This is a genomic window from Billgrantia zhangzhouensis (assembly GCF_021404465.1).
Taxonomy (GTDB): Bacteria; Pseudomonadota; Gammaproteobacteria; order Pseudomonadales; family Halomonadaceae; genus Halomonas; species Halomonas zhangzhouensis.
Window position 1 is genome coordinate 109,494 of sequence record NZ_JABFTT010000009.1, and the last position, 55,072, is coordinate 164,565.

Annotated in this window: 57 protein-coding genes (2 of these 57 only partly in view); 31 read left to right on the forward strand and 26 right to left on the reverse strand. The window is 63.1% G+C overall.

Features of this window, described 5'->3' with window-relative positions:
• Positions 1-367, forward strand: partial view of a cell division protein ZapE gene (gene zapE / locus HOP51_RS12940; RefSeq protein ID WP_234274313.1) — the 3' end only. The gene continues 770 nt to the left of window position 1, outside the view; 367 of the gene's 1,137 nt are visible here — the last part of the coding sequence; the start codon falls outside the window, past its left edge; the stop codon is at positions 365-367.
• Here zapE and HOP51_RS12945 read toward each other — a convergent pair.
• Together HOP51_RS12945 and HOP51_RS12950 are read right to left on the reverse strand one after the other, a co-directional pair.
• On the reverse strand, positions 364-1,410 hold the full coding sequence (locus HOP51_RS12945) for an SPFH domain-containing protein (RefSeq protein ID WP_234274314.1): 1,047 nt from the start codon (positions 1,408-1,410) through the stop codon (positions 364-366). The two genes, zapE and HOP51_RS12945, sit on opposite strands and share 4 nt — an antisense overlap.
• A 77-nt stretch (positions 1,411-1,487) precedes the next feature.
• The gene (locus HOP51_RS12950; RefSeq protein ID WP_234274315.1) at positions 1,488-1,952 is read right to left on the reverse strand and encodes an NfeD family protein; all 465 of its coding nucleotides are present in this window, start codon (positions 1,950-1,952) and stop codon (positions 1,488-1,490) included.
• 103 nt (positions 1,953-2,055) lie between these two features.
• Here HOP51_RS12950 and copM point away from each other — a divergent pair, with 103 nt between their 5' ends.
• Together copM and HOP51_RS12960 are read left to right on the forward strand one after the other, a co-directional pair.
• Positions 2,056-2,619 carry a CopM family metallochaperone gene (copM, locus tag HOP51_RS12955; RefSeq protein ID WP_234274316.1) on the forward strand — a complete coding sequence of 188 codons (564 nt, stop codon included), beginning with the start codon at positions 2,056-2,058 and terminating at the stop codon, positions 2,617-2,619.
• 73 nt (positions 2,620-2,692) lie between these two features.
• On the forward strand, positions 2,693-3,736 hold the full coding sequence (locus tag HOP51_RS12960; protein ID WP_234274317.1) for a DUF21 domain-containing protein: 1,044 nt from the start codon (positions 2,693-2,695) through the stop codon (positions 3,734-3,736).
• 65 nt (positions 3,737-3,801) lie between these two features.
• On the opposite strand, the gene kbl is transcribed toward HOP51_RS12960, so the two are convergent.
• Both kbl and tdh read right to left on the reverse strand, forming a co-directional pair.
• The gene (kbl, locus tag HOP51_RS12965; protein ID WP_234274318.1) at positions 3,802-4,992 is read right to left on the reverse strand and encodes a glycine C-acetyltransferase; all 1,191 of its coding nucleotides are present in this window, start codon (positions 4,990-4,992) and stop codon (positions 3,802-3,804) included.
• Between the two features lies 1 nt (position 4,993).
• Entirely contained in the window at positions 4,994-6,022 is a 1,029-nt protein-coding gene (gene tdh / locus HOP51_RS12970; RefSeq protein WP_234274319.1) for an L-threonine 3-dehydrogenase, read from the reverse strand.
• A gap of 258 nt (positions 6,023-6,280) precedes the next feature.
• Here tdh and HOP51_RS12975 point away from each other — a divergent pair, with 258 nt between their 5' ends.
• Positions 6,281-6,850 carry a helix-turn-helix domain-containing protein gene (locus HOP51_RS12975; protein WP_234274320.1) on the forward strand — a complete coding sequence of 190 codons (570 nt, stop codon included), beginning with the start codon at positions 6,281-6,283 and terminating at the stop codon, positions 6,848-6,850.
• Between the two features lie 52 nt (positions 6,851-6,902).
• Entirely contained in the window at positions 6,903-7,685 is a 783-nt protein-coding gene (locus HOP51_RS12980) for a trimeric intracellular cation channel family protein (protein ID WP_234274321.1), read from the forward strand.
• A gap of 213 nt (positions 7,686-7,898) precedes the next feature.
• On the opposite strand, the gene HOP51_RS12985 is transcribed toward HOP51_RS12980, so the two are convergent.
• The 4 genes from HOP51_RS12985 to HOP51_RS13000 form a co-directional block, all read right to left on the reverse strand.
• Positions 7,899-8,696 carry a PEP-CTERM/exosortase system-associated acyltransferase gene (locus tag HOP51_RS12985; RefSeq protein WP_234274322.1) on the reverse strand — a complete coding sequence of 266 codons (798 nt, stop codon included), beginning with the start codon at positions 8,694-8,696 and terminating at the stop codon, positions 7,899-7,901.
• A complete protein-coding gene (locus HOP51_RS12990; protein ID WP_234274323.1) occupies positions 8,677-11,511 on the reverse strand; it encodes a bifunctional diguanylate cyclase/phosphodiesterase in 2,835 nt (944 codons plus the stop codon). The genes HOP51_RS12985 and HOP51_RS12990 overlap by 20 nt, the downstream gene beginning before the upstream one ends.
• Positions 11,512-11,556: 45 nt before the next feature.
• Entirely contained in the window at positions 11,557-12,654 is a 1,098-nt protein-coding gene (locus HOP51_RS12995) for an OprO/OprP family phosphate-selective porin (protein ID WP_234274324.1), read from the reverse strand.
• A gap of 70 nt (positions 12,655-12,724) precedes the next feature.
• Positions 12,725-13,159: a substrate-binding domain-containing protein gene (locus tag HOP51_RS13000; RefSeq protein WP_234274325.1), complete on the reverse strand. Its 435-nt coding sequence runs from the start codon at positions 13,157-13,159 to the stop codon at positions 12,725-12,727.
• Between the two features lie 466 nt (positions 13,160-13,625).
• On the opposite strand from HOP51_RS13000, the gene HOP51_RS13005 reads away from it, so the two are divergent.
• Positions 13,626-14,339 (forward strand): DUF3581 domain-containing protein, encoded by a 714-nt coding sequence (locus tag HOP51_RS13005; RefSeq protein WP_234274326.1) that lies wholly within the window; start codon positions 13,626-13,628, stop codon positions 14,337-14,339.
• Between the two features lie 21 nt (positions 14,340-14,360).
• Here the strand turns inward: HOP51_RS13005 and HOP51_RS13010 are convergent, their stop codons facing one another.
• Positions 14,361-15,251 (reverse strand): universal stress protein, encoded by an 891-nt coding sequence (locus HOP51_RS13010; RefSeq protein WP_234274327.1) that lies wholly within the window; start codon positions 15,249-15,251, stop codon positions 14,361-14,363.
• Between the two features lie 67 nt (positions 15,252-15,318).
• Positions 15,319-16,380, reverse strand: coding sequence for an acyltransferase family protein (locus tag HOP51_RS13015; protein WP_234274328.1), 1,062 nt, complete (start codon positions 16,378-16,380; stop codon positions 15,319-15,321).
• Positions 16,381-16,663: 283 nt separating this feature from the next.
• On the opposite strand from HOP51_RS13015, the gene HOP51_RS13020 reads away from it, so the two are divergent.
• On the forward strand, positions 16,664-17,599 hold the full coding sequence (locus tag HOP51_RS13020) for an alpha/beta hydrolase (RefSeq protein ID WP_234274329.1): 936 nt from the start codon (positions 16,664-16,666) through the stop codon (positions 17,597-17,599).
• Positions 17,600-17,619: 20 nt separating this feature from the next.
• Here the strand turns inward: HOP51_RS13020 and HOP51_RS13025 are convergent, their stop codons facing one another.
• A complete protein-coding gene (locus HOP51_RS13025; RefSeq protein WP_234274330.1) occupies positions 17,620-18,774 on the reverse strand; it encodes an MFS transporter in 1,155 nt (384 codons plus the stop codon).
• Positions 18,775-18,886: 112 nt separating this feature from the next.
• On the opposite strand from HOP51_RS13025, the gene HOP51_RS13030 reads away from it, so the two are divergent.
• Entirely contained in the window at positions 18,887-19,222 is a 336-nt protein-coding gene (locus HOP51_RS13030) for an antibiotic biosynthesis monooxygenase family protein (RefSeq protein WP_234274331.1), read from the forward strand.
• 24 nt (positions 19,223-19,246) lie between these two features.
• Here the strand turns inward: HOP51_RS13030 and HOP51_RS13035 are convergent, their stop codons facing one another.
• The gene (locus HOP51_RS13035) at positions 19,247-22,810 is read right to left on the reverse strand and encodes a S41 family peptidase (protein ID WP_234274332.1); all 3,564 of its coding nucleotides are present in this window, start codon (positions 22,808-22,810) and stop codon (positions 19,247-19,249) included.
• A gap of 211 nt (positions 22,811-23,021) precedes the next feature.
• On the opposite strand from HOP51_RS13035, the gene HOP51_RS13040 reads away from it, so the two are divergent.
• Positions 23,022-24,305, forward strand: a complete 1,284-nt coding sequence (locus HOP51_RS13040) for an acyltransferase family protein (RefSeq protein WP_234274333.1) — start codon at positions 23,022-23,024, stop codon at positions 24,303-24,305.
• Between the two features lie 44 nt (positions 24,306-24,349).
• Here HOP51_RS13040 and HOP51_RS13045 read toward each other — a convergent pair whose 3' ends face one another.
• Positions 24,350-25,900 carry an alpha/beta fold hydrolase gene (locus HOP51_RS13045; protein ID WP_234274334.1) on the reverse strand — a complete coding sequence of 517 codons (1,551 nt, stop codon included), beginning with the start codon at positions 25,898-25,900 and terminating at the stop codon, positions 24,350-24,352.
• A 234-nt stretch (positions 25,901-26,134) separates the two neighbouring features.
• On the opposite strand from HOP51_RS13045, the gene HOP51_RS13050 reads away from it, so the two are divergent.
• Together HOP51_RS13050 and HOP51_RS13055 are read left to right on the forward strand one after the other, a co-directional pair.
• Positions 26,135-26,557 (forward strand): CBS domain-containing protein, encoded by a 423-nt coding sequence (locus tag HOP51_RS13050; RefSeq protein WP_234274335.1) that lies wholly within the window; start codon positions 26,135-26,137, stop codon positions 26,555-26,557.
• Positions 26,558-26,722: 165 nt separating this feature from the next.
• Positions 26,723-27,214 carry a metallophosphoesterase family protein gene (locus HOP51_RS13055; RefSeq protein ID WP_234274336.1) on the forward strand — a complete coding sequence of 164 codons (492 nt, stop codon included), beginning with the start codon at positions 26,723-26,725 and terminating at the stop codon, positions 27,212-27,214.
• 13 nt (positions 27,215-27,227) lie between these two features.
• On the opposite strand, the gene HOP51_RS13060 is transcribed toward HOP51_RS13055, so the two are convergent.
• Positions 27,228-28,139 (reverse strand): diacylglycerol/lipid kinase family protein, encoded by a 912-nt coding sequence (locus tag HOP51_RS13060; protein WP_234274337.1) that lies wholly within the window; start codon positions 28,137-28,139, stop codon positions 27,228-27,230.
• A 423-nt stretch (positions 28,140-28,562) separates the two neighbouring features.
• Between HOP51_RS13060 and HOP51_RS13065 the strand changes: the two genes are divergently transcribed.
• The gene (locus HOP51_RS13065) at positions 28,563-29,699 is read left to right on the forward strand and encodes a zinc-binding dehydrogenase (protein WP_234274418.1); all 1,137 of its coding nucleotides are present in this window, start codon (positions 28,563-28,565) and stop codon (positions 29,697-29,699) included.
• On the forward strand, positions 29,696-30,772 hold the full coding sequence (locus tag HOP51_RS13070) for a proline racemase family protein (RefSeq protein WP_234274338.1): 1,077 nt from the start codon (positions 29,696-29,698) through the stop codon (positions 30,770-30,772). Before HOP51_RS13065 ends, HOP51_RS13070 begins: the two co-directional genes overlap by 4 nt.
• On the opposite strand, the gene HOP51_RS13075 is transcribed toward HOP51_RS13070, so the two are convergent.
• On the reverse strand, positions 30,744-31,748 hold the full coding sequence (locus tag HOP51_RS13075) for an ion transporter (RefSeq protein ID WP_234274339.1): 1,005 nt from the start codon (positions 31,746-31,748) through the stop codon (positions 30,744-30,746). The genes HOP51_RS13070 and HOP51_RS13075 overlap by 29 nt on opposite strands.
• A 58-nt stretch (positions 31,749-31,806) precedes the next feature.
• A complete protein-coding gene (arfB, locus tag HOP51_RS13080) occupies positions 31,807-32,220 on the reverse strand; it encodes an alternative ribosome rescue aminoacyl-tRNA hydrolase ArfB (protein ID WP_234274340.1) in 414 nt (137 codons plus the stop codon).
• Between the two features lie 139 nt (positions 32,221-32,359).
• Between arfB and HOP51_RS13085 the strand changes: the two genes are divergently transcribed.
• Positions 32,360-32,992, forward strand: a complete 633-nt coding sequence (locus tag HOP51_RS13085; protein WP_234274341.1) for an SDR family oxidoreductase — start codon at positions 32,360-32,362, stop codon at positions 32,990-32,992.
• 13 nt (positions 32,993-33,005) lie between these two features.
• Here HOP51_RS13085 and HOP51_RS13090 read toward each other — a convergent pair whose 3' ends face one another.
• The gene (locus HOP51_RS13090; RefSeq protein WP_234274342.1) at positions 33,006-33,899 is read right to left on the reverse strand and encodes a LysR family transcriptional regulator; all 894 of its coding nucleotides are present in this window, start codon (positions 33,897-33,899) and stop codon (positions 33,006-33,008) included.
• A 129-nt stretch (positions 33,900-34,028) separates the two neighbouring features.
• On the opposite strand from HOP51_RS13090, the gene blaOXA reads away from it, so the two are divergent.
• Positions 34,029-34,850: a class D beta-lactamase gene (gene blaOXA, locus HOP51_RS13095; RefSeq protein WP_267957733.1), complete on the forward strand. Its 822-nt coding sequence runs from the start codon at positions 34,029-34,031 to the stop codon at positions 34,848-34,850.
• Positions 34,851-34,900: 50 nt separating this feature from the next.
• On the opposite strand, the gene HOP51_RS13100 is transcribed toward blaOXA, so the two are convergent.
• Positions 34,901-35,668: a DUF1499 domain-containing protein gene (locus HOP51_RS13100; protein WP_234274343.1), complete on the reverse strand. Its 768-nt coding sequence runs from the start codon at positions 35,666-35,668 to the stop codon at positions 34,901-34,903.
• A gap of 225 nt (positions 35,669-35,893) precedes the next feature.
• Between HOP51_RS13100 and HOP51_RS13105 the strand changes: the two genes are divergently transcribed.
• From HOP51_RS13105 to HOP51_RS13125, 5 genes are all read left to right on the forward strand, one after another.
• Entirely contained in the window at positions 35,894-36,370 is a 477-nt protein-coding gene (locus tag HOP51_RS13105) for a DUF3618 domain-containing protein (protein ID WP_234274344.1), read from the forward strand.
• A 125-nt stretch (positions 36,371-36,495) separates the two neighbouring features.
• Positions 36,496-37,389, forward strand: a complete 894-nt coding sequence (locus tag HOP51_RS13110; RefSeq protein ID WP_234274345.1) for a PRC-barrel domain-containing protein — start codon at positions 36,496-36,498, stop codon at positions 37,387-37,389.
• A 134-nt stretch (positions 37,390-37,523) separates the two neighbouring features.
• Positions 37,524-38,117, forward strand: a complete 594-nt coding sequence (locus tag HOP51_RS13115) for a PRC-barrel domain-containing protein (protein ID WP_234274346.1) — start codon at positions 37,524-37,526, stop codon at positions 38,115-38,117.
• 156 nt (positions 38,118-38,273) lie between these two features.
• The gene (locus tag HOP51_RS13120; RefSeq protein ID WP_234274347.1) at positions 38,274-39,566 is read left to right on the forward strand and encodes a M20/M25/M40 family metallo-hydrolase; all 1,293 of its coding nucleotides are present in this window, start codon (positions 38,274-38,276) and stop codon (positions 39,564-39,566) included.
• 56 nt (positions 39,567-39,622) lie between these two features.
• On the forward strand, positions 39,623-39,967 hold the full coding sequence (locus HOP51_RS13125) for a hypothetical protein (protein WP_234274348.1): 345 nt from the start codon (positions 39,623-39,625) through the stop codon (positions 39,965-39,967).
• On the opposite strand, the gene HOP51_RS13130 is transcribed toward HOP51_RS13125, so the two are convergent.
• Positions 39,962-40,174 (reverse strand): DUF3820 family protein, encoded by a 213-nt coding sequence (locus HOP51_RS13130; protein WP_234274349.1) that lies wholly within the window; start codon positions 40,172-40,174, stop codon positions 39,962-39,964. The two genes, HOP51_RS13125 and HOP51_RS13130, sit on opposite strands and share 6 nt — an antisense overlap.
• A gap of 278 nt (positions 40,175-40,452) precedes the next feature.
• Between HOP51_RS13130 and HOP51_RS13135 the strand changes: the two genes are divergently transcribed.
• The 3 genes from HOP51_RS13135 to HOP51_RS13145 are packed head-to-tail and all read left to right on the forward strand — an operon-like array spanning position 40,453 to position 43,443.
• Positions 40,453-41,241 carry an endonuclease/exonuclease/phosphatase family protein gene (locus tag HOP51_RS13135; protein ID WP_234274350.1) on the forward strand — a complete coding sequence of 263 codons (789 nt, stop codon included), beginning with the start codon at positions 40,453-40,455 and terminating at the stop codon, positions 41,239-41,241.
• Complete coding sequence (gene clsB / locus HOP51_RS13140; protein ID WP_234274351.1) at positions 41,238-42,449, forward strand: cardiolipin synthase ClsB; 1,212 nt, start codon at positions 41,238-41,240, stop codon at positions 42,447-42,449. Before HOP51_RS13135 ends, clsB begins: the two co-directional genes overlap by 4 nt.
• 13 nt (positions 42,450-42,462) lie before the next feature.
• On the forward strand, positions 42,463-43,443 hold the full coding sequence (locus HOP51_RS13145) for a lysylphosphatidylglycerol synthase domain-containing protein (RefSeq protein WP_234274352.1): 981 nt from the start codon (positions 42,463-42,465) through the stop codon (positions 43,441-43,443).
• Positions 43,444-43,462: 19 nt separating this feature from the next.
• On the opposite strand, the gene HOP51_RS13150 is transcribed toward HOP51_RS13145, so the two are convergent.
• Positions 43,463-43,795, reverse strand: a complete 333-nt coding sequence (locus HOP51_RS13150) for an antibiotic biosynthesis monooxygenase family protein (protein ID WP_234274353.1) — start codon at positions 43,793-43,795, stop codon at positions 43,463-43,465.
• A gap of 206 nt (positions 43,796-44,001) precedes the next feature.
• Between HOP51_RS13150 and HOP51_RS13155 the strand changes: the two genes are divergently transcribed.
• The 4 genes from HOP51_RS13155 to HOP51_RS13170 all read left to right on the forward strand — a co-directional run bounded on the left by HOP51_RS13155 (position 44,002) and on the right by HOP51_RS13170 (position 47,863).
• A complete protein-coding gene (locus HOP51_RS13155; protein WP_234274354.1) occupies positions 44,002-44,289 on the forward strand; it encodes a helix-turn-helix domain-containing protein in 288 nt (95 codons plus the stop codon).
• 14 nt (positions 44,290-44,303) lie between these two features.
• A complete protein-coding gene (locus tag HOP51_RS13160) occupies positions 44,304-45,890 on the forward strand; it encodes a type II toxin-antitoxin system HipA family toxin (protein ID WP_234274355.1) in 1,587 nt (528 codons plus the stop codon).
• A 125-nt stretch (positions 45,891-46,015) separates the two neighbouring features.
• Positions 46,016-46,885, forward strand: coding sequence for a DUF1835 domain-containing protein (locus HOP51_RS13165; RefSeq protein WP_234274419.1), 870 nt, complete (start codon positions 46,016-46,018; stop codon positions 46,883-46,885).
• Between the two features lie 132 nt (positions 46,886-47,017).
• Complete coding sequence (locus tag HOP51_RS13170) at positions 47,018-47,863, forward strand: EamA family transporter (RefSeq protein WP_234274356.1); 846 nt, start codon at positions 47,018-47,020, stop codon at positions 47,861-47,863.
• 43 nt (positions 47,864-47,906) lie between these two features.
• Here HOP51_RS13170 and HOP51_RS13175 read toward each other — a convergent pair whose 3' ends face one another.
• The 4 genes from HOP51_RS13175 to HOP51_RS13190 form a co-directional block, all read right to left on the reverse strand.
• Complete coding sequence (locus tag HOP51_RS13175) at positions 47,907-48,320, reverse strand: VOC family protein (RefSeq protein ID WP_234274357.1); 414 nt, start codon at positions 48,318-48,320, stop codon at positions 47,907-47,909.
• 92 nt (positions 48,321-48,412) lie between these two features.
• Entirely contained in the window at positions 48,413-48,937 is a 525-nt protein-coding gene (locus tag HOP51_RS13180; RefSeq protein ID WP_234274358.1) for a YgjV family protein, read from the reverse strand.
• A 69-nt stretch (positions 48,938-49,006) separates the two neighbouring features.
• Positions 49,007-49,474 carry a bacterioferritin gene (gene bfr / locus HOP51_RS13185; RefSeq protein ID WP_159554424.1) on the reverse strand — a complete coding sequence of 156 codons (468 nt, stop codon included), beginning with the start codon at positions 49,472-49,474 and terminating at the stop codon, positions 49,007-49,009.
• A 200-nt stretch (positions 49,475-49,674) separates the two neighbouring features.
• A complete protein-coding gene (locus HOP51_RS13190; RefSeq protein ID WP_234274359.1) occupies positions 49,675-50,502 on the reverse strand; it encodes an SDR family oxidoreductase in 828 nt (275 codons plus the stop codon).
• 120 nt (positions 50,503-50,622) lie between these two features.
• On the opposite strand from HOP51_RS13190, the gene HOP51_RS13195 reads away from it, so the two are divergent.
• The 3 genes from HOP51_RS13195 to HOP51_RS13205 all read left to right on the forward strand — a co-directional run bounded on the left by HOP51_RS13195 (position 50,623) and on the right by HOP51_RS13205 (position 53,134).
• Entirely contained in the window at positions 50,623-51,555 is a 933-nt protein-coding gene (locus tag HOP51_RS13195; RefSeq protein ID WP_234274360.1) for a LysR family transcriptional regulator, read from the forward strand.
• 79 nt (positions 51,556-51,634) lie between these two features.
• Positions 51,635-52,465, forward strand: a complete 831-nt coding sequence (locus tag HOP51_RS13200) for an AraC family transcriptional regulator (protein WP_234274361.1) — start codon at positions 51,635-51,637, stop codon at positions 52,463-52,465.
• Between the two features lie 57 nt (positions 52,466-52,522).
• Entirely contained in the window at positions 52,523-53,134 is a 612-nt protein-coding gene (locus HOP51_RS13205) for a LysE family translocator (RefSeq protein ID WP_234274362.1), read from the forward strand.
• Positions 53,135-53,155: 21 nt separating this feature from the next.
• Here the strand turns inward: HOP51_RS13205 and HOP51_RS13210 are convergent, their stop codons facing one another.
• Positions 53,156-53,548: a GFA family protein gene (locus tag HOP51_RS13210; RefSeq protein ID WP_234274363.1), complete on the reverse strand. Its 393-nt coding sequence runs from the start codon at positions 53,546-53,548 to the stop codon at positions 53,156-53,158.
• Between the two features lie 186 nt (positions 53,549-53,734).
• Between HOP51_RS13210 and nfsA the strand changes: the two genes are divergently transcribed.
• On the forward strand, positions 53,735-54,466 hold the full coding sequence (gene nfsA / locus HOP51_RS13215) for an oxygen-insensitive NADPH nitroreductase (RefSeq protein WP_234274364.1): 732 nt from the start codon (positions 53,735-53,737) through the stop codon (positions 54,464-54,466).
• A 78-nt stretch (positions 54,467-54,544) separates the two neighbouring features.
• Here nfsA and HOP51_RS13220 read toward each other — a convergent pair whose 3' ends face one another.
• On the reverse strand, positions 54,545-55,072 hold the 3' portion of the coding sequence (locus HOP51_RS13220; RefSeq protein ID WP_234274365.1) for a glutathione S-transferase. Its footprint extends 90 nt past the window's final position; only the last 528 of its 618 coding nucleotides appear in the window; the start codon falls outside the window, past its right edge; the stop codon is at positions 54,545-54,547.

A 55,072-nucleotide genomic window follows, 5' to 3' on the forward strand; every position in this document is an offset into this window, starting at 1 on the left:
TGAACAGCCGCTGGCAGCACTCGATTTCATCGCTCTGGCGGACGAGTTCGACCATGTGCTGCTCAGCGAAGTACCGCGCTTGAGCGATGCGGCTTCGGCGGGACGCATCGCCCGCGGCACCGAGGATGGCGCCGAGCGTATCGAAACCGGGGAGCGGGAACTGCCGCCACTGTCACGGCGCGACGATGGGGTGCGCCGCTTCATCGCCCTGGTCGATGAGTGCTACGACCGCCGCGTGCCGCTCCATATCGAAGCCGAGGTCGCCATGGACGAACTCTACGCCCATGGCTATTTGGCCTTCGCCTTTCGGCGCACCCTCAGCCGGCTGCAGGAAATGCAACTGACAAGGTTTGGAACCAGTGCTTAGCTGCTGGCCGCCCCGCCGACGATGCCGCTGCGAAAGCCGCTCTGACGATCGCTGCCGCGCAGGTGCTGCGCCACGCTGTCTTCCGGCGAGCCGGCCATTTCGCGGAACATGCCCATGGAGCCGAGCAGGGCGGAGGATTCGTAGGGCACGAAGACCCGTTCACCCTCCTGGGCCATGGTCGGCAGCGCCTTGATGTAGCTCTGGCCGAGCAGGTAGCCGACCACGGTGCGCTTGTGCTCGTCGCTGTCGCCGATGGCGCTCAGCACCAGCTTGATCGACTCCTGCTCGCCCTGGGCGCGCAGGATGGCAGACTCCTTGTCGCCCTGGGCATTGAGGATCGCCGATTCGCGCTGACCCTGGGCCTTGGCGATGGCGGCGGCCTTCTCGCCCTCGGCTTCCGTCACGGTGGCACGGCGCTTGCGCTCGGCGGCCATCTGCAAGCGCATGGCCTCCTCGACCTCTTCGGGCATGGCGATGTCCTGCACCTCGACCCGCGAGATCTTCACGCCCCACTTGGAGGCGGGCTCCTCCATGGCAGCCTGGATCTCGTTATTCACCTCGGCGCGGGACTCGAACAGCTTGTCGAGCTCCATCTTGCCCACCACCGAGCGCAGCGTGGTCTTGGCCAGTACCTCCACCGCCTGGCTCATGTTCTCCACTTCGTAGACGGCCCGGCGCGGGTCGATGATCTGGAAGTAGAGCGCACCGTTGATGCGTACGGTGACATTGTCGGTGGTCACCACCGGCTGGCCGGGGAAGTCCATTACCGTCTCGCGGCGGTCGATGCGCACCTCGCTGGTGGTGATGGGAAAGTACTCCTCGCCGCGCTTCTGGTAGCGGATCATGGTGATGGCGCGGGGCTGCTCGATGAACGGGATGATGATGTTGATACCGCTCTCCAGCAGCCGGTTGAACGAGCCCAGTCGCTCGATCACCATGACCTCGGACTGGCGCACGATCACCAGTCCCTTGGCGATGATCACAATACCGATCAGTACGATGATGAGGGCTAGCAGCAACCCCGGGTTGATGGGTAGATCCATGGTCGACTCTCTCCTTGCAGTGGGCGTGGGGATTGGCGGAGCCGCCGAACGGCTCCGAAACGGTCATACTCGGTTCGCTATGGCTGAGAGCGCTCTGGCTGGGCACGGCTGACGATGGCCGTGGTGCCGTCGAAGCGCTCGAAGGTCACCCGTGTGCCTTCCGGTAGTTCGGTGGCGCCGGTTTCGGCCACGCGCAAACGGTAGAAATCGCCGTTGATCTTGACCCCGCTGGCGCCGTCGAAGTCGCGCTTGAGGGTGGTGTAGGTGCGCCCCTGCTCCACACCTGTGCCGGTGGTACCGTAGGCCACCCCACTGGGCGAGAACCAAGGGCGGATCACCTTGACTGCGAGCGGAATCAGGATGCCCGAGAACACGCCCATGGCGAGCAGTTGCCAGGGTAGGGGCAGCCCCAGTGCCGCCAGCGCCGAGGTGAGGGCGGCAGCCACACCCAGCGACAGCAGCACCAGGCCGCCGGAGGAGAGTTCGGCCAGGCCCAGTAGTAGAGCGATGGCCAGCCAGATCAGGGCGGGGTTCCAGTCCATGGTAGTCTCGGTAATGAATTGTTTTCCCGGTGCGCCGGTGCGATGACCTGCGCGGCGCCTGGTTCTATCGTAATCGTACGATCCTATGATAAAGGAGAGCACCATGTCGCACACCCTGGCATTACGCCCCCTTTCGGCACTTGCCATCATTCTCGCCGGTGGCGCCTTGCTGGCTGCCCCAGTGCTGGCGGCGGAAGAGGAGGCCCAGGCGCAGGAGCGGATCGAGCAGGCTTCCGAGCGAGCCGAGACGCAGCAGGACGATGCTCAGGCGAACGAGGCCGAGGACGGAGCAGGCGAGGAGGACGAGTCGGAGGAAGACGAAGACGTGACCGGCGTAGAGGCCGATCATGCGGGGCACACCGAGCATATCATCGAGCCCGAAGAGGACGAGCACGCCGACAACCCGGCCGTACAGGCCTATCGTGAAATTGCCGAGCGCATGCACGCCGAAATGCAGACCGAGTACAACGGCGACCCCGATGTCGACTTCGCCCGCGGCATGATCGCCCACCATCAGGGCGCCATCGACATGGCCAACGTGGTTCTCACTCACGGCGAGAACGAAGCGATTCACGATCTCGCCCGCGAGATCATCGAAGCCCAGGAGGACGAGATCGCCTTCCTGCGCGACTGGCTGGCACAGCACGGTTACGACGAAGCCGAATGAGCCTGGCGGCGCTGCGTACGGCAATGCACCTGGGGGCATTGCCGTTACGCACTACCCACTGGAATGAGATGCCATGACGTCATTGGTCTGGATCGGTATCGCGCTGTGTCTCGTCCAGTCGGCGACCTTCTCGGGGCTCAACCTGGCGCTCTTCACCATTGGCAAGCTGGAACTGGAGCTGGAAGCGCGCAAGGGCAATCCCCGCGCTCAGCGTGTGCTCCAACTGCGCCAGGACTCCAACTTCCTGCTGGTAACCATCCTGTGGGGCAATGTGGCCGTGAACGTGCTGCTGGCTCTACTTTCTGGGTCGGTGATGGGAGCCGTGGCAGCCTTCCTGTTCTCCACCGTGATCATCACCCTGTTCGCTGAAATCCTGCCCCAGGCCTTTTTCGTACGCCATGCGCTCTTCATGGCCTCGGCACTGGCGCCGATGGTCCGCTTCTACCAACTGCTGCTGTGGCCGGTCACACGTCCCACCGCCTGGCTGCTGGATCGCTGGCTGGGGCCCGAGGCCATTCCCTATTTCAGGGAGCGCGACCTGCACCAGTTGATCCGGCTGCACATGGAGTCCACCGAAACCGAGATTGACTGGGTCGAGGGGCGGGGAGCCATGAACTTCCTGACCCTGGATGACGTGCCGCTCGCCCGTGAGGGTGAGGTGCTCGATCCCGATAGCGTCATCATTCTTCCTTTCCACGGGAATCTGCCGATCTTTCCCGATATCGAGCGTACCCGCCACGACACCTTCCTGCGTTCCCTGCAGGCCAGCGGTAAGAGCCGGGTCGTGATCGTCGATGAAGCCGGCGAACCCCGGCTCATCATTGATGCCGATGCCTTCCTGCGGGCGGCGCTGTTCGATCCAGACCTGTTCAATCCGCTGGCTCATTGCCACCAGCCCATCGTGGTGCGTGACCCGGCCACGCCTCTCGGCGAAGTAATCGGCCGCTTTCGCGTGCATACCGTCAATCGGGAGGACGATGTACTCGACGAGGACGTCGTCCTGCTGTGGGGCGAAGAGCGGCGCATCCTGACCGGCTCCGACGTGCTGGGCCGCCTGTTGCGCGGTATCGTCGAAGCTTCTCCACAGCGCATCAGTACAACGCTACCCGATTCTTGAAACAAGGAAATCGCGCCGTTCTAGCCGAAGCGGCGCGGCATCCAGGCGGAGCCTGTCACAAACCGTTACAGTCCCAGGCGCTCCTTGACTCGGCCGAAGGCGGCCAGGGCGAACTCCAGGTCGTGGCGGCTCAGCGCAGCGGACATCTGAGTGCGGATGCGGGCGCGGCCCTGGGGCACCACGGGGTAGGAAAAGGCGATGACGTAAACGCCCTCCTTGAGCATTTCCTCGGCGAAGCGTGCGGCGAGGCCGGCATCGTGCAGCATCACCGGCACGATGGGGTGTTCGCCGGGCAGCAGCTCGAAGCCCAGCCGCTCAAGGCCTTCGCGGAAGAAGGCGGTGTTCTCGGTGAGGCGTTCGCGCAGTTCACGGGACTCGGCGGCCAGCTCGATGGCCTTCAGCGCGCCGGCGACCACCGGCGGCGCCACGGTGTTGGAGAACAGGTACGGGCGCGAGCGCTGGCGCAACAGCTCGACGATTTCGCGCTTGCCGCTGGTATAGCCCCCGCTGGCGCCGCCCAATGCCTTGCCCAGGGTGCCGGTGGTGATGTCGATGCGGTCCATGCAGCCACGATACTCGTGGGTGCCGCGGCCGCCCTTGCCGAGAAAGCCAGTGGCGTGGCAATCGTCGAAGTGCACCAGGGCATCAAAGCGCTCGGCCAGGTCGCAGATCTCGTCGAGCCGGGCGATGTAGCCGTCCATGGAGAACACGCCGTCGGTGGTGACCAGCTTGAAGCGCGCACCGTCGCGGTCGGCAGCTTTCAACTGCGCTTCGAGGTCGGCCATGTCGTTGTTGCGGTAGCGATAGCGACGGGCCTTGCAGAGCCGCACGCCGTCGATGATGCTGGCGTGGTTGAGTTCATCGGAGATCACTGCGTCCTCGGCGCCGAGCAGGGTCTCGAACAGCCCGCCGTTGGCATCGAAGCAGGAGGGGTAGAGGATGGTGTCCTCGGTGCCGAGGAAGTCGGTGAGGCGCTGCTCGAGCTGCTTGTGCAGGCTCTGGGTGCCACAGATGAAGCGTACTGAGGCCAGCCCGTAGCCCCACTCCTCGAGCCCGGCCCTGGCGGCGGCGTTGACCTCAGGATGCTGGGCCAGACCCAGGTAATTGTTGGCGCACAGGTTGAGTACCTCGGTGCCGGCGTTGATGCCGACATGGGCGCCTTGGGGGGTGGTCAACTGGCGCTCGTGCTTGTACAGCCCGGCTTGGCGAATAGCGCCGAGCTCGCCGTGCAGGTGCTGCTTGAAGGCTCCGTACATGTCATGTCTCCCAGTTGAGAACGACCTTGCTCGCTTCGCCGCTGAGCATGGCGTCAAAGCCGCGCTGGAATTCGCTATAGGGCAGACGGTGGGTAATCACCGGCGAGATGTCGAGGCCGGAGTCGATCATCACCGACATCTTGTACCAGGTCTCGTACATCTCACGGCCGTAGATGCCCTTCAGCGTCAGCATGTTGAAGATCACCGTGTTCCAGTCTATGGCCATCTCCTCGGTGGGAATGCCGAGCATGGCTACCTTGCCACCGTGGCACATGTTGGCCAGCATGTCGCGGAAGGCGGCGGGGCTGCCAGACATCTCCAGGCCTACGTCGAAGCCTTCGCTAAGACCCAACTCGCGCTGCACGTCGGCAAGCGTCTCGTGGCGCACGTCCACGGTGCGGGTGGCGCCGAGGCGCTTGGCCAGCTCCAGGCGGCCCGGGTTGAGATCGGTGACCACCACATGGCGTGCCCCGGCATGGCGGCACACTGCCGCGGCCATGGCGCCGATCGGCCCCGCGCCGGTGATCAGCACATCCTCGCCGAGCAGATCGTACTGCAGCGCGGTGTGCACGGCGTTACCCAGGGGGTCGAAGATGGCGGCCACGTTGAGGTCGATGCCGGGCTTGTGCTCCCACACGTTGGACATTGGCAGCGCCACGTACTCGGCGAAGGCGCCGGGACGATTGACGCCCACCCCACTGGTATGAGCGCACAGGTGGCGGCGCCCGGCCAGGCAGTTGCGGCAGCGCCCGCACACCACGTGGCCCTCTCCGGAGACGATCTGGCCGGGGTGGAAATCGTTGACGTTGGAGCCAACCTCGACGATTTCTCCGACGAACTCGTGGCCCACCACCATGGGCACAGGAATGGTCTTCTGTGCCCAGCTGTCCCAGTTATAGATGTGCACGTCGGTACCGCAGATGGCGGTACGCTTCACCTTTATCAGCACATCGTTGATACCGACCTGTGGGTCCGGCACCTCTTCCAGCCAGAGGCCGGGTGATGCCTCTTTCTTGATCAGTGCTTTCATGTTCTACCTTCCTGACTTGTGGTTGGAGGGTTCAGGCGGTTGAGCTGCGAGGGGCTGGCATTTCGCAACGAAATATTTACTATAGGAGAACGGTTTCCAGTATTGCAGAATGTTTCCTCAATGCAAGAAAATTATCCCTCATATTGGATTTTCGTCTGGCAGAACATGTGCTGAGTCGTCTGTCTTGGCCTGTTCATGGTCCATGTCTTAGCCCCATGTCTTGGGTATAGAGGGAAAAGCGAGGTGAATGACAGAGCGATGGCAGACGAAGCACAAACGGAAGCCGGTAGCCTTTCCAGCCGCGTGATCGAGCTCCGCAAGGGGCGTGGGCTCACCCTGGAGCAACTGGCGGCGGCGTCTGGCGTCAGCCGCTCGATGCTCAGCCAGATCGAACGCGGCAAGGCCAACCCGACACTGGCGGTAACGCTGCGTATCGCCCAGGCTTTCGACATGAATATCGGCGATCTGGTGGATCAGCCCTGGACTGCCTCGCGTATCGAAGTGGTGCGTGGCAACGACACCAACCAGTTGTTCCGCGATGACCGCGATTGTCGCATCCGCACGCTCTCGCCGCTGCACATGGAAAAGAACGTCGAGTTCTACGAGATCCGGCTGGCGCCAGGGGCACGTCTGAAAAGCGCTGCCCATTTCGAGGGCACTCGCGAGCTACTGACTGTGACCCAGGGGCAAGCTCGGGTCATTGCCGGCGAGAATCGCTGCGAACTCAATCCCGGCGATTCGGCCCATTACCATGCCGACCTCGAGCACATCATCGAGAATGATGGCGAAGAGGAGCTGGTGAGCTTTCTCGTCGTGACCTACCAGTGAAAGCGCAGTAGTCTGCCCGGTAATTTTCTGGACCGCATTGCAGGAGAAGAACTTGACGGCTCTGGTGTACTGGCTGGACATGGCGGGAGTAGTCGTCTTCGCCCTCTCGGGAGTGATACTGGCCTGCCGCTCGCGCATGGATCCCTTCGGCATGCTGGTGTTGGCGGCGGTCACCGGTATCGGCGGCGGCACCCTGCGTGACCTGGTGCTGGGCGTGCGGCCGGTATTCTGGGTCGCCGACCCGACCTACCTGTGGGTGATTCTTGCCGCCGTGGGCCTCTCCATCGTTGGCTTCCACTACATTCATCGCCTCTCTCGCGTGTTTCTACCGGTAGCCGATGCCTTCGGCCTGGCGTTGTTCACGGTGATCGGGGCGCACAAGGCGTTGCAATTGGAGATGCCTGGCGTGGTGGCGGTGTTGATGGGATTGTTGACCGGCGTGGCCGGCGGAATGATACGCGACGTTCTGGCACGCCGTGTCCCGATGGTGCTGCGCGAAGAGGTATATGCCACTGCCTCCATCGCTGGTGGTATTGCCTATGTAGGCCTGGGGGCGCTGGGCGTACCGGCCGGCGTCGCCATTGGCCTGGCGCTGGCGGTAACGCTGGGGCTGCGCCTGGCAGCCATTCACTGGGGGCTGGCACTACCAGTATTCGCCTGGGTGGTCATTCCCCCGCCCGCTCCGCTGCCAGCGGCAGTCGAAAGCGACTCGTCGGAAGAGCCAGTTTCCCGCAGACAAGCCAACCAGACCAGGGTAAGGCCCAAGGTCAGGGTGCGCATGATCTCGCCCAAGAAGAGGCGTGTGCAGCAGGACGAGGAAGGTAGCGGAAGCTGACGACGGCAGCGAGAGAGGTCATGGAACGGACTACTACGGGTTGCTAAATGCAGTGCCGCAGCGGCACCTCGCTTTCGGTTACCTGGCAGGCCAGCGATCCGGCGCGTGGTGAGCATCGCAACGTGCTCGCCGTCATGGTGGCCTGGGCAACTGCATCCCGGGCCTGATCTATCGGAGAGGAAGTGGCCGGTCATAGGCTTGCCGCGAGCCTCTCTAGGTATGAGCGGCGCCTAGCATCTGTGGAGCCAGCGATGTCTTGATATGGCGATAGAGTGGCCTCAGGCTGGACTGCAGGCCTCGTTCGGCCTGATGTTGGTCGATGTAGTAGGCCGCCCTGGGGCCGCAGTAGTCGATGACGTCGCCGACCCGACGAAACTCCAGCCCCGAGATTTTCAGCAAGCGAGCGAAGCGTGGCTCCATCATGGCGAAGACGTGGCGCCTGCCCGCAAGGCCGACGATGGCTGTGGCTGCCAGGAATAGGCTTAGGGTCACCAGGGGAGAAGGAGGCAGCAAGCGGTTCTCTTCCAAAAGCTGCAGGTCGTTCTCACGAAGCCCCAAGGCACAGTCGCGCGTACGGCGGAAATCGGGGTGCACGGCCAGTCGCGAAACCTCGCAGAGCGAACTGTGCTCGAACCGGTCCGGGTGCAGCTGAGGGTCGGTCAGGCCATGGGCGCAGCTCTCCTCCAGTGGTAGCGATCTTGGTTGCCCGTCATTGCCGATGGGTAGAACGACCCTCAAGCAGCCGGCGTCGCGATCGCTGCCGGTGTGGTGGAGCAGGCAGAGAATCGAGTGCTTGTCATGAGCGTCTTTCTCGAAGGGCGTACCGGTATCCTCCCCCAATGCGTACCGAAGCTCCTCGCGGAAGACCTTGTGGCGTAGGGCATAGGCCCGGTAGCGACTCTCTCTGCTCCGGGCGATGACGAATCGGTATTGCTCAAGGAACTCACGCACCCGATCACCCTGGGGCATGCCACGTTCGCTGGGATTCGACTTAGGGTGTGGTGTCTCCATGCGATGCTCCCGGAATGACCTCTGCCAGAGAGATGGGACGACCAAGATGGTAGCCCTGGCCGTAAGAGATGCCGTAGGAAGTCAAAAGAGGTATCAATGCCTCCTGATCGACGAACTCGGCAATGGCCAGCTTGCCGAAGCCTGCCGCGATGTCGGCAATGGCCTTGACGATGACCTGGCTGTCCGGGCTGGTGATCAGGGTGCGTATGAAGGCGCCATCGATCTTGATGAAGTCGACGGGGAGTTCGCCGAGATAATGGAAGCTGCTGAAGCCAACCCCGAAGTCATCGAGGGCGGTGCGGCAGCCCAGGTCGCGCAGGGCCTGGAGGACGCCCCGTGCGCTGGAAAAATCGGTAACCGCTGCGGTCTCGGTGATCTCGAGGATTAAGTGGCGAGGATCCGCGCCGGTGGCCGATAGCTCTTCCATGAGAAACTGTTGAAGCTCCTCGTCGTGCAGCGTCTGCCCCGACAGGTTGACGGCGAGGCTGATACCCTGTGCCTGGACATGACTCAAGGCGCGCAGGCTCTGGCGCAGTACCCAGCGGTCGATCTGTACGATCTGCCCGCTGCGCTCCGCCACCGGAATGAAGTGGGCGGGCGAGATGAGTGCTCCCTTGGGGCCGCGCATGCGCAAGAGCACTTCGTAATGGCGCACGTCGCCATCGCTCAAGCGTATGATCGGCTGTATCATCAGCTCGAAGCCCTCTTCGTCGATCGCCTGGCGAATCCGTTCCACCCAATAGACACGTTCCTGCAGCTCGTCCTTGGCGCGCTCGAGGGTAGCGAGCAGATGCCAGCGCTGGGCGCTGCTCTCCTTGGCCTTGTACATGGCCAGGTCGGCATTGGCCATCAGGTCGGCGGGGTTGTCGCCGTGGATCGGGAACAGGGCGATACCCAGGCTGGCTGTCGCCCGGTGAAGCTGTCCTCCGGCATCCAGGCCGGTATTGTCGAGCAGCGGGGTGATCTGTTTGGCGATGCTGATGGCGCGCCGGGTGTCGGCGCCTTCCAGCAACAGCGCGAACTCGTCGCCTCCCAGACGGGCAATGATGCCGCAGTGACCGAACTCCTGATATAGCGTATCGCCCACCCTGCGCAGAAGCTGGTCGCCGGTGTGGTGCCCGCTGAGTTCGTTGACGTCCTTGAAATGATCGAGATCGAGCAGCAGCACTGCGCCGCTGCGTCCGCGCCGCATGGCGCTGCCCAGCGCTTCCTGGAAGTAGCGCCGATTGTATAGCTCCGTGAGCGGATCGCGTTCGGCCAGCCAGGTGAGGCGCGCCTCGGCGAGCTTACGTTCGGTGATGTCGAGGCCGACCGAGATGCGTGCCGCCCGCGCGTCGCTGCGTGATAGCGGGGCGTGGTACCAGGCGATGGTCCGCTGGAGCCCATCCGCCGTAGTCAGGCTACGCTCCTCCTGGGGTGCTTCCTCGTCGGCATCGTCACCGCCGCGTGAGAGGAACACCTCGTCGAATGAGCGGCCAAGCAGGCGTTCTTCCTGCATGGCCAGGGTCGTAAGCGCATAGTCATTGACTAGTGTGATGTAGCCCTGCTCATCCTGGGTGACGATGAAGACGCGTGCCGTATCCAGCAGGCTGCCGACGAAATCGCGCTCGCGGGCCAGCTCGTCGACGCGTTCGGCAAGTTGGGCACCACGTGCGCTGACCTCCCGTTCCAGGGTTTCCAGTTGCTCCGATAGCGCTAGCGTGGTGCCTTCCAGCACGTCGATCTCATCTTCCAGCCGGCTGTGTGAAGCGGGAATCGCACTGCGGGCTTCGGCGAAGCCGCCGTGGGCCAGGGCCGGGAGGACCCCGGCCAGCCGGCGCAGCCTGGCCATGGGGCGCAGCAAAATGGCTAGCAGCAGCAACTCGGCCGCCAGCCAGCCGCCGATGCCGACCAGCAGCAGGGTGTGTGTGTCCTGCTGGATGGCGCGAATCTGAGCGGTGATGTCGGTCGCGAGGAGAAAGAAGCCGGTGCTGCGCCGCCCGTTATCGGCCTCCATGCGCACCACGGATAGCTCGTAATCACGACCGTCGTGTTGTATCCGCAGCGGTGTTTCGAGAATGTCGTTGAGCATGGCCATGCGAGCGGCCCGCTGCAGTATCGGAAGATAGTGATCGGCATGGGTCAGTGCGACCAAGTAGCCGTTCCAGTTGGTCAGGTGCCGCTCGGGCTCCACTTCCGATTCATGGGCGCCGCTGACCAGCAGGGCAACATCGCTACCTGACACCTGCTGGGCCTGGCGGGTCACGTCCGCCAGGGAGCGCGACAGAGTCACCATACCGACGCTTGAGCCCTCAACCAGTATGGGGACGGCGGCATATTGCCGGCAGTCGTTGGCGCAGCGCAGTGCCGAGAGTGGGTGCTCGGTCTCCATGACTTGGTGAACCCAGTCCCGCATTGGCCGATCCTGGTCTGGCTGGCCTTCGCCCCACTCGGCCAGTTGTCCCCCATCGGCGTCGAATACCAGGATCTCCTCGATACCTGCCTCGAGCTGCAGCGTGGGCCACTGCGATGCAAGCGAGCCGACCAACTCCGCCTGGTTCCTCGCGGCCAGGGCCGGGCCCAGGTCGGGAGACGCCGCGATCAGCGCGGCGATACGCTGCAAGCCGATCTCGGAGCGCTGCAATGCGAGTTCGATCTCGCGCGACTCGCGTGCATTGCTCTCCTTGCGACCCTCCTCGAACTGACGGGTCAGGTTGGCATGGCCGAGCCAGGTGAACAGTACCACCAGCACGAGCAGTACTAGGCTGCTCAAGGCCAGCACCCGCCAAGTCAGGCTCAGGCGGGGGCGAGATACGTGGGAGGTGGAAGCGCTCATGCTGGCAGTCCCTGGCCGATTCTTGAAGAGTAGCGTGCTCGTTGATCAGAAGCGCAATGAGAGTTGAAACAGCACCATATTCCAGCGTCGGCGAGTTTCGGCTGGGTCCGGTTCGTCGCGTATAGGTAGCCAGCCGGTGCCGTCGATGTGGTGGTATTCGGCGGAAACCAGTATGCGGGGATTGACCCGCCATTGCAGTCCGAGCGTGATATCGTCCGCGTAGCGAGCATGAGCGGGTCCGCGGCCCTGGGCTTCGTAGGCTCGACCAGAGCGGTCGTCTCGATCGCTCACCAGGCTGTCGTAGCGAACCAGCCACTGCCAGTCGTCGAGAAAGCGCCGGGTGTACTGGACATACCAGCTCTCGCCGATGACGTCAGAACCGGACAGCGGGCCGGTATCGGTGGCCGATACCTGGCGCAGAGCAAACTCACCCGTTATCGCCCAGCGCTCCATATCGTACTGCAGCGAGAAGATCCAAGGCTGAAAGTTGAGTTCTCCTTCGTGAGGGCCTAGGCCCTGGTCCAGATTGACGTCAGCGGCGCTGAGAGCGGCTGTGAAACGTCCTCCGGAGTGCTCGTAGCGCAGTTGGGCAATTGACGAAGTGCTGCCGCTCATGTCCATGCTCAGGTGGGCAGGGTAGAGCTGGCTGTCCAGGTCACGCGTGGTGGGGGTGCCGACCCCACCCGTGAAGCGCAGCGTGCCGTGTGCCATCCGTTCCTCGGCATACAGGCTGACACCATCAGCGGAAAGCCCCAGCGAGCGGGTGCGATCGAAGTAGATCGACTGGGGCAGCAGGATGCTGGGGCGAGTGAAGGCGACGTCCCGGGTCTGGTTGTAGAAGCCGAAAGGGTTCTTGAAACGCCCGAGCTGAATGCCCAGGGTGCGCCGCTGGTCGGAGAGTGGTTGGTAGTCGATCACGCCATAGTCGAGCACTGGCCGGGCATCGCTGCCGTCGCCACCGGCCCGGCGGCTGAGCACTTGGGCGGCCACCAGGACATCGGGGCGTGGGCGGATTGAGGCATTGGCGCCGATCTCGGTGTACTTGAGGCTGCCGCCGCCACTGCTGCTGGGCCCGAAGAAATTGTTGTGATCGGTAATGACCAGCGCCTGGCTGAGGAAGCCATGTACCTGCAACGTATCCATGACGCCTTCCGCCATGGCCGCAGGCGCCCAGGTGAGAGCTAGTGCCAGGAGCACCGGACGCGAGCGGCGGCTAATCCATGGTGATGACTTGGACTCTCTCATCCAAATACTCTCTTTCCAGATACCCAAGAGCGCCAGGCGTGGTGGCGACGCGTTCCAGCATTTCAGACTGGGTGTTGACTTGGCTCGGTGCCTGCCCCGTTCCCGAGAACACCATGCGATCCCAGGCCAGCTGTAACTGATGCGGATACACGCTCAGCCGCTCCTTGGCAAAACGTGCATGCACGGGATGATCGTTGGGCAGCACGAAGACCCGAACGGCTTGGCCATCGGGCCAGCTGCGCTGGCGCATGGCGAAAATCGCCCGGGTGGTATCGCGGGTCAGTGAGGTGTTGGCGACGGTCGGATGAGCGATCAGCACGACCTGCCGCTCAAGTGCAGTGGCCGACAGGGGCAGAAGTCCCAACACCAGGGTCAACATCAGCGCACGTGTCAGCCCAGCCACGCGCCACCTTCCCGAAGGCATTGCTGGGTTGATCCCGTTCGGCTCGGCAAGATGGCCCTCATGCCTGGCCCATCGGCGCCGATGGCCGGCCAGGACTTCATGAGCGTCTCGATAGCGTTATCCCCCCGATCCCTTACCGAGCCGGAACGGCCATGACCCGGTAATGTGTCGTGCTCCCTGATGATTATGTGTCGTACTTTAGCCGTTAGGCGTCGTTGCACAATATAGGCATTTCGCGAGAATGACGAGCCCATGCAAAGGAGGTCAAAATTCATGATGCCCCGTCACTCTCCGTTTCACATTAACATGGATTCCATGGCTGGTGCGGCGGTGCGGCGGTGCGGCGACCATATGCCGAAGCGACGGACGGGCCGCCATCCTGCCCGGTCGAAGTGGCCGCACCGGTGGAAAAAATGGCATCATCAACCCCTTGAGCACTTCCCACCAAGGACAGGCCAGAGCACGCATGTTTCTCGACCCTTACCACACGCAGGCTGACGCGGGCATCCGCATCTCCGCACAGCAGGCCAGCGACTTCGCCAAGCGCGTCGCCGGGGACTTCAATCCCATACACGATGCGGGGGCTCGGCGCTTTTGCGTACCCGGCGACCTGCTATTTGCCCTGGTACTGAGCCGGTTCGGCCTTTCGGGGCACATGGACTTTCGCTTTCGCAGCATGGTGGGTGATGGAACCTTGCTGAGCCTGGAGAAGAACGCGGCGGGCCAGATCGAGGTCAGGGACGAAGAGGGCAAGCAGTACCTGGAAGTGGGCAGCGAGGGCGATACCAACCACGATGCCGCGGCCATTGAAGCCTTCACTCGCTGCTATGTGGCTTTTTCGGGCAAGAACTTCCCGCACGTGTTGAAGCCGCTGCTTGAGGCGCAGGGCGTCATGTTCAACCCCAAGCGCCCGCTGGTGATCTACGACAGCATGGGCTTTTCGCTCGACCGGATCGATCTTGTCGCCCCCTCCCTGGAGCTGGTCGACTCAAGCCTCGACGTCACCGGCAAGCGTGGCGACGTCAGGCTCGAGTTCCGCATCACCGATGGTGGTGTGCCTGTCGGTTGCGGCTCTAAGAAGCTGGTCGTCAGTGGCCTCAGCGACTACGATGCTGCCGCCATGAACGACATCGTCGCTGAGTTCTATCGCCTCAAGTCGGCCTACGAGAACGGCAACTGAGAGAAGCCGGACGGAGCGAGGCTAGACCACTACCGTGATCGGGCAGTGGGCCAGATCGATGGCGTGATGACTGACGCTGCCTACCAGTTTCTCGCGCAGGGTTCCCAAGCCTCTGCGTCCCATGACGATGACTGGGTTATCGGGCTGGCTGTGGGCGAATTCGGTGATCGCTTCCGCGTAGCGGTCGCCTTCCAGCAGATGGGTTGCGATGCCTGCCGGTATTTCCCCCAAGCGCTGTTGCGCCTGGGCGAAGAGCTGTTCGGACTCGTCCTGCTTGTCCTTCTGGGGCGGCGGGGCGCCTGCCGGGCGGCAGAACAGCAGGTCCACTCGGGCACCTGCGCTACGGGCCAGGTCGCCTGCCAGCCTGGCGGCGTTATCGCTATGGCGGGAGCCATCGACCGGAACGACCACTCGGCCGATACGCTTGACGTCTTCGGCGACTGCCTCGGGGTGCACCACGGTGACCGGGCAGGGGGCCTTGTGTACGACCTCGTCGCTGATGCTGCCCTCGACAAACTTGCCGAGATCGCTCAGGTGACGGGCACCGACCACTAGCAGGCAGCCCTCGTGCCGGCGCGCATAGTCAACGAGGGTGCGGGCCGGATGATGGACGAAGCCCTCTTCTTCCAGCGTGACTTCTTCTGGAGGGGAGTCGAGTGTCGGCTCGATGGCCTGCCTGGCGCTGGCGAAGGCATTCCGGGCCGCTGCCAGGCGCTGCGAGCGGTCGCGGTCCTTTTCGGCCTGTCGATTGGCCGGGATATCGCTGAATTCGGCTGGGTTGAGAGGCATGACATGCACCAGCCGCAAGGGGGCATGCAGCAGGTGAGACAGCAAGGCGGCATGGCGTGTTGCCGCATGTGCCGTGGGTGAGTCGTCCACCGGTACGATCACAAGCGAAATGAGCTCACTCATGCAAGGTTCCCTCTGAGTTCGAGTAACAGGCGCCCGAACGGGGCCATCCTTCGCTTTCAGGCATAGCCTAGCGTACTTGCGTTGCGGAAGTCTGCTGCTCTTCCGGTACGTAAAGCGTCTTGCCGAACAGCATGCCACCCCAGGGTAGTCGATTGGCAACCCAGTTCAGCCCTATCGAGCCGGCCATGCCCACCACGACCAGCAGCAGAGAATAGACCAGTAGCGAGAAGGGGACGAACTCGTGCGCGAAGTCGACCATGGCGAAGAACATGGGGTGCGCGAGATAGATACCGAACGAATAGCGGTTGACGGTCTTTACCAGCGGAGTGGCCCGAACGTTACGCAGCCGAGTGACAGTGAACAGCGTGAACAGGATGAAGAACGGCACGACCCAGGTTTCCTTGGAGGAATATTCCAGTGCGCCGCGCAGGGTCAGCAGCACGATCGCGGCAACGAAGACCAACAGTAGTACCGGCCGCGAAAGCCACTTGAGCCAGGGCACTTCCGCTAGGCGATGAGGGGCGAGCCGGGGGTAGTGGCGTACCACTAGCATGGCCAGGAAGAACAGATAGATCCAGCCGAGCGGGGCGATCCAGAGCAGGTAGCCTGGTGGTTCGATGTCGTAGTGGCGGGTCAGACCCCAGTAGGCGATGCCGATGAGACTGCCGAGAACCAGCCAGGGGCCGGGTGGCAACCAGCGCTCCAGGCCATAGCGAGAATAGAGCCAGTAGAAGGCGTAGAACTGCATGGCGATGATCAGGAAGTAGCCGTGCCAGCCGGCGTAGATCAGGTACTCGACCAGGTTGGCGACGAAATCGACCGGCACGCCCTCCCGCCTCAGGTTGACGTACTTGGACAATGAATAGATCAGACCGTAGACGACATACGGCACCATGACGTACTGCAGGCGCTTGACCAGAAAACCGGGAGGAGGGCGGTCGCCGTAGCGGAACGAGAACAGGAAGATCGAAATGAAGATGAAGATGGGAGTGCCAAGCACGGTGGGAATACGCGCCAGATCGACGTAGACATTGTCGATATGCTGATTCAAGCGATCGAGGAAGTGGTAGCCGAACACGGCCAGGCAGCCATAGAAGCGCAGCCAGTAGATTTCTTCGATCCGCCTCATGAGCGCCTTGCCTTCCTTGGTACCAGAACCTCGGTGCGAGGAACATCGATCGTCGACATGATGTCGGACCATGACGAAGCGGAAAAAATTCCATTATGGAAACGCTGAACAAATTGGCGAGCGAGATGAAGCACAAGGCGCACGGAGCACAGGAGCCGGAGCATATGCGGTATATGTGAGGACTCCGAGTACCGCGCAACGCAGTGATTCGCTCGCGCAGACATTTGTGCAATGTTTCCTTAGCAGGCTAGTGTTTTGTCTTTGGCACAAGGAGTCAAGTGCTATGCGACTCAGGCGCACCATTGCCGCGTTGATCGTGGCAGCGCTGTGGGGCGGCTCGCCAGTCCATGCCGGCGAGGTCACTTATCATCGCTTCGCATCGGAGGTGCTGGGGCGGGATTACCATTACGCGCTCTACCTTCCGGAAGGTTACCACGAGGCCAATCAGGCCTATCCCATCCTCTACCTGCTGCACGGCTCGTTCGGCAACGAGCGGGACTGGGTCGAGAGCGGCGATCTCGAGCGGATCGTCGACCGCATGATTCGGGATGGCCTCATTCCGCCGCTGGTCATCGTCATGCCGGGCAGCGAGAGCTGGTGGATCGACGGGCACAACGAGGCGGCGCGCACGGCTTTCTTTGACGAACTCATGCCTCGAGTGGAGGAGACCTGGCAGGTCGTGCCACTGCGTGAATGGCGTGCCATCGCCGGACTCTCCGCCGGTGGCTATGGCACTCTCAATTTCATGCTCGAGCGCCCCGACCTGTTTGCCGCCGCGGCGGCCCTGAGCCCGGCGAGCTATCATCCGTTGCCGCCCCGCAACTCCACGGCCTGGCGCCACCCGGCCTTCCTCGACGCAACGGGAGATTTCGACATCTCGCTGTGGCAGCAGCGCAACTACACCGCACACCTGGATCGCTACCTGGAACGGGAAGAGATCGTGCCGCTCTATCTCAGTGCCGGCAATCGCGACGCCTATAATGCAGCACACCATGCTCGCCTGGTGCGTCAGGCGCTGGCACCGCATCAGCCGGACCTAGTGGCGATGGAAGTGCTCAATGGCGGCCATACCTGGCGCGTGTGGCGTGCAAGCCTGCCCAATGCCTTGGCCTGGATGGGACGTTTCCTGCAGGGGCCCGTGCCACTCGAAGCGCTGGCCGAGGATGCCGCTGTGGCAGAGAAGGTCGTCGAGGCTTACGGTGGTGCATCTGGCGGGTGAAGCGGCACTGAACGGCAGCTTTAGCGGCCCGCCAGACGCACCCGGGCACGCAGCAGGATGAGGCCCAGGATCAACAGCGCGATCAGGGCGACTAGCAGCAAAGGGAAGGCCTTCGTACCGGCGCTTTCCAGCAGTGGACCGGTCAGCGAGGGTAGCGCCATGCCGCCGATCCCACTGGCCAGGAAGATCCAGCCGGTGGTACGCCCGTTGGCCGGCATCAGTTGGTTGCTCAAGCCGAACAGGGTGGGAAAGACCGCCGAGGCGGCGAGGCCGAAGAGCAGGGCGACGAATGGCAGCGGCAGCCACTGGCCGTGCAGTGCCAGCGTGCTGAACAGGCCGAGCCCGAGGCAGCCGCGCAGTACCATCCATGGCGTCAGCAGGCGCACCAGCGGAATCGCCAGCAAGCGCCCGGCCGACAGCGTCAGCCAGAACAGCGTCACCAGCAGGGCGGCATCGGCCGGCGCCATGCCGCTGAGCACGCCATAGGCGGTGATCCAGCCGGCGAAGGTGACTTCCATGCCCACGTAGAGGCCGAACATCAGCAGGAAGATGGCCAGTCGCCAGCCATCCTGTGGCGGTGGGGGCGTGTGATTGCCCAGCGACATGTCGGGTGGGCGTGGACTCGGCAGGCGCAGCAGCGGAAGCAATAGCAGCACGACGTACAGGGCGACGAGCCAGAACGCCCAGGCGAAGGAGAACTGCAGGTGGAGTACCGCCACCAGCACCAGCGGGACCAGCATGTTGCCCAGGCCGAAGCAGAAGTGCAGCGCGCTGATCCAGGGAGGTGACGCTGGGCCGTGGGTCCACAGCAGCAGGGTGTTGGCGCCGGCGTTGACCGACACCTCGGCCAGGCCGAGCAGGAACATCACGGCCGTGAGCAGTGCCAGCGCCTGGCTGAACGGTACCGCGGCGAGTCCCGCCGCCAGCAGCAACAGCATTGCCGCCAGCACCCGGTGGCCATCGAAGCGGTCGATCAGCAGGCCGGAGAGCACCGCTCCCAGCATGGTGCCCAGCGCGCGGGCAGTGAACAGAATGGCGATCTGCCCCATGCCCGATCCCGTCATGATGGCGAGGTGGGGCAGGGCCGGGCCGAGCAGGCCGACGCACATGCCGATGGCGATGAAGGCGACGAAATAGGTCAGGGTGACCCGTCTTCCATGATCGAGCGTCGGCATGTCGTTTCCAAGGGTATAAACGTAGGGCAAGCGGAGCTCGCGCGCGCTTATACTCTCCGAGAATGGCGCCTGGGGAAATACCCGTTGCCAGCAAAGACACCAGTGAGGCCTTATGACGCTTATCGCCAATACCCCGGAACCGCCCTACTACGCCGTCATCTTCACCTCGCTGCGTACGCCGGAGAATCATGGCTACGGCCTGATGGCGGAGCGCATGGCAGAACTGGCCGCCCAGCAGCCGGGTTTTCTCGGCATGGAGTCGGCACGCGACGCACTCGGCATCACGGTTTCCTACTGGGAGAGCCTGGAGGCGATCGCACAGTGGAAGCGACAGGTCGAGCACCGCGAAGCGCAGCGCCTCGGGCGCAGCGACTGGTACGCGGCTTACCGGGTGCGGGTCGCTCGGGTGGAGCGCGACTACGGCTTCGGTGAGCAAGGCGCCACCTAGGCCTTTTTCACCCACCCGCTTGATTCACTGCTCGCCGTCGATCCTCTCGAGCAGATCGGCCACCGCCGCCTCGAGCTGGCGGTCGCGCTCGGCCACTTCATCCTGGGGCGTCTGCTCGACCAGTAGATCCGGCCTGGCACCGTTGTGCTCCATGTCGGTACCGTCCGGCATGTACCAGCCGCGGAAGGGGCGGCGTACGGTAGCACCGTCGATCAAGGTATGGCTGTTGGTGGAGATCACCCCACCATAGGTCTGCTGGCCTACCAGCGTGCCGCGACCCAGCGTGGTGAAGGCATGGGCCAGAATCTCCGCATTGGAGTAGCTCTTCTCGTTGGCCAGCATGTTGATCGGTAGGGTGTAACGCGGCGCGTCGAGGCGATCCTGCGGGTAGTGGCCGGTTGCATCGCGGTCGGCACCCGCCGGTATCGTGTAGGCATGCTCGCCGGCCATGATTGAGGTGAGGATGCGGTCCGTGGTGTTGCCACCGCCGTTGTTGCGCACGTCAATGATGAGACCGTCCTTGTCGGCAGCCGCGGCATAGAGATCGCCCTGAAAACCCTCCAGCGAGGTCTGGTTCATGGCCTGGATGTGCAGGTAGCCGAGGCGTCCGTCCGACAGCTCTTCGACGAGGCGCCGGCTCTCCTCGCGGAAGGCGTCGTACTTGAGCCGGGCCAGCTCGGACAGTCCTACGGTTCTCAGCATGGTGCGGTATTCGGTATAGCCCTCCTCGTCCGGGCGGTCGAAGGTGACGGTCACCTCCTGATCCACCTGGCCGCTCAGCCGTTCCAGCAGCGTCTTGTTCTCCTCGAAGGGACGCAGGCCGATCGCAGTGACGATGTCGCCCGGTGCCAGGGGCATGGGGCCACGGGAGGCGGGGCCGGCAGGAATCACCTCGGTAATGCGATAGCCGATGCGGCCGTCCTGTTGCGAGACGATGCGTTCATATTCGAGACCCAGCCGGCCCGAAGGTTCGCGCAGGGCCGACACCGGCCCCGGGTTGGCCACCCCCATGTGTGAGGCGGCCAGTTCCCCCATCAGACGATTGGCGATATCGCTGAATTCGCTCGAGGTGCGGGCGCGGCGGATCAAGGCCGCGTACTCCTCGACCACCGCGGGCCAGTCCAGGCCCTTCAGGTCGGTGCGATAGAAGTTCTCGCCGATGACCCGGGCGGCCTCGTGAAATTTCTGCAATGCCTGCTGGCGCAGGTCGATGCGCAAGCGGTCGGAAATGTCGAGGTAGCGGGGTGAGCCACTGCCGGAAAGGTTGGCCACGGCGACCCGGCCGTTGACGATATAGACCATCTGCTCTCCGGTGATGTTGAGATGCTGGACGTTGGCGCTCGGGCCGATGCGGGTACGGTTGTTGCCATCCCAATCCATCGCCACGAGCCCTTCGCTGCCGGCGTTGAAGACATAGCGGTCGCCGCCCGGCGTCATCTCGTTGGCGGTCTGGTGTGCGGGCGAGGCAGTGATGCGCTCTACGCGTCGCCAGGCATCTTCCAGCTCGAGTTCCGCGACTTCCCGATCCGCTTCTGCTGCGTCTTGTACATCGTCTACCGGTAGCGGCGACTGGGCCAGCGCCTGATCCCGGGCGTTGCGGTAATACGTGCTGAGTTCGCGCGGGGTGTAGCTTTCGATATCGCGGTCCAGGTAGACCCGGTAGAGATCGTAGTTCTCGCCGGAACGGTTGGAAATGAAGGTCAGCTTGCGGCTATCGGCTGACCAGCGCGGGTTGAGGTCGTTGCGTGGGTGCCGGGTAATGTTGACCGGTTCCGCCGAGCCGTCGACCGGCACCACGAAGATGTTGGCGCTGAAGTCGAGATCGTTCTGGGAGTAAGCGATGTAACGGCTGTCGGGCGACCAACGCCACTGCATGAAGCTGTCCCAGCCCTCCACCAGGGTGCGTTCTTCGCCGCTCCCGAGGTCGTGGATCACCAGGTCGCCTCGGCCACGGCGGAAGGCCAGGGAGTGTCCGTCCGGCGATGGCGAGACGTCGCGGTCGTTGGTCTCTTCGGCAATTACCGGCGTGACATCGAATTGGATCGCATCGTGCCAGCGGGTCGGGTCGCGATCGGCGGGGACGTCCTCGGGCAATTCCTCCTCAAGCTCCTCTTCGGGAATGCTTTCGACATCTACCGGCGGCTCCTGGGGCGGCGGCGGAATGTCGGTGGGATCGCCTGGTAGGGGAGTCAGGATCGGATCCAGCATCAATCCGGGATCCTGGGGGGCGAAGGGATCTTCCGGCTCCTCGCCGCGCACGGCCAAGTCGGGGTCGAGTTCGGCGTTGGGATCGTCTTCCTGGTCCGGGGCCTCGGCGGGGCTCGCAGCGGCGAGCGAGACGGTGGGATCGCCGTTCCAGCGGTGGGAAACGCGGCCGCGCTCGCGCTGACGCTCATGGCTGCGGCGCACCTCCTCGCGGGTCAGCGTCACGTGCGCCTGATAGATCGACTCGCTGCCATCGGCGTCGTTGACGAAGAAGAGCCGTAATCCATCCGGCGACCAGGCCAGGCTGTGGTGGCGGGCATGGGTCCCCGGCGTGACCAGCAGCGTCGGACTCTGCTCGTCGACATGGCGCAGGTAGACGCGCCCGTAGGCGACGTAGGCCATGGTCTGGCCATCCGGGCTCAGGGCCGCTTCGCTGATGTCCCGATCGATGCGGCGCAGCGCATGGGTATCGCGGCCGTCGTCGGGGGCGCGCAGGGCGATGGGCTCGGGCTGGGCATCTTCTTCTTCGAGATCGAGAGTCAGCAGGGTGTCCCATACTTGGAGTACGGCCGTGCTGCCATCGCGTGAAACGTCGAAATACTGCAGGTCACGCTCGTCGAACTGGGTGAGCCGCTCGATGGTGCGCTCGGCATCGAGTTCCATGCGATAGAGATTGACCGTCTGGTCCTCGCGGTCGGACATGAACAGCAGGGTATCCTCGTCGACCCAGCGTGCCATGCCGTCGTCGCCGTTGCGTTCGGTCAGCGGCTCGAAGCGATCGGTACCCAACTCGTGCAGCCAGACGTTCATCGCATCCGGGCCGCGGTAGTGGCGCCGGTTCCAGTCGTGATAGGCGCCGCCCCGGGTAAAGACGACGCTGCGGCCATCGGGCGAGAGCTGCGGCTCGGAGCCGAACGCATCGTGTAGCCGGGTATATTCGCCACCCTCCGCGGAGAGCAGATAAGGCCGCTGGTCGCGATACACGTCGGCCTCGAGCATTCCCGAGAACGTGATGACCGTTTCGCCGTTCGCATCGCGGCCGAAGGCGGGGTTGCGCAGGTGCTGGTCGCCGTGGGTGAGCTGCAGCAGTTGGCTGCCATCGCGGTGCATGCGCCACAGGTTGAGGTAACCGTCGCGCATCGAGGCGAACACGATCCACTCGCCGTCGGGGCTCCAACTGGAGTGCAGGTCGTCGAGATTGTGGCGCGTCAGCCGCACCGCCTCACCACCTTCGGTCGCGATGCGCCACAGGTCGCCGCGCCAGCTGAAGATAAGTTCCGAGCCGTCCGGGCTGATGGAGGGGAAGCGCGGCAGGCCGACCTGCCCCGATTGTGCCATCACGCCCGCCGGCAGGCTGGCCAGCAGGCCCCCCAAGGCTGCCAAGAAAGAGAGCCTGCGCAGGGCGACACAGCGTGGCGTGCGAAGATTACGCGAGCCTAGCATTCCCGAGCCTGTCCTTTGCCGATGCCATGCCTCCCCAACGTAGCAACGATTGCGCACCTATTCGAATCGGTCAGCTTTGGCTCGTTCAACCAGCCTGGACTAGGCTGCTGGCTGGAAGCGGGCGTTTCATCCATTCAAGGAAGGAGAGGTCATGAGCGACGCACGCGATCCGTATCCCGATGCGCTGCGTGCGGTTGCGCTGCTGATCGTGGTCTTCGGGCACTGGGTGGCCACGCTGCCGCAGGTCGAGCACGGCATGCTGGTGGAAACGGGGCACCTTCTCGACGCCTGGGCGCCGGCTGGCTTTTTCACCTGGCTGTTCCAGGTCGTGCCGCTGTTCATCTTTGTCTCTGCCGCGGTCAGCTCGGAAGGGGTATGGGAGCGTTACCGGGCCGGCGACCCGCACTCCCACTGGTGGGCGGAGCGTGCCCTGGGGCTGGCCCGACCGACAGTGACCTACCTGGCCATACTAACGCTCTTCGTGGGCATTGCCTTCTTCACTCGCGAGGGGGTACTGGGGCCGCTCAACCACTCATTGACCGTGCATCTCTGGTTCCTGCTGATCCTGCTCAGCGTACAGCTGCTGCTGCCGCTCAGCGTGTGGGCCGACCGGCGCTTCGGCCTGTGGGCGGCGGCCGGCCTGATCGTGGGCATCGCCATGGTGGACCTGCTGCGCGCACGTCCCACCGCGCTTGAGGAGTGGCTCGCCCTGGGCCGATTCGTCACTGCGCGGCACGATGCCTTCGCCTGGATCAATACACTGCTCTTCTGGCTGTTGCCGCAACAGCTCGGCATTGCCTGGTGGAACGGACGCTTCGCTGGGCGACGCCTGGGGCTTGCGCTGGTGGCGGTAGGGCTGGCCTGGTTGGTGGGGGGCGTCGCTCTCGGCTATCCCGCTTCGATGGTCAACGGCAACCCCGGTGGCGATACCAACCTGCTGCCGCCGACGCTGGCCCTGCTCGGGGTCATGTGGTTCCAGGTGGGACTGGTGCTGCTGTTCGAAACACCGGTAAGGCGCTTTCTGCAGCGTCAGCACTTGGGGCGCTGGATGGCGATGTTCGGCGCCTTCGGGCTGCAGCTCTATCTCTGGCACAAGCTGGCCGAACTGCCCGCGGCATGGCTCGGCGAGCGGCTCGACTGGCCGATCGATGCCGGCATTCCAGGCGAGCCGGGATTCTGGGTCGGCCGCCTGGAGTGGATCGGGCTGTGCGCCCTGATGATGGTGCCGGTGATGGCCGCAGTAGTGGTCTTCGAGCGTTACCGCAAGCAGCATGTCGCCGTTACGCAGCAATCCTGGCGCATCGTCGTTGGCGGGCTGGCGCTGTTCCTGGGGCTTGCCGCCAGCCTGGGGTTGGGAGCGCGCCCCGGAGCGCTGTTCGGCCTGGCACTGGTGGCCGTAGCCTCCTGGCTGCTGCGTGCTCCGCGCCAGGCCTGAGGGAACCTACGGTACCGCTCATGGCCTGGTGTGATGGACTGTGCTCAGGTATCGCCGGTCGCCCGGGGAGGCTCTATCACCCAGGGCTCACGTGCGACCTCGTCGCGACAGCTGTCGTCGACGGGGCTATGCGGGTCGTCGAGAAACGCCTGGACCATGGTCGAGCGGCACTCGTTGACGGGGTTGTGTCCGAGCGCTTGATAAACGACGTATTGCAGGTTGGGCATGGTGCGTCCCAGATGCTCGCTCCAGCGCGGGGTACAGCAAGGGTCCATCTCTCCGTGTAGCGCCAGCGCCGGTGTTTCGCTGACCGGCGGGTCGTTGTGCTCGGCGGGCACGTCGCCATCCTCGCCCCACCAGGCGCACAGCCAGGGCGGCTCGAAGCCGAGCACGGCGGGCTCGCGAGCCACTGCGGCGGTGGAATCGGCCACGCTCGGGCGGTTGGTTCCCATGTCGTTGCATACATGGGCGAGGAAATAGCCCAACGCATAGTTGGGAGCCTCGGGCTCGGGGTCGTAGTCATCGACGCGGAAGAAATCGGACAGGCGTGAGTAGTCGCCCGCTTCGACATCCGCGATGAGGCTCGGCAACTCGGCGTAGTCGCTGGCCAGGGTCAGGTAGAGGGTGTCGAGGAAGGCCGCGCCATCGAAGTAGAGCGTCTTGTCGCTGCCATCGGCCTCTTCCACTTGGGCGATGAAGGGGCGGCCGTCCAGGGCGCGGCGTGTGCGGTCGATGGCTTGCAGCCAGTTCGGCAGCAGCTCGCGGCAGGCCTCGTCTTCGGCAACGCACAGCGCCAGGGCGTCGGTGAACGACTGCTTGGCCGTGTAGAGTTCGTCCACCGGTGGACGGTTGCGCAGGTGGTTATACCAGGCCCAGCCGAGTATCACGGCGCGGATGCTGTCAGGGTGATATTGGATGAACGAGACCAGCGTGCCGCTACCCGTGGACGAGCCGAAGCCGTCGATCCGCTCGTAGCCGAGCAGTTGGCGTATCTCGTCCACGTCGCGCGACACTGCACGGGCGTTGTACTGGCTGACGTCGATGCCCTCGTCGACCAGTTTGCGATAGCAGTCGCTCACCACGCCGGTGATCGCGTCCAGGCGCTCCATGGGATCCAGCGAGGCGGTGATGGCCGGGGTGTGGATGATGTTGTGATAGGGCGAGACGGCGGCGTACTCCGGACACTCCAGAGCCGGTTCGGCATGGATGAAACCGCGATTGTCCATGGTCACCAGAGTGCGTTGGCCAATGTCCTCGAGTAGCTGTTCCATGTACTGGCGTTCGCTCAACGACGAGTAGCCCGGGCCACCGGGGAAGAAGAAGACCGGCAGCGTCTCCTCGTCCGGTTCACCGCCCTCCGGCTCGATTACCGCCACGGGCAGCGAGATCGTGTTGCCATTGGGAGCGTCCCAGTTCTCGGGGGCATGGAAAGTATGGCAGGTGGCGCCCAGCTCGCGCAGGGCCTGGGTCGGACACTCCGCACTCTCCAGGCGGGGCAGGTCGTCGGTGGCCGCCTGGACCAGGGCGGGGGAGGCGAGCAGAAGCGTTAGCGGCAACGCCCCCCGCCACCAGGCTCGAGCATCCTTTCCGGTCATGATGCGATCCCTCTGAATTGTCGTTGTCGATTTGGGCTTGGCTTCGCTAGTCAAGCTAGCAGCCGAGGGGGAAGCGTCAACGCCGAACACCTGCGGTAACCGACGGCAATAAACGAAGACAGAGAGGGTTTTGAAGCCCGCATGGGGGGCAGCTATTTTTCTACGGTAAGACATCGCAAAGCAGGAAGCGGCACGGCTTCAGCCGTGCGATACGTCGATGAAAGGAGGTACGAGATGCAAGTTCGCGAAGTGATGACCAAGCGCCCGGACTACTGCCCGGCAGACGCTACCATTCGCCAGGTTGCCGAGCGCATGCGCAAGGACAATTCTGGCTTCGAGCCTCTCGTCGAAGGGGACCGCATCGTGGGTACCGTGACCGATCGCGACCTCACGATTCGCGCCCTAGCTGAAGGCCAGAGCCCCGACGAAAAGGCGAGTTCCATCGCCACCTCGGACGTGCTCTACGCCTTCGAGGATCAGGACGTGAAGGACGTGCTGCGCAACATGCAGGAACAGCACGTGCAACGTCTGGTGGTGCTCAACAACCAGAACGACAAGCGTCTCGTCGGTGTAGTGACGCTCAGCGATATCGCCGACCGCTGCGAAGACGACCAGATGGCTCGCGAGATTGCCAACTGCAGCAAGCATTATCACTGAGCCATCACCCAGCTCCACCGCCGGGAGCGCGCAAGAGCGTTCCCATGTGACGCTTAAGGGCATCGCCAAGGCGATGCCCTTTTTCATGGGGCGTGCTCATGGATCGCGTGACGCTGTCAGGGAGATACGTTAGCGTGACGGGAGGTTCCCGTATATGAGAAGCCGATGCTCCCGGCACGTCTTGATCATGAAATCGCCACGCCCATCGGGGTGATCTCAGACACCCACGGCTTGCTGCGCGAGGAGGCGGTAACGCTGCTGGCAGGCTGTGAGCTGATCCTGCACCTGGGCGATGTGGGAGCGAAGCCGGAGGATGTCGCCATACTCGAACGCCTGGGCGAGCTGGCTCCGCTGTATGCCGTGCGCGGCAACATCGACACGGCCGGCTGGGCCGAGTCGCTGCCGCAGCGCCAGGATCTCGTCGTCAACGGCTGGCGCCTGCACCTGGTTCACGCCCTGGCCGATTTCGACTCTACCACCGCATGCGATGCCGTGCTGCACGGCCATTCCCACAAGCCGCGCCATGAATGGCAACGGCAGCGGTTGTTGTTCAACCCCGGGGCGGCGGGCAAGCGCCGCTTCCGGTTGCCGATCACCCTGGGCAAGCTGTGGGCCGACTCGCGCGGCCTGCGTGGTGCGATACTGCACCTGCTTTAGCGACTTCCGACCCTCATGACGCCTCGCGAATCTCGCCTGCCAGGGCGCTGTCGTGGTCACCCACCACGCCCTGGCAGGCGACCTCCAGCACGGCGCGCCGGGTAAAGGCCGAAACGTCGGCCATACGTCCCATGGTTTCGCCATCGGCGGTGAGTGTACGCGCATGGCGCAGCTGCACGTGGCACTGGGGCGAGCGCAGGTGAACCACGGTGTCGTCGCCTTTGGGTGGATGCCCCAGCAGGCGCGTGGAGAGATAAGAGAGCAGCAGACGAAACCAGGCGCGTTGCCGTACCGCCACGATGTCCAGTTGGCCGTCGTCGATACGCGCACCCGCGATACCGTGACCGCCACCGAAATAGGCCCCCGAAGCGATGGCAATGGTCAGCCAGCGTCCCTCGACGGTCTGGTCGTCGCCCTCTATGCGCCCGTGAAAGCTTCGCTGTACGCCGAGCTTTCTGGCCAGGGTGATGAGATAACTGAAGCGTCCCAGCAGTTTCTTCTCACGTGAGGAGGCCTCTCGGGCGGGCAGGGTGCCGAGCCCGATGTGGGCAACGTTGAGATAGAGCTGGCCGTTGATCCAGGCCACGTCGACCCTGGCCGTGTGCGCTCCGAGTGCCACCCGGCATACGTCCACGGGGTCGTCGGGCAGCCTCAGGTTGCGGGCGAAGTCGTTGGCCGTGCCCGAGGGCAGTACGCCTAGCACGGCTCTGCGCTCGACGCAGAGCGCCGCGGCGCAGTTCACCGAGCCATCGCCACCGGCAACCAGTAGCCGGTCGCCGGGTTCGACCTGTCGATACCAATCGGTTTCGATGATATCTCGCACCTGTAGGCTATCGAGGCCTGCGGCGAGCAGATGCTCGCGCCAGAAAGTGGTATCGTGACTGCCGTCGCCGGCAGCGGTGTTGGCCATTAGCCAGTAGTTCATGGTGTCTCCTTCACCTGAACCTTCTCCTGATAACAAGGATAGCGAGCTAGCGGACGCATCGCTCGTGTCATTTGCCACCGAAAGCAGAGGACGGCGGTACAAGAAAGAATCCCCAGTCGCAGCCGCCTAAAACAGAAAAAATACCCAACCATCAACGGTATGCAGCCATTGTGCGGGCATGTTTCAATCTGTGGCATATCGACACGCCAGACAGGCTGCCCCCACCTCGATCGTTCTCCCGCATCCATGACGACACTCGGTCGGCGCATTGCGCGCTGGCTCTTTGGCATGTCGCTGCCTGGAATCGCCGAGCCAATGGGGAAGCGGAGAGTCGCTCGGCCGGGTGTGGAAAACTGATCGCATCAAGACGCTGCCAGGAGGACCATCGTGCCCACAGAGAACGTACCGACCATTCCGGCCACCATGAACGCCATGGTCCTGACCGGCCACGGCGGGATCGACAAGTTGGTGTATCGCACCGATGTCGTCACGCCCCGCCCGGGGCCGGGCGAAGTGCTGGTGCAGGTCACCGCCACGGCCAAGAACAACACCGACCGCAAGGCCCGCGAGGGTCTCTATCCGACCAAGGACAAGGGTGAGGTAACCTCATTCGCCATGGGCGGCGAGCCGACCCTGACCTTTCCGCGCATCCAGGGCGCCGACGTGGCCGGGCGCGTGGTGGCGGTGGGCGAGGGCGTGGATGCCTCGCGCATCGGCGAGCGCGGCCTGCTCGACTTCAACCTCTACGCCGACGTGCGGCGCGACATCAACCTGACGCCGGACTACTACGGCCACGGCGCCGATGGCGGCTACGCCGAATACATCGCCGTGCCGTCGGATCAGTTCCATCACGTGGCCAATCCGGAACTCGCCGACGCCGAGCTGGCGGCGATGGGTATGTGCTCCTACCAGACCGGCTACCACATGATGACTTCGGCCAGGGTCGCGGCGGGCGAACGGGTGTTGGTCAGTGGCGCCAGCGGAGGCGTGGGTGCTGCGCTGATCCAGATGTGCCGCATCGTCGGGGCGATTCCCTACGCCGTGAGCCAGCCCGACAAGGCCGAGGCGCTGCTGGCGCTGGGCGCCGAGGCGGTGATCGACCGCGGCGATCTCTCCACCTTCGTCGAGCGTGTGCTCGAGGCCACCGGCGGGGCGCCCATCGATGCGGTGATGGACCTGGTCGGCGGTGAAATGACCGACTTGTTCATCGACACCATGATCGGCGACATGAAGGCGCGCAGCACGTATCCGCGGCTTTCCATCGCCGGGGCCAGCGGCGGCAATCTCAGCGAGATCATGTGGACCCGCATCTACCTCTACCAGGTGCAGATCTTCGGCGTTTCCCACGGTACCCGCGAGGAGGCCGAGCAGCTCGTCGAGTGGATTCGTACGGGCCAGCTCAAGCCGGTGCTGCACGCCGCGTTCAAGCTCTCCGAGCTGCACGAGGCGGAGCGCTACTTCGTCAACCGCGGCAGCAACTACCTGGGCAAGATCGTCATTGTGCCTGATTCCCAGTGGGCCGAGCATGGCGCGCCCTTCGCTCTCAAGGAAAACGTATGAGCCACGAACTCACGCTGCAACTGCTCGACACCCATGCCGGCGGCGACGTCAGCCGCATTGTGATCGGCGGCATCGATCCGCTGCCCGGCGACACCGTGCGCCAGCAGATGGAGTACTTGGAAAACGACGCCGACGGCCTGCGCAAGCTGCTGCTGAACGAGCCCTATGGCATCCCCGAGATGTCGGTGGACCTGATCGTGCCGGCCTGTGATCCCCAGGCACAGATGGGCTACATCATCATGGAAGTGATGGGCTACCCGGTCTATTCGGGCTCCAACACCATCTGTACCGCCACGGCGCTGCTCGAAACCGGGCTGATTCCCAAGCGCGAGGGTATCCAGCACTTCACGCTGGAATCCCCGGCCGGTCTGGTGCAGATCGAGGCGCGGGTCGAGAACGGGGTGGTCGAGGCGATCACCTGCGGCGGGCTGCCCAGCTACATCGACACCCACCGGGCGCAGATCCACGTGCCCGGGGTAGGCGACGTGACCTACAGCATCGCCTACAGCGGGGGGTTCTATGCCCTGGTGGACGCGGCCGAACTCGGCTTTGCGCTCAAGCGCGAGGAGGAGCGCGCCCTGGCCGAGTGCGCGCATCGCATCGTCGAAGCGATCCAGGCCCACAGTGGCTTCTCCCACTACACCCTGGGTGACGTCGGGCCGCTGCCGTTCCTGCATTTCATGGGGCCGGTGGAACAGATAGCCGACGACTTCTACCGCTCACGCTCGACCACCTACGTGCATCCCGGCGTGATCTGCCGCAGCACCACCGGTACCGGTACCTCGGCGCGGCTGGCGCTGATGCACTATGAGGGCACCATCAAGCCCGGTGACAAGTTGGAGACCGTATCCCTGCGCGAGACGGGCTTCATCGGCGAAGTCGTCGCGGTGCGCGAGGCCGGCGGCAAGCATCAGGTGGTGGAGAACACCATCACCGGTAAGAGCTATGTGCTGGCGCGTTCGGAGATCGTGGTCAACTGCGACGGCCCGATGGTGGATTGTGGCGGCGTGCACCACATTCTCAGTGATCGCCATCCCGTGACGGTCAATCGTAGCGACGCCGCCACTGCTTGACGGCGATCTGTTCCTTCATCAGTTCGAGCATGTCGACGAGCACCTGTTCGGTTACCCGATCGGTGTGCTCATCGACTTGCAGCCAGGTATCGAAGCCGCTGTCGGCCAGGTGTTCCACCAGTGCGGTGAACTCTGGCGAACGCAGCCCCTCCAGTGCTTCGTGGACTAGGCGGCAGGCCAGATCCGAGAGGCTCGACTGCATGCTGCGGGCAACGGCATCGCCCATCGGCAGCCTGCGCAGGCGGCGTATCTCCTGGCTCTCCGCCACGGTGCGGCTTACCAGTGCGCTGACGTAGCGCATCGTCTCCTCGCGGTTGCGCGCATATGCGTTACCAGCCATCTCCTCCAGCCGTCGGGTGAGTTCGTGGATCAGCTGCTGCTTGCGCGGCATCACCACCCGGTCGATGACCCGCGTCGATAGCGAATCGCTGGAAAGGATCTGCTCCTGCATGTTGCCCAGCAGGCGGATCGCCACCCGGTCCGAGAGCTCTTCGAAGAAGATCTCGTAATACTTGGCGTAGACGGCATAGAGCCGCCAGCGGCGCACGTCGATCAGGCCCAGGCGATGCAGGCGGGTGAGCAGCGAGATGACGCGCAGGATGCGCAGCAGGCGAAAGCCGCCCACCGGGATGCAGCCAAGCACGTCGTACCAATGCACGAAGGGATAGAAGAACCAGCGATGATAGCGTCGCTCGGCGATGGCCGCCGCCCAGCCCAGCAGCACGTCGAGCACGAACACCGCCACGAATATCAGGTCGATCTCGATGAAATTGGCGTGGACGTGACGGTCGTAGACGCCATGCAAGCCCGGAGCGAGGGCGGCGAAGGCGTCGTTGAGCGGGCCGAGCAGGAATAGCGCGTCGAACAGCAGCAGCGCCAGGTTGGCTACCACCAGCACCAGGATCAGTAGATCCCATACCAGATGCAGGCGCTCCAGCGCCGGGCTTAGCGGGCGCGAGACTCTTCTCGACGGCATGGGGGCTCCTTGGCTCGAAGAACGCAACGTCGCGTTAAGCCTAGCAGCCGCCAGTAAATTAGAGTTTGGGCTTGCTGCGCAACGCCTTGGTCTGCCCCTTCTTCGTCTTCCGATCCATGCGCTTCTGCTTCGAGGCGCGGGTCGGTTTGGTCGGCTTGCGTGCCTTGTGCGTCTTCACCGCCTCCTGGATCAGCGCCTTGAGACGCTCCAGGGCATCCTCGCGGTTCTGTTCGAAGGTGCGGTGGTTCTGGGCCTTGATCACCACCACGCCCTCCTTGGTGATACGGCTGTCGGAAAGCGCGAGCAGGCGCTCCTTATAGAAGGGCGGCAGGCTGGAGCGGGGGATGTCGAAGCGCAGGTGTACTGCGGAGGCCACCTTGTTGACGTTCTGGCCGCCCGCACCCTGGGCGCGTATCTGGCTGATCTCGATCTCGTGGTCGGCCAGATCCACGCTATTGGAGAGTCGCAGCATGTCGGCCTCTTGCGTACGGGTTGAGTCGTCGAGCAGCAACAAAGGCTAGCACAACCGCTACAGTCCTTGCCTGGCGGCCCTTCATGGCGTGAGTTAGGCTAGCTCGGGTCATCCACGAAAGCTGACGGCGGAGGAGCGCATGACCACGCTGGTGATCGGTGCCAACGGCCAGATCGGCCGTCAATTCTGCGAGCTGGCCGCGGCGGCGGATTTGCCCATTCGGGCCATGATCCGCAACGTGGCGCAGCAGCCCTGGTTCAAAGAGAGAAGTATCGAGACCGTCATCGCCGATCTCGAAAGTGAGCTTGACGGCGCCTTCGACGGCTGCGACCAGGTCATTTTTACGGCCGGCTCCGGACCGCACACCGGTCTCGACAAGACACTGCTGATCGACCTCCATGGCGCCATCCGCGCCGCTGATCTGGCCACCGAACGCGCCCTGTCGCGCTTCATCATGGTCAGTGCCATGCGCGCCGAGCGCCCGTTGGAGGCACCCGAGAAGCTGCGACCCTATATGGCGGCCAAACATGCCGCCGATGCCCATCTGCGTGTCGCCCCGGTGCCTCACGTGATTCTCAAGCCGGGACGGTTGATCGATGAGTCCGCTACCCAGCGCGTTGCCATCTCGCTGGAGGAAACCGGCGGTGAGAACAGCGTCTCACGAGCCAATGTCGCTCATGCCCTGCTGCATCTGGCCCAGGCACGCGATCTGCTGAATCGGGAGTTCGTGCTGCTCGACGGCGAGCGACCCATTGCCGAGGCGCTGAGCTGAGCGAGGCAGCCTCTCAGGCTTCGTGGCCATAGGCCAGGCGCACTTCGTCGAGCAGCCACGCCTCGAAAGCCTCCATGGCGCCGCTAGGCGGTCTCGACTTGAGCCGGGTGAGCCAGTAGCTGCCGAGTGCCGCATGAATGTCGAAGGGCTGCACCACCTGGGCACTGCTCAACTGGCGAGCGAACATGCGCGGCGGGGCGAGAGCCACGCCCACGCCCTGGACCGCGGCCTCCATCATGGCCAATGAGGAGTCGAAGGTGACGCCGTGGGTACGCGCCGGAGGGCGTGACACACCGGCGGCGGTGAACCAGTGCGTCCATTCGTTCTCGCGATAGGAGCGCAGCAGGGCGTGACGGGTCAGGTCCGCCGGCGCCCCGAGGGACTGGGCGAGACGCGGCGTACACAGCGGGGAGAGCGGCGCATCGAAGAGCCGCCGTGCCTCGAGCCCATGCCAGGCGCCGTCACCGAAGCGAATGGCGTAATCCAACCCCTCGAGTGTCATGTCGACCCGGTTGTTGTGGGTCGACAGGCGTACCTCGATCAGTGGGTGGCCGGCCTGAAAGCGTGCCAGGCGTGGCAGCAGCCAGCCCACGGCAAACGTACCTACGGCCCCGATGTTGAGAATATCACGTACCTTGCCGCCTTCGAGCCGCTCCAGCATGTCCGCCATGCGATCGAAGGACTCTCGCGTCACCGGCAGCAGCGCCTCGCCCTCGGCGGTGATCATCAGGCCGCGGGGCAGGCGTTTGAACAGCGCCACGCCTAGCCGTTCCTCCAGCAGCTTGACCTGATGGCTGACTGCCGCCTGGGTCACGTTCAGCTCGTCGGCGGCGCGGGTGAAGCTCAAGTGGCGGGCCGAGGCCTCGAAGGCTCGCAGGGCATTGAGTGGCAGGTAAGGTCTCGTCATAAGCCCAAGCTCAGTTTATGGCTCCTGCAAGATATCATGGTTTGTCGACCGGGGCGTCATCCCGCTAACCTGCCATCCGATGCGTCGCCAACCCCTTAAATAGCTGAAGCATGACAAGTGGATGGAGCCATGACCCTGAAAACGATACCCATAAAATCATTGGTGGCCGGAGCCTTGCTGCTGGCACTAACGCCCTTGAGCGCCGTCGCCGAAACCTGGCAGGAACGCGCCGACTGGCATGAGATCTTCCGTGCCAACGAGGCTAGCGGCACGCTGCTGGTGGTCGACAAGCGCGATGGTGCCGCCACCGCGCTGGTGTACGACGGCGAACGTGCCCGACAACGCTTCGTGCCCGCCTCCACCTTCAAGATACCGCACACCCTATTCGCCCTGAATGCCGGCGTGGTGGAGGACGAATTCCAGGTCTTTGCCTGGGACGGCGTCGAGCGGGATGTCCCGCAGTGGAACGCCGATCATGACCTGCGTTCGGGCATGCGCCTTTCGGTGGTATGGCTATACCAGCTCTTCGCCCGTGAGCTGGGCGAGGAGCGCGAGCGCGATTACCTAGAGATGATCGCCTACGGCAACGCTGACGTCGGCGATCGGTTGGAGCACTTCTGGCTGGAAGAAGGCATGCTGGAAATCTCCGCGGAAGAACAGATCGAATTCCTCGAGCGGCTCTATCGCAATGAGCTGCCGTTCGACGAGGCGGACCAGCGGCTGGTAAAGGACCTGATGATCGTCGGCGCAGGAAATGACTGGATCCTGCGTGGCAAGACCGGCTGGACCGGCCAGCTTGGCTGGTGGGTGGGCTGGGTGGAGCGCCCCAGCGGCCCGGTGTTCTTCGCCCTCAACATGGAAACGCCCAACCGCATGGCTGACCTGCCCAAGCGCCAGGGCATCGTCGCCGAGGCGCTGCGCACCATCGAGGCGTTGCCTGCCGAGAACTGATGCCGCAATACCGGAGACCGCTCCGCGCCGCCGCGGGGCGGCTTCCAGGCTCAATCGAGGCGTCGTTCGATGGCCTCGAAATAGTCTCGGATGCGGGCCGCATTGGCGCCCATGTCACCTCGGCCCAGCCGCGAAGCCGAGCGTACATCGATACGCACGCCCTCGCCGGTTTCGGTCAGGCGGATCGACACGTCGTCCTTGAAGCCGAACCAGGTGGTAGTGTCGGTGGCCTCGAGCCGGGTCAGCGAGTTGTCGGCAATCTCCCAGCCCAGGTCCAGCACTGCAGCTTCGGCGACGTCACGTGCCAGGCCCAGCGGTAGCTCGAGCACCAGCGGCTCGATATCGGGATAGGCCTCGTGTTGCTGGCGGGCGAAAGCCTCGCCGGGATACTCCACTGCGTTGGGAGCCGCTTCGCGGGCCGCAGCCAGCGCCTCGAAGGCAGGCGGGTTCTCGGTATCGGTGGTGATGTCGTGTATCGGTGGTGCCGTCTGGGCACGCTGCCAGTGCAGCCACGGCATGGCGAGCATGATGGCGGCGGCGGCCACCACCAGGCCGCCGAGCAGCGCCGGCTGCAGACGACGGCAGAAGGTGGAGACAAGCAGTGCCAGCAATCCCACGGCTGCGGCGCCGGCCGTGATCTGGATACCGCGCCGCAGCATGCCGAAGGCGCTGCCCAGTGGCAGCAGGTCCAGGCGATAGGCCGGGCCGGCACCCGCCAGCAGCAGGGCGGCCAACAGCAGCAAGAGTACGCTGAGCCAGGCGATGCGCGCTGGCCAGCGGCCTCCGCGAAGGCGACGCTGACGATTCAGAGCGGACATGGATCCCTCGGCTAGCCATGAGTCGTACCTCTTAGCATATCCGGCCAAGCGCGAGCGTGCCGAATCCGTTTTCTGTCGCTGTCTGCGTGTTTCGCGCCGATGGAGCGTCTTTCTTTCCTAGGCTACCAGACGCTCGACCGGGTGGCGGCTTGACGAAGTTCCGCTCCCGGGCCAGCTTGTGATGACAAGGGAAGTCAACGAAACGGTGAAGCCAAGGAGGCCGACATGAGCCGTTATCATCAACACCGGGCCGATGAACTCGAGATCGATATTCGTCAGACCCGAGCCCAGCTCGACGACACGCTGCACGCTCTAGAAAGCCGGCTCTCGCCTACGCAGCTCAAGCACAGCATTTCGCAGTATCTGCCCAGAAAAAATGGTATCGCGGCCGGCTTTCTCAGTAGCTTGGAACATTCGATTCGCAAGCACCCCGCCCCCGCGCTGATGACCGGCATCGGCTTGGGTTGGCTGGTCGTTTCTCAACTGCGCGCTTCGCGCCGCGACGCTCGGCCGCACGATTCCCGCCGGCCGGGCGCGACGCTTTCTGCCCGACAGCAAGCGCCGCAGTGCATGATCGCCACCCATCTGGGCACCCAGCAGGGGCGGACAATGGACTCGGCGCATCGGCCGGATGTGATCGGCGTGGCTACGCACTTGGGGACCGGTCAGGGCTGGCGCGGCTACGTGCACCCAGCGCAGTGAGATGGCGTTGCACGATCATGACATAGGATTCCTGATGATAACGTTTTGTTTCTTTGTGTTACTGGAGGCTCGGGATCGGCACTGCCTATCTTGACCAAATAGGATCCACCCAAGGAGGACGTGCCATGCAAAGGGCACTATTGGCGATTGTCATCGGCGCCATCTCCGCCGGACTGGCCGGCGGAACTCTGGCACAGGACACCGAGGCTCAGCTCAACGAAGACGCTGCGGTGAGCGAAGAGCAGGCTGTCGAGACCCAGGAGTCTCAGGCTGAAACCGAGCGCCCGGAGGAAGCGCAGGACACTGCCGCCGAAGAGCAGGACGCACAGACCGATGAATCGGCCAGCGAAGAAGCATTGCCCGAGACAGGCGATAATGCCGAGGACTATCAGGAAGTGGGTGAGGCTGAAGGCGCAACCGACGATCAGGCTGAGGACAGTGCCCAGGAGAGTGCCGCCGACCAGGAGGCGAATGGTGGCGAAGAGGAGGCTGGCGATCCCGCCTCGGTTGAAGAGCAGGAGACCACCGGCGACACGGAAATGCAGACCGATCCCGGGGAACAGGCGACCTCTGCCGAGCCCTCCGCAGAACAGGCCGAGCAGGCTCCCCAGGGTGAGCAGGAACAGCAGGGCGGACAGGCCGACACCGAGTCGGGTTTCGAGGAAATGGGGCCGACAGGTGTGTCGCTGGATCCCTCGATTGCCTCTCTGCAAGTCAGCGAGGTCGAAGGCATGACCATCGTCAACGCCGAGGGAGAAACACTGGGCCAGGTCGAGAACGTGCTGCGCCACGACGATGCCGGCGACCTGCATGCTATCGTCTCGGTGGGCGGTTTCTGGATCTTCGGCGGTTCCGACGTTGCCCTGCCGTTGGCCGACATGCGGCTCGAAGGCGAGCAACTGGTGTTGCAGGACATCATCGGCCAGGACGAGCTCGATGAACTTGCGACCGACTACGACGAGGACCGCTACAGCGAAGTGGATGGCGGCATGACCCTGTCCGAGGCGATGGGACGCTAAGGGGGAAACCTGGCGCCATCCCAAACGAAGTGCTTACGTTTCGTTGCCAATGGTTTCCCTAATTTTCTTTTGGCCGCTAGCGTAAGCGCTATTTTCAAAAGGTGGGTACCGAGTCAACTCTAGGAGGGAGTGCAATGAAAAGGACCTTGCTGGCCATCATGATCGGCGCCATTTCAACCGGTCTTGCCGGTGGCGCCCTGGCCCAGGACAACGCTGAAGAAGAGAACGGGCTCAATGGCGATGCCGCCATTGGCGAAGAGCAATCCACCATGGGCGATACCGGCGCCGAACCGATGGATGAGGGTGACGAGCCGACGGACGAGGGTGCCATGGGCACCGACGACGCTGGCATGGACGAGGGCGGTGCCGATGCCACTGCCACCGGCAGCCAGCTCGACGATTCGCTGCGCGACATGCAGGTCAGCGAGATCGAGGGCATGACCGTGGTCAATCTCGAGGACGAGGAGATCGGCGACGTGCAGAGCGTGGTGAGAGACAACGACACCGGCGACTTGCACGTGGTTGTCAGCGTGGGTGGCCTCTGGGGCATGGGTGGTACCGACATCACCTTGCCGCTGGCGGAAATGCAGCTTCAGGACGACCAACTGGTGATCCAGGAGAGCTATGGCGAAGAAGAACTCGAGGAGTCCGCCGAGGAGTATGACGAGGAGCGTTACAGCGAACTGGACGATAATGAAATGACCCTGGGCGATGCCTGGGGGCAATAAGCCCCTCCAATCCTAGCTGGCTGGATCGATCGTAAGGGCAAGGCCATATGGCCTTGCCCTTTTCATTGGGTCGATACCTGCGCCCGCTCGTCCTACCATCTGGCAGACTACGCTGTAGGCGTATCCCAAGGATTCGAGACAAGGAAGCGACACGACATGAGCGAGACGAACAAGCCCTGGGCCGATCCCATGCCGGAACGGCAGTTCACCCTGATGCGGCGTATTCTGGATGCGCCCAGCCCCGTGGGGCTGGAAGGCGCGATGACCTATGGCGTGCTCAAACCCCATTTCGAGAGCTTCGCGCCAAAGGACTGGCACATGCACCAGTACAAGGGACACGCCGGGGTGGTGTGGGACACCCACCCGGGCCGCGATGACCTGTTCAAGGTGATGATCATCGGCCACGCCGACAAGATCCGCATGCAAGTGCGCAGCATCGGCGACGACGGCAAGATCTGGATCAATACCGACGCCTTCCTGCCCAACGTGCTGATCGGCCACGAGGTCAAGCTGTTTAGCGAGGATCCCAAGGCTCCGGGGCGCTACCGGATCATCCTGGGCGGCACGGTGGAGGCGCTGGGTGCCATCCACTTCTCCGACGCCGCGCAGCGTGAGGGCAGCAAGGGCATCAAGAAGGAGCAGATCTACCTCGACCTGCAGATCCACGGCGAGAACAAGAAGCAGCAGGTGCTCAACCTGGGCGTGCGCCCTGGGGATTCGATCATCTTCGACCGTCCCATCCGTCACGGCTTCGGCCCCAACACCTTCTACGGTGCCTACCTGGACAACGGGCTCGGCTGCTTCGTTACCGCCGAAGTGGCACGGCTGATCGCCGAAGCGGGCGGCACCGAGAAGGTGCGCCTACTGTTCGCCATCGCCAGCTACGAGGAGATCGGCCGCTTCGGCAGCCGTGTACTGGCCGGAGAGCTCAAGCCCGATGTGGTGATCGGTGTCGACGTGAACCACGACTACGTGGCCGCACCCGGCATCGGCGAACGGCGCATGCAGCCACTGGAAATGGGCAAGGGCTTCACCATGTCGGTGGGGGCGATCGCCAGCGAGCAGCTCAACCGCATCATCGAAACCACGGCCCGTGAGCATGGCATTCCCATGCAGCGTGACATCGTCGGCGCCGACACCGGCACCGACGGCATGGCCGGCGTGCTCGCCGCGGTGGACTGCGCCGCCACCTCCATCGGTTTCCCCATCCGCAACATGCACACCATCTCGGAGACCGGCAACACCCAAGACGTGCTGGCTGCCATTCACGTGCTCACCCGCACGCTCCAGGCGCTGGATGTCCTGCCCGACCCACATCGCGAATTCCTCGACAACCACCCGCGGCTCGACCAGGCCGAACGCCTGACGCACCAAGGCTCGGACAAGCCTGAAGAAAGCGCAGGCGACAAGCGCCGGGATCGAGGCCATCAACAGAAGCATCCCTCATGAGAACAGTGGCGGGAGCGACTGCTCCCGCCTTGGTTCACGCCATGGAGAGTGTCGTCATGCTGGCTACCCAGACTCGCCGCCTGCTCGAAGCGGCGCCAGCTTCGGCGCTGCCGCTGACCTACCAGAAGCTCGCCGAGGCGCTGGGGCTCACCCCGCCGCGTACCATCCAGCGCGTGGCCCAGGCGCTCGAAATGCTGATGCGCGAGGATGGCGAGTGGGATCGGCCGTTCATTGCCGCATTGGTGGTCAGCCGACGTGATGGGTTGCCGGCCCAGGGCTTCTTCGAGCTGGCCGTGGCGCTGGGTCGTTTCCCCGCCGATCCGGACCGGCATGTCGAAGCTTATCGCGAGGAGTTCCGCCGGGCACTGGCTGAGCGGCCTTGCGCTGACCCGGGCTCATGATCGGCGCAGCGGATCGAGCAGGACGCCCAGTCCGTTGTGGTCGATTTCGTGCATCAAATGCAAAAGTTCACCGATCTCACCGGGCGGAAAACCCTCGCGGGCGAACCAGTTGAGATAAGGGCCAGGCAAGTCGGCGATCAGCCAGCCTTCGTACTTACCGAAAGGCATCTTTCGCGTGACCAGCTTTTCCAGGTCTTTGGGCTGCACTTCGTTCTCCTCCGTTCTGCGCTACGCTGCTGCGTATCCCACCAGCAACCCCGCTCCCGGGCAAGCAGGCGATCTCCTGTCTGGCGGCAACACACAACCGGTGAGGCATTGAATCGTCTTCGCTTGTCGCGTAGGGCTCGTGGCGTCCTGTCGTCAGTTGCCTGTTTGCGCTACCTCAAGGCTGCCTGTGAAGCAGGCACCTTCATCCACTGCTAAGCTTTCTTTTGATTGGGTGGCCGGAGGTGCCTTGTCTAAATCGTGGGAAAGGGATATCGGCAGTGAGTGTGACGGAACGGAAGCCGCAACAGGAACTGCAACAGGCAGTGACCGTAGCGTCTCTGCAGGTCATGACGATCAACGTGCACAAGGGCTTCAACGTGTTCAATCGTCGTCATATCCTGCCGGAACTGCGTGACGCCGTGACCACGCTCTCCGCCGACATGGTGTTCCTCCAGGAGGTGCACGGCGAGCATAAGAAACACCCCCTACGCTACCGCGACTGGCCGGATGTGCCTCAGTACGAATACCTGGCCGATACCATGTGGCCGGAATTCGCCTATGGTCGCAACGCCGTCTACCCCCATGGTGACCATGGCAATGCACTGTTGTCCCGCTACCCGATCCTTCAGTACGAGAACAGGGATGTTTCCATCCGCGGCACCGAAAGACGCGGGCTTCTTCACTGCCAGTTGGCGGTTCCCGGACAGCCTACGGTGCATGCGATCTGCGTTCATCTTGGGCTGCGCCACAAGCATCGCCTGCAACAGCTCAAATTGCTGTGCGAGCTATTGGACACGGTACCCGAGGATAAAGCGGTCATCGTTGCGGGAGACTTCAACGACTGGCAGTTGAAAGCCGACAGGGTGCTGGCCGAATGTGGGCTGCATGAAGCATTCGTGCACTGTCATGGACGACCGGCGAAAACGTTCCCGGCGCACTGGCCGTTGTTGCGCCTCGACCGTATCTACGTGCGCAATGCCGTATGTCGCAATCCCCGCGCGCTTCATCGCAAACCGTGGTCGCATCTCTCCGATCATGTTCCCCTCATTGCAGAGATAGGCTTGTGAAATTCCAGTGGAAGGAAGGCAACGACGCCGAATTGCTGATTAATGGCAGCGAGTACTTTCCTGATGTGTTCGAGGCGATTCGCTCGGCGCGTCGGGAAATCCTGATCGAGACCTTCATCATCTTCGATGACGAGGTCGGCCAGGCGCTGAAGGAGGCCCTGCTCGAAGCCGCGGCGCGGCAGGTGCGCATCGAAGTCACGGTGGACGGCTACGGCACGGCGGACCTGGGGGATGAATACGTCGCCGAGCTGACCGAGGCCGGAGTACACATGCATATCTACGACCCACAACCCCGTCGCCTCGGCGTGCGCACTAACCTGTTCCGCCGCTTGCACCGCAAGATCGTGGTGGTGGACGGAGAGGTGGCCTACATCAGCGGGATCAACTTCGGCTGGGATCACCTGCCCGAGGCATACGCCATGGGCAAGCAGGACTACGGCATTCGCGTGCGGGGGCCAATCGTCGAGGACATCCGCCGCACCGCCAGGGCGCTGCTGCTGGAGCACCAGGCCGTGCGGGGGTTGCCGGAAACCTTGGCGGAAACGCCATCGGCGGGTCAGGCTGCCATGCGTATGGCCATCCGCGACAATCGCCGACACCGCACCGACATCGAAGATCACTATCTACAGGCGATTCGTACGGCCAGGTCGCGGCTGGTGATCGCCAATGCCTATTTCTTTCCCAGCTACCGTATCTGGCGTGAGCTGCGCAATGCGGCCCGGCGGGGTGTCGAGGTGGTGCTGATCCTGCAGGGCCGGCCCGATATGCCCTGGGCCAGGATGTTCTCCAGCTCGCTGTACAGCTACCTGCTCAAAGACGGCATCCATATCTACGAATACAAGGAGCGGCCCCTTCACGCCAAGATTGCCGTCGCCGATGACGAATGGGCCACGGTAGGGTCGAGCAATCTCGATCCGCTCAGCCTCTCGCTGAACTTGGAAGCCAACCTGTTCATTCGCGATGCCACGCTCAATCGCAAGATCCACGACCATCTGATGGGGCTGATCGAGAACAGTTGCCACATGGTCACTCCCGAAGCGGCGGAAAGGGGGCGCTGGTGGCGGGCTCCGCTGATGTTCGTGAGCTACCATTTCCTGCGCCACTTCCCGGTCAGCGTGGGTTGGCAACCGGGTCACACCCCGAAGCTCAAGCCGCTGACACCAACCCCTCAGGCCCAGAAGCAGGACAACGAACAGGAACTGCACTGAAGCAAGGATGCCTATGAACGCTTCCGCAACGCACAGGTCCCGCTCACGCCAACGCTGGCTCGGCTGGGCGAAGCGCATCGTCACCCTGATGTTCTTCGTGCTAGTGGTCGTGCTGCTGTTCTCGCTCATCAGAAACGTCGACTGGCCGGCGGTGGCCGAGACCCTAAGAGGCTACAGCCTGCTGACTCTGGCGGGCGGGTTGGTCATTGCCGTCGCTAGTTATGTCGCGTTCAGCAGCTACGACCTGCTGGGCAAGAGGTACACCGGGCACGAGTTGTCGGCCCGGCAAGTCATCGAGGTTGCCTTCGTCTGTTACGCCTTCAACCTCAACCTGGGCGCTTGGGTCGGCAGCCTGGCCATGCGCTACCGGCTTTACACCCGCCTGGACCTTGGGGTGGGCACCGTGACCCGCGTGCTCAGCATCAGCCTGATCGCCAACTGGCTGGGCTACATGCTCCTCGCCGGTACCATTTTCTCATTTCGCCTGCTCGAGCTGCCGCGTGCGTGGGAGATCGGCGCCACGGGCCTTCAAATCATCGGCTTTGGGTTGCTGGGCGCCTCGTTGGTCTACCTGCTCGCCTGTCGCTTCTCCAAGCGACGCGTATGGCATGTGCGAGGCCACGAGATCGTCCTGCCCCCGCTCAAGCTGGCGCTGATGCAAGCAGCGCTGGGGGCGGCGAACTGGTCGCTGATGGCCACGCTGATCTACCTGCTGCTGCCGGAGGAGATGTTCTTTCCCAGCGTTCTCGGCATCCTGCTGATCAGTGCCATCGCCGGGGTGATCACCCACATACCTGCCGGCCTCGGCGTGCTGGAAGCGGTCTTTCTTGCCCTGCTCCAGCATCGCCTTGCAACGAGCGAGATCCTTGCCGCGCTGATCGGCTACCGCGCCCTCTACTTCCTGCTGCCGCTGGCGGTGGCTTTCCTGATGTTCCTGGTGCTGGAACGGCGGGGGAGGAAGCGCAAGCGGACCGAGAGGGGCAGCGATAGATAGCCGGATGCACGGGCAGGAGTCAGCGTTGGCTGGCGTCACTTACCGTCTGAATGACCTCGAAGCCTTCGAATTTCGGCGGACCCAGGTACAGCCCCTCGCGACGGCTCTGGCCGGCATTGGCATGCGCCTTGCGGAATACCTTGGAGTGGGTCCAGGCCTCGAAATCCTCGCGCGAGCGCCACCCGGTATGCGAGGCGTAGAGCATGTGATCCTCCTCTTCCGGGCCCCGCAGCATGTGGAACTCGACGAAGCCGGGCAGCCCCTGCAGATGGGGCTCGCGCTCCAGCCAGATCTGCTCGAACTCCTCCACCCTCTCGGGGTTGACCCGGAAACGGTTCATGGCAATGAACACCGCGACCCTCCTTGGATGTGGTGGCGATGGCCTGGAGAGTGACGACACCTTGCCCGTGGCGGGGCAAGGTGGGGTGAGGGCTGGAAAGGGGGCGTGATGAGGCGAGATGATTTTCTGGTAGCTAGCAGTGCTAATAGCGACTACTATGCAACATATACGGTGCTTTTCTAGGGTGAATGCAACACATATGATGCCATGGTGATGTCGTGAGTCTTCTGGATCAATACCGCAAGCGACGGCTGTCTCTTCAGCTTACTCAGCAAGAACTGGCTAGCCGAACCGGTATGGTGCGGCAGCAGTACCAGCGTCTGGAGCGTGGTGGCAACCCTCGCTTGGACACACTCGAGTTGGCTGCAGATGGGCTCAATGCCAGGCTTATGCTGATCCCGCTGGAAAAGTGGCATGCAGTCCAAGCGCTGCTGAAAGGCGAGCCCGGCGAGCCCGCAGACCTCGATGCCGACCCCTGGCAGGGCCTGTTGGGTGATGATGAGTGATAAGGCAAAGCGCAATGACAGATGATGCGGTCGAAATGCTCCGCCTCGAGCTGCACGGTAGCCGGGTGGGCTACTTGGCCGGCTACCGTAGTGGTCGTAATATCATGGTGTTCGACGAGGCCTGGCGGTTTGATGCCTCGCGCCCTACGCTGTCGCTGACGTTGCACCCCGAGTTCCCCCGTGCCGGTGAGCTGATGCAGGCACCGTGGATCCGACAGCAGCGCTTGCATCCCTGGTTCTCCAACTTATTGCCGGAAGGGGGGCTACGCGACTGGCTAGCCCAGCGTCTCAAGGTACATCCGGATAACGAATTCCCCTTATTGGCGAGCCTGGGTCATGACCTGCCCGGTGCTCTGCAAGTTTCACCAGTGGCTCCTGACGAGATGCCGGATTGGGTGCTCAGCCATCGGCGCAGCGTTACGCCGGTGCGCCAGGTGGCCGAAGTGGGAGGCGGTTTCTCGCTTGCTGGTGTGCAGATGAAGTTCTCGATGCGTGAACGTGACGGGCGTTTCCACTTCGGCCATGCCGATGAACTCGGCGATTGGATCGTCAAGACGCCTTCGACTCGCCATTCTCATATGCCGGAAAACGAAGCCACTGCGATGTGGCTGGCCCAGAGCGCTGGCGTCGAAATACCAGAAATTCGTTTGATTTCGTTAAGTGCTCTTGAAGGTCTTCCAGCGATCAACCTACCGGAGGAGCAGGTCGCTTACGCCATTCGACGCTTCGATCGAGGTGGTGAGCGTCGCATTCACGCTGAGGACATGGCTCAGGTCCTGTTTCGCTATCCCCACGAGAAATACGACGGCCCCAACTATGAGCGACTGGGGCGTCTGCTGCGTGAATACACCGATGATGGCTTGGCTAACGCACAGGCCTTCGCTCGTCGTCTGTTAGTGGACATTCTGCTCGCCAATGGCGATGCACATCTCAAGAACTGGAGCCTGCTCTACCCGGATCAGCGTACGCCGCGTCTGGCTCCTGCCTATGATGTCGTCACCACGCTGGCTTACCTTGAGGGAGATCATCAGCTAGCGCTCAACTTGAATGGGAAGAAGGACTGGTATCGGTTGGGCGAGGAGGATTTTCGCCGTTGGTCCGAAAAAGCTGGCATTACCTGGTCCGCCATCCGCACGGTACTCGACTCGACGACACTATTGAGCGCGCCCGCACTCAGTGGCCGGGTCAACTGGAGCAGATGCCCATGGCCGAGGTACACAAGGACATTCTCCGGCGGCACTGGCGCAGCCTGGCGCCAGAATGGCGAATCGTGGCTCAGCGGTAAGCGGGACCAATTGACACTTCCACGCATCCGCGCGAGGCTAAGGAGAGCGCCGCAAGGCGTCCCCGTCCGCGGAAAGGGCTGCGCCCAACGCTCACATCGCCGATACCATACGACTCCCGGCCTGCCCGGCGGACACAGGCGGATGGAGGGAATCGTATGTCATCGCTCCCCCGGCGCGACGCTACGTCGCACGGCCGTTTCAATCTCGAACAGCAACGCAAACGCGCCAAGGAGCTGCTCAAGGCTGCCCGTACCGACGACCCGGCCGCTCTGGCACGCATTCTTCGGCACATCCTACCGCGCGAGACGCCGCTGAAGCTCGCCGACACTCAGCTCGTCATTGCCCGTGAATGCGGCTTTTCAAGCTGGCCGAAGCTCAAGTCACATATCGAAGCGCTCGACTTTTCTCGGCGCAAGATAGCCGAGCGCGGCGACCGCGACATGGCCACGCTGCACATTCGCTGCGGCTCGGATATCGAATACAGCCTGCGCACCGTCGGCTTCGAGGGCGACTTCCTCGAGTTCTCCGATCCGTTCTGCATCGGCCCATTGTGCGACCTGCCACCCGAGGAACTCATGCGGCTGCGTGCCAGTTTCCTGGCAAAAGTTTCCGGCATGGCCGAGCGTGATGCCTTGGCCCGGCTGCGCAAGGGCTACGAAGCTTTGGAGGAACTCGAAGGTTATGAACGGCTGGTACTGTGGTTCGAACATGACAGCTACGACCAACTGATTCTCGCCTACCTGCTTCACCGTCTGCATGAGAACCCGCCCAGGGCGCGGGTCGAACTGGTGGCGGTGGAATCGGTGCCGGGTGTGGCGCGCTTCATCGGCCTTGGCCAGCTCGCCCCGGACCTGCTCGCTTGGTTGTGGCACCAGCGTCGCCCCGTCGAGGCGCCACTGCTCAAGCTGGGCACTCAGGTGTGGCAGGCACTTACCGCCGACGATCCCGAGCCGCTGAAAGCGCTCGCGGTCACCGGCATGCCGCCACTTCCGATGATGGGCCGCGCGCTGGTCCGCTACCTGCAGGAACGACCCGCAGTGGATACTGGCCTTGGCCTGACCGAGCGACTGACGCTCGAGATCGTGCACGACCACGGCCCGCTGCCAGTGGGCAAGGCGTTCTCTTACCTGATGCGCGAGTACGAGCCGCTGCCCTACCTGGGCGATCTGATGTTCTGGTGGCTTCTCCAGCCGCTGATTTGCGAGCCAGAGCCGCTTCTCGCCATCAGCGAAACCCACCGGGAGTGGCCCCATCGCCAACTTGCCCTGACTGAGCGAGGGCTGACCGCACTTAGCACAGTCACCTGCTAAGCTGTTGGAAGCCAAGAAAACAGCTAATGGCTATATATTTAATAACTACATCTCCTTACGGCGATGTGCCTCGGGGAGAACGACTAGGTTGGTGGGTATGAGAATTTTCCCAATGCCTATGAACGGTGATAAATGAGCCTGGAAATTACCCTGATCGTCTTACTTGCTGCAATTTTCAATGCAAGTTGGAATGCAATCGTCAAAGTGGGTGGCGACAGAATTGCAGTCATGGCAGTTATCACACTATGCGGAAGCCTTGTTTCAGCGTGTGCGTTGCCTTTCGTGCCGTTCCCTCATGCTTCCAGTTGGCCTCTTCTGGCTCTAGCCATCCTGATTCATACGGCGTATCACTTCTGTCTGCCCATTGCCTACCACTATGGTGACTTCGGTCAGGTCTATCCTATCGCTCGCGGGTCGGCGCCCTTACTCGTTACCCTAGGGGCCGCCGTGTTTGCTGGCGAAGTGCTGAGCTTTCTTCCGCTGCTTGGGGTGCTCTTCCTGTCGGTTGGCGTGATGTCACTAGCGTTCGACACCAGAACCGGCGTTACCAGAAATCCTCGGGCTATTCTGCTGGCCCTCGGTACCGGCGCTTTTATCGCTTCCTATACACTGGTGGGCGGTTTGGGGGCGCGGCAAGCTGGCTCGGCGCTAGGTTTTGCAGTGTGCTTGACGATCGGCAACGGCTTGCTGACGTTTCTGATCGCCCTCACTTGGAAGTTCAAGGCAATAAAAAGCATCGCCTACGGCAACCTAATCCCCGCAGCCATTGGCGGTGGGATGCAAGTCGGCGCGTACTGGATCGTTATTTGGGCAATGGCTTATGCTCCACTCGGCATGGTGTCGTCTCTGCGTGAAACCAGCGTGCTGTTTGCAGCTCTGATTTCCACTTTCATCCTGAAAGAGGGCTTCGGCGTTTGGCGATTCATCTCGTCTGGGCTGATCGCATGCGGTATCGCACTGACTCGCTACAAGCCATAGCGGCATAAGGCGGCCAATGGCCGCCATCCTTCAATGATACTGCTCACTCTGCAGTTGGGGGTATGGCCGCCGGGTCCATCCAGAATGACTCCCAGACGTGTCCATCGGGGTCCGCCAAGGCGCGACTGTACATGAAGCCATGATCCTGCCGCGGATTGATGTCAGCCGTGCCGCCATTGGTGCCGGCCGTCTCGATCATGGCATCCACCGCTGCGCGGCTCTCGCACGAGAGGGCCAGCATCACCTCGCTGGCGTCGGGCGGCGGAATCGGGCGGTCGGTGAAGGTGTGCCACTTGGCATGGGTGAGCAGCATTACGTGGATCGTTTCGCTCAGCACCATGCACGCTGCCGTTTCATCGGTAAAGTGCGGGTTGTTGGTAAAACCGAGCGCCTCGTAGAACGCCATCGACTTTTCGAGATCGGTAACGGGCAGGTTCACGAAGATCATGCGCGACATGGAAAGCTCCTTCTGTCTGGGAGAGGGGGAGTACTCTCCTGTATCGGATGGGCCGGGGCGGTTTCGACAGTCGGGCTGGAACTCGTTCGGCCTCAGCCCGCGCACTGCAACCGCGCGTCGCGCCGCAGGCGCAGCATGGTGATCACGTTGGTCAGGAAGATCAGGCTTTCGGCGATGGTGCCGCCGATGGAGCCTGCCAGCAGGTTGCTGGCCACCCAACACAACGCTGCCGCGGCCAGTGCGATGCGCATGGGAATGCCGCGTAGCATGAACATGCCGTAGGTGCCGAGCAGGCCAGCGGCCAGGGCGGGGATGTCCCGCGGGCCGCTCCAGGTCACTAGGGCGACCGCCACGGTGGCGAGCAGCATGGCCAGCATAACGGCACGGTTGCGAGGAAAACGGCGCACCAGGGCGATGCGCAGCACGATCAGTGCCGAGATGCCAGAGGCCACCCAGCTCTCGAACAGGGCGAACTGTGCCGCGAAGGCCACGTTGGCGAACAGCAGCAGGACGAACAGGCGGTCGTCGCGCTTGCTGGTGAAGGCCACCAGACACAGGGCCAGCGCCACTAGACTGACGCCCTGGCCCAGCAGCCACCGGAGTCCGATCTCGTCCATGCGCCATTCCGTTATCGAGCTAATGAGAACTCGAGCTTAGCATGGCGACATCGCCAGGGCGCCTCGGGCTTACATCTGCGAGAGCAGGTAGTTCGGTTTGCCCAACATCTTGATCAGTCGCAACTGCTGCTCGAGCCAGTAGGCATGATCTTCTTCGGTATCGGCCAGCAGTCCCAGCAGCACGTTGCGGGTCTGGAAGTCACGCTCCCGCTCACACAGGGCAATGGCTTCCTTCAGGGCGTCGCCCACCTCGTATTCGAGCTGCAGATCGTTGGCGAGCATCTCTTCTACATCCTGGCCGACGCGCACCGGGGTGCGGGTATGCATGTCGGGTTTTCCTTCTAGGAATAGGATACGCTCGATCAACTGCTTGGCATGGCCCTTCTCGTCGTCGAACTCGTGGGCGATGCGCTCATAAAGCTTGGTGAGCCCCCAATCGGCGTACATTTCGGAATGGATGAAGTACTGGTCCATGGCGGCGAGTTCTGCCGCCAGCAGGCCGTTCAAGGCGTCGATGATGTCTTGGTTGCCTTTCATGGGATCCCTGTATTAGCCGAGGATGGTGATCGGCTTATCCTAGGGCGAGCCGAAGGGCTGGTCAATTTTTTCCTTTAAATTCAGTTGCTTGATATTGTCTTCGCGTGCGATTCGCATTCGAGTTTTCATGCGGCCGCAAGGAACCGCCTCGGCGTGCTTGCCGAGGCGGCTCCTGAAGGGGCTCACGATATTGGCTCGAATCAATCGACATCGGCAGAAAAGGCCACGTCGCGCTGCGCCTCGAGCATGTGGAGGCGTTCTGCCAACGCCTGCTTGATGCCCGAATATGCCGTGCTGCCGAGTGCCAGTCGCAAGGGCGGCTTCGCCGCGTCAGCGGCGGCGATCATGGCCTCAACCGTCCTGGCGGCATCGCCCTTTATCTCGAAGCTGCCATCTGCAACGGCACGCCTGACTTCGCCCGCCGGCGTTGCGTCATAGACGCTCATCGGTGCTCCGCGCACGAGCCCTGCGGCGAATTCGGTCGCGGTGGGGCCGGGCTCGGCGATGATGAAGTCGATGCCGAACGGCGCCACGTCCTGTGCCGTCGCTTCGACGAAGCCCTCGATACCCCACTTGGTGGCGTGATAGAGCGAAAAGTTGGGGTAGGCCTTTTGACCGCCTTCGGAGGAGACCTGCACGATGCGTCCGCCGCCCTGGGCACGCAGGTGGGGCAGGGCCGCGCGGATCAACTGAATCGAGCCGGTGAGGTTGGTGGCGATCTGGTGGTCGATCTGCTCGTCACTGAGCTCTTCGGCGGCACCGAAGAGCCCGTAGCCGGCATTGGATACCACCACATCGATCCTGCCCATACGCTCGAAGGATTGATGGACGACCTCACGGATGCCCGCCACATCGGTCAGGTCGAGCTTCATCACCAGCAGGCGCTCGCCATGGGCTTGCTGCAACGCATCGAGCACACCGTCCCGGCGCAGCGTGGCGACTACGCGATCGCCACGCGCCAACAGGCGTTCCGTCATCAGCCGGCCGAGGCCTGAGGATGCCCCGGTGATCAACCATGTCTTGCTCATCGTTTCGTACCTTTCGTCGAGTGGATTGACAGCCTCATGTTGGCGCGCTCGATTGGAAGGCAGAAGTAGGCTACCGTGGCATGAACTCGTGAGTGGATTTCACCAGTGAGCACGCCAAGCATGAACAAGCCAACGCTGGCCGACCTGGAGGCCTTCGCGGCGGTGGCCGCCGAACGCAGCTTCCGGCGCGCGGCCGATGTCATCGGGGTCTCGCGCTCGGCGCTGAGCCACCGTATGCGGCATCTGGAAGAACAGCTCGGCGTGCGGCTGTTACATCGCACCACCCGCAGCGTTTCCCTCACCGATGCCGGTAGCCGGTTTCTGGCGCGTATCACACCGACCCTGGATGCGCTGAACGCCACGCTGGACACGCTCGCTGACGACCGTGGCGAACCCGGCGGTGTTCTGCGCATCAATGCCAGCAGGGCGGCGGCTCGGCTGCTGCTGGCCCACGTCGTGCCGGCTTATTTGCGCCGCTATCCGGCGGTGGAACTCGATCTCGTCAGTGAAGGGCGCCTCGTCGATATCGTCGAGCAGGGCTTCGATGCCGGGGTGAGGCTGGGCGAGGCGGTGCCCCAGGACATGATTGCGGTGAGGCTGGGCGGTGCCATACGCTTCCTGGCAGTGGCCTCGCCGGCATACCTGCACCGCTTCGGCATGCCCCGCGTGCCCGACGATCTGCACAAGCATTGCTGCATTCGCCAGCGGCTGCCCAGCGGCAAGCGCTACCGCTGGGAGTTCGAGCGGCGAGGACAAGAGATCGCCATCGACGTTCCCGGCGCGCTGACGCTTGACGACAACGAACTCATGCTCGAAGCGGCGGCCGCCGGCCTCGGCATTGCCTATGTTCCCGAGATCGTGGCCAGCGAGCGCCTCGCCACGGGCCAGCTCGTGGCGCTGCTCGAAGCCTGGAGCCCGCCATACCCCGGCTTGATGCTCTACTACCCTGGGCATCGCCACGTACCCGCGGCGCTGCGCGCCTTCATCGACCTGCTGAAGGCACCAGATGTTCAGGCTGGCATGGGTATGGCCCTGGCCGCCGATAAGCGCTAGCCATTTCCGCAATAATGTCCAAGCTCCCGTCCTGGGCTGGGCCTAAGCTATGTCATAGTGGCGTTCAGGGAGGTGTGGCATGGCCAAGCAATCCAGTCGGTTCGACTACTACAAAAGCCAGCAAATACCCGGAGTGACAGTGCTCCAGGCAGCGCTGAGCGACTTCAGCTACGACCGCCATGCACATGAAGAGTACGCTTTCGGCGTGACCCTTTCCGGCCGGCAGGATTTCTTCAGCGGCGGTGAATTTCACCGTAGCCCACCCGGCAACGTCATCCAGTTCAATCCGGACCAGGTGCACGACGGTCATCCGGGTGACGATACCACGCTGGGCTACGTGATGATCTATGTGCCCACCGCCCAGCTCGAGGCTTCGTTCGCCGATGCGGCAGGGTGCGAAAGTGCCGCTCGATTCCACGGCAGTGAAACCCTGCTGGACGACCCCGGCCTGCGTCACGCCATCCTCGATCTTGCTCAATTGACGGTTCACCGGCAGGGCACGCGTATCGACCAGGAGCACGCCCTGCACCGCATGGCGACCCGCCTGGTGCAGCGGGCCGGAAAGTTCCAGCCGGGCGGCAGGGTGAGCCGTCCCGATGCGCTGCTGCTGCGGGCCAAGGAGTACATCCTGGCGCATCTTGAGGCGAATCTCTCACTGGATGAGGTTAGCCAGGCCGCCCACCTTTCCAAATATCACTTCCTGCGACTGTTCCGGCAGCAGTTCGGCATCACGCCGCACCAGTACGTGTTGAGCTGCCGGGCCAATGCCGCGCGCCGCGCGTTGGAGGTCGGCGTGGCCCCCTCCGAGGCAGCCTTCCGCTACGGCTTCACCGACCTCAGCCACTTCAACCGCCGCTTCAAGCGCATCTACGGCAAGACGCCCTACCAGTACCAGCGGAGCGTCGTCTAGAAGCGCTGTACTCCCGCTCGCCCATCCACAACACACCCTCTATTTGGAGAGACTCCCATGGAGATCGTCGCCTATGCCTTGGGCGTCATGTACACGCCCGGGCCCGTGAACCTGCTTGGCCTGAACGCCGGTCTCAACGGTCAGGCCAAGACATCGCTTGGCTTCTTCGCCGGCGTGGGACTCGCCATGCTCACGCTATTCCTGCTGTTCGGTTGGGCCGGGGCGGCCTGGGTGCGCGGGGACATGCTCGCCGTGGTAGGCGCGGTGGGGTGCGGCTACATCTTGTACCTGGCGCTCAAGATCGCTCGCTCCAGCATCGATCTTGGTGCGGCAAAACACGTACCGCGCGTGCTGAGCTTCCGTGATGGTCTGATCATGCAGCTCTGCAATCCCAAGGCGATGATCGCAACCCTGCCGATCGCCACCATTCAGTTCCCCGCCGCCGGCATCCATGGCGTGAGCCTGCTGTTCTGGTCGCTTGGGCTGGCCGCGCTGGCCTTTGGTGCTCCCACCAGTTACGCGCTCATGGGCGCCGTGGTTGGCCAACGCCTCGCGAATCCCCGGTTGCTGAAGGGCTTCAGCCTCGCCATGGCGGCGCTGCTGGTATGGGTCGCCATCACCATCGGCTACGAGCACGTGTGGCTGCCGCTGGCCTCGGGCACTTTTTGAGAGACCCCTTTCGCCGCGCGGCTACTCCTCAATCCGCCCCGTGTCGTCACGATCACAGTCGTAGCGCTTCATGTGCGGAAACAGCGGCAGCCAGGCCTCGCGGCGCACGACCCAGCTTTCGTAGGTAGGCCTCAACTGGTCAGGGGTATCCAGGGTACCCAGGTGCACTTCGACTTCATTCCCGGTGCGGGCGAACACCGACGAGCCGCAGCGGGGGCAGAAGAAACGTCCGTGGTAATCGCGGGTTTCGCCTTTGATCGTTACCGCCTCCTGGGGGAACACCGCGGAGGCGTAGAAGAGCGCGCCATGGTGCTTGCGACAGTCCAGGCAGTGGCAGATGCCGACGCGGCAGGGGCGTCCCGATGCCACGACTCGAACGTTACCGCAAAGGCAACCGCCGGTGTATTGCTCCATGCTAGGCCTCCTTTGTATCGACTGACCGTTCAGCGAGAAGTGGGCTGAGTGCCCTGCAGAAGTGATAGCGCAAGGGTAGCGCTTTCTTTGGGACATGCCTGAAACCACGCCTGCAAAAATGCAAAGCGCGCCGGAATGAAAGATAATAAGCAGGGTAACGAAACGACACGCATATCGTGAGGCGACATGAATCCCACCATCGAACTGCTGAAATCCCATCGCTCGATTCGCAAATTCACCGACCGTAAAATCCCGCACGAGCTGCTGGTCGAGCTGATTCGCGCCGGCCAGGCTGCCGCAACCTCAAGCCATGTCCAGGCCTATACCGTCATCCACGTTAAGAACCCGGCCAACCGAGAAAAGATTGCCGAGCTGGCCGGAGGGCAGTCGTACGTAGCCACCGCCTCCGATTTCCTGGTGTTCTGCGCCGACATGAAGCGACCCACCGAGGCGTCTGAGCGCACCGGCGCCAACGTCGTGCGCGGCATGACCGAGCAACTGCTGGTAGCCAGTGTGGACACTGCGCTGATGGCCCAGAACGTGGCCATCGCTGCCGAGTCCGAGGGTCTCGGTATCTGCTACATCGGCGGCATTCGTAATAACCCGCAGGCCATCAGCGACTTGTTGCACCTGCCCGAACACGTCTATCCGGTATTCGGCATGTGCCTCGGCTACCCGGCCGCCGATCCGAACGTCAAGCCGCGCCTGCCGGTGGAAGCGATCCTCAAGGAGGACTATTACACCGACGACAGCGAGCTGGTGGCTGCCTTCGATGACGCCATGCAGGACTATTACAGTGAGCGTCGCGGCGGCACCAAGGATTCCAACTGGTCGAAGAACCTGACCCCGCTGTTCGACAGCAAGCTGCGCGCCCACATGCGTGAGTTTCTCATCCGACAGGGCTTCGAGATGAAGTGAGTCGGCCCTCCGGCCCCCGGCGATCCGGGGGCCTGCCTCTGACCATTTCCTTGTTGGGCTGGCTCAACCCGCACAACCTTACTCCGGTTGGGTGGCCTGCATGGAGGCTCGCTTCGAGAAGTCAGTAAACCAGACGGCGAGTTGTTGGTGAGTGCTTCGCCAGTCCTTGTCCGGAAAACGAAAATCGAGATAGGCAAGCGTACATGCTGTCGCAATACTACCGATCGTGACCGGCCCCTGCAGAACCGTGAGCCAACGATTCTCAAGATCATCCAGGCCGCTGTCGACCTTTTCCATCTGACTGTCGTGCCATAGTGCCCAATAGTACTCTTGGGGCCTCAGCACCGCTTCATAGCGGCACAGTAGGGCAGCATCGAGAATCGAGTCTGCCAAGGCTTCCAGCGTCATCGCGGAGAACCGGTCCTTGATATTCCCTGGATAAAGTAAGGAGGACGGTGAAAGGGTGTCTATGTAGGCACATATCACCCGGCTATCGAAGAGTGGGGAATCATCCTCCAGCAACGCCGTTGGTACCTTGCCCGATGGATTCTCCTTGACAATTTCCGGGTCTCGCTTGACCGGCCAGGCTTTGGATGAGAGCTTTTC

Excerpts from the sequence above, each read along its gene's own strand:
- HOP51_RS13205 (WP_234274362.1), top strand. The coding sequence starts at position 52,523 with ATGGAGATCGTCGCCTATGCCTTGGGCGTCATGTACACGCCCGGGCCC.
- HOP51_RS13100 (WP_234274343.1), bottom strand. The coding sequence starts at position 35,668 with ATGTCCGCTCTGAATCGTCAGCGTCGCCTTCGCGGAGGCCGCTGGCCA.
- HOP51_RS13070 (WP_234274338.1), top strand. The coding sequence starts at position 29,696 with ATGAGCCACGAACTCACGCTGCAACTGCTCGACACCCATGCCGGCGGC.
- HOP51_RS12995 (WP_234274324.1), bottom strand. The coding sequence starts at position 12,654 with ATGGATACGTTGCAGGTACATGGCTTCCTCAGCCAGGCGCTGGTCATT.
- HOP51_RS12945 (WP_234274314.1), bottom strand. The coding sequence starts at position 1,410 with ATGGATCTACCCATCAACCCGGGGTTGCTGCTAGCCCTCATCATCGTA.
- HOP51_RS13020 (WP_234274329.1), top strand. The coding sequence starts at position 16,664 with ATGCGACTCAGGCGCACCATTGCCGCGTTGATCGTGGCAGCGCTGTGG.
- HOP51_RS13165 (WP_234274419.1), top strand. The coding sequence starts at position 46,016 with ATGGCCACGCTGCACATTCGCTGCGGCTCGGATATCGAATACAGCCTG.
- HOP51_RS13075 (WP_234274339.1), bottom strand. The coding sequence starts at position 31,748 with ATGCCGTCGAGAAGAGTCTCGCGCCCGCTAAGCCCGGCGCTGGAGCGC.
- kbl (WP_234274318.1), bottom strand. The coding sequence starts at position 4,992 with ATGTACGGAGCCTTCAAGCAGCACCTGCACGGCGAGCTCGGCGCTATT.
- HOP51_RS13195 (WP_234274360.1), top strand. The coding sequence starts at position 50,623 with ATGAACAAGCCAACGCTGGCCGACCTGGAGGCCTTCGCGGCGGTGGCC.
- HOP51_RS13090 (WP_234274342.1), bottom strand. The coding sequence starts at position 33,899 with ATGACGAGACCTTACCTGCCACTCAATGCCCTGCGAGCCTTCGAGGCC.
- HOP51_RS13055 (WP_234274336.1), top strand. The coding sequence starts at position 26,723 with ATGCTCCCGGCACGTCTTGATCATGAAATCGCCACGCCCATCGGGGTG.
- HOP51_RS13175 (WP_234274357.1), bottom strand. The coding sequence starts at position 48,320 with ATGTCGCGCATGATCTTCGTGAACCTGCCCGTTACCGATCTCGAAAAG.
- HOP51_RS13025 (WP_234274330.1), bottom strand. The coding sequence starts at position 18,774 with ATGCCGACGCTCGATCATGGAAGACGGGTCACCCTGACCTATTTCGTC.
- HOP51_RS13030 (WP_234274331.1), top strand. The coding sequence starts at position 18,887 with ATGACGCTTATCGCCAATACCCCGGAACCGCCCTACTACGCCGTCATC.
- HOP51_RS13145 (WP_234274352.1), top strand. The coding sequence starts at position 42,463 with ATGAACGCTTCCGCAACGCACAGGTCCCGCTCACGCCAACGCTGGCTC.
- HOP51_RS13005 (WP_234274326.1), top strand. The coding sequence starts at position 13,626 with ATGTTTCTCGACCCTTACCACACGCAGGCTGACGCGGGCATCCGCATC.
- blaOXA (WP_267957733.1), top strand. The coding sequence starts at position 34,029 with ATGACCCTGAAAACGATACCCATAAAATCATTGGTGGCCGGAGCCTTG.
- HOP51_RS12975 (WP_234274320.1), top strand. The coding sequence starts at position 6,281 with ATGGCAGACGAAGCACAAACGGAAGCCGGTAGCCTTTCCAGCCGCGTG.
- HOP51_RS13190 (WP_234274359.1), bottom strand. The coding sequence starts at position 50,502 with ATGAGCAAGACATGGTTGATCACCGGGGCATCCTCAGGCCTCGGCCGG.
- HOP51_RS12985 (WP_234274322.1), bottom strand. The coding sequence starts at position 8,696 with ATGGAGACACCACACCCTAAGTCGAATCCCAGCGAACGTGGCATGCCC.
- HOP51_RS13125 (WP_234274348.1), top strand. The coding sequence starts at position 39,623 with ATGCTGGCTACCCAGACTCGCCGCCTGCTCGAAGCGGCGCCAGCTTCG.
- HOP51_RS13050 (WP_234274335.1), top strand. The coding sequence starts at position 26,135 with ATGCAAGTTCGCGAAGTGATGACCAAGCGCCCGGACTACTGCCCGGCA.
- HOP51_RS13210 (WP_234274363.1), bottom strand. The coding sequence starts at position 53,548 with ATGGAGCAATACACCGGCGGTTGCCTTTGCGGTAACGTTCGAGTCGTG.
- arfB (WP_234274340.1), bottom strand. The coding sequence starts at position 32,220 with ATGCTGCGACTCTCCAATAGCGTGGATCTGGCCGACCACGAGATCGAG.
- HOP51_RS13105 (WP_234274344.1), top strand. The coding sequence starts at position 35,894 with ATGAGCCGTTATCATCAACACCGGGCCGATGAACTCGAGATCGATATT.
- HOP51_RS12990 (WP_234274323.1), bottom strand. The coding sequence starts at position 11,511 with ATGAGCGCTTCCACCTCCCACGTATCTCGCCCCCGCCTGAGCCTGACT.
- HOP51_RS13180 (WP_234274358.1), bottom strand. The coding sequence starts at position 48,937 with ATGGACGAGATCGGACTCCGGTGGCTGCTGGGCCAGGGCGTCAGTCTA.
- HOP51_RS13110 (WP_234274345.1), top strand. The coding sequence starts at position 36,496 with ATGCAAAGGGCACTATTGGCGATTGTCATCGGCGCCATCTCCGCCGGA.
- HOP51_RS13010 (WP_234274327.1), bottom strand. The coding sequence starts at position 15,251 with ATGAGTGAGCTCATTTCGCTTGTGATCGTACCGGTGGACGACTCACCC.
- HOP51_RS12960 (WP_234274317.1), top strand. The coding sequence starts at position 2,693 with ATGACGTCATTGGTCTGGATCGGTATCGCGCTGTGTCTCGTCCAGTCG.
- HOP51_RS13015 (WP_234274328.1), bottom strand. The coding sequence starts at position 16,380 with ATGAGGCGGATCGAAGAAATCTACTGGCTGCGCTTCTATGGCTGCCTG.
- HOP51_RS13170 (WP_234274356.1), top strand. The coding sequence starts at position 47,018 with ATGAGCCTGGAAATTACCCTGATCGTCTTACTTGCTGCAATTTTCAAT.
- copM (WP_234274316.1), top strand. The coding sequence starts at position 2,056 with ATGTCGCACACCCTGGCATTACGCCCCCTTTCGGCACTTGCCATCATT.
- tdh (WP_234274319.1), bottom strand. The coding sequence starts at position 6,022 with ATGAAAGCACTGATCAAGAAAGAGGCATCACCCGGCCTCTGGCTGGAA.
- HOP51_RS13045 (WP_234274334.1), bottom strand. The coding sequence starts at position 25,900 with ATGACCGGAAAGGATGCTCGAGCCTGGTGGCGGGGGGCGTTGCCGCTA.
- HOP51_RS13060 (WP_234274337.1), bottom strand. The coding sequence starts at position 28,139 with ATGAACTACTGGCTAATGGCCAACACCGCTGCCGGCGACGGCAGTCAC.
- HOP51_RS13160 (WP_234274355.1), top strand. The coding sequence starts at position 44,304 with ATGACAGATGATGCGGTCGAAATGCTCCGCCTCGAGCTGCACGGTAGC.
- bfr (WP_159554424.1), bottom strand. The coding sequence starts at position 49,474 with ATGAAAGGCAACCAAGACATCATCGACGCCTTGAACGGCCTGCTGGCG.
- HOP51_RS12950 (WP_234274315.1), bottom strand. The coding sequence starts at position 1,952 with ATGGACTGGAACCCCGCCCTGATCTGGCTGGCCATCGCTCTACTACTG.
- HOP51_RS13115 (WP_234274346.1), top strand. The coding sequence starts at position 37,524 with ATGAAAAGGACCTTGCTGGCCATCATGATCGGCGCCATTTCAACCGGT.
- HOP51_RS13120 (WP_234274347.1), top strand. The coding sequence starts at position 38,274 with ATGAGCGAGACGAACAAGCCCTGGGCCGATCCCATGCCGGAACGGCAG.
- nfsA (WP_234274364.1), top strand. The coding sequence starts at position 53,735 with ATGAATCCCACCATCGAACTGCTGAAATCCCATCGCTCGATTCGCAAA.
- HOP51_RS13065 (WP_234274418.1), top strand. The coding sequence starts at position 28,563 with ATGAACGCCATGGTCCTGACCGGCCACGGCGGGATCGACAAGTTGGTG.
- HOP51_RS13040 (WP_234274333.1), top strand. The coding sequence starts at position 23,022 with ATGAGCGACGCACGCGATCCGTATCCCGATGCGCTGCGTGCGGTTGCG.
- HOP51_RS13200 (WP_234274361.1), top strand. The coding sequence starts at position 51,635 with ATGGCCAAGCAATCCAGTCGGTTCGACTACTACAAAAGCCAGCAAATA.
- HOP51_RS13085 (WP_234274341.1), top strand. The coding sequence starts at position 32,360 with ATGACCACGCTGGTGATCGGTGCCAACGGCCAGATCGGCCGTCAATTC.